Here is a 57,671-nt window from a genome sequence, read left to right on the forward strand (position 1 = left end):
CGACCGGACGCCGGGGCGGCTGGTCAGCATGTACCGGGAGCTGCTGCTGCGCACGGACGAACTAGGGCTCACTTCAGCCGAGTTGGCTCAGGCCGAACACCTCAGCAACGAACTCCCATATCTGGCTATCGAGTTGGCTGCCTGCGGGCTGCCGGAGACGGTCCTGCACGGCGACTTCCACCCCGGCAACTGGCGCTTCGACGGCTGGTGTTCGGTGCTGGTGGACTTCTCCGACGCCTGCCTCGGCAATCCGGCCTTCGACGGACTTCGACCCCGGGCCTTCCTGTCCGAGGAGCGCTGGGCGCAGGTCCGCGAGCGCTGGATCGCCGCCTGGTCCGCCCACGTGCCCGGCTCCGATCCCGCACGGGCACTGGAGGTCGCCGGACCGCTGATGCACCTGGCCTACGCGGTGCGGTACCAGACCTTCCTGGACAACATCGAGGCCGGCGAGCGGATCTACCACGAGGGGGATCCGGCCGCGGAGCTGCGCCGCGCGATCGCCTCGTACCGCGCGGTCGGCTCGCAGCGGGCGATCGGCGGGTGAGCCTCCGGGACGGCGCGAGCCGTGACCTGCCCGCCCCGGGACCGCCTCAGCCCCTGGACTCCGGGGCGGGGAACCTGAGCGCGAGCCCGTCCAGCAGGGCCTCCAGGCCGGTTTCGAAGGCGCCGTCGTCGATGGCGCGGCGGTGCTCGGCGAGCAGGTGGGCTTCGCCGAGGTGCGGGTACTCGGCGGCGTAGAGCTGGGCGTCCTCGGGGAAGCCGGCGGCGAAGGAGGCCAGCGCCGAGCCGGTGATGAAGTAGCGCATCAGCGCGCCGATCCGGGTCGCCTGACCGCGCGGCCAGCCGGCGTCCACCAGGAAGCCGAAGACCGCGTCGGCCAGCCGCAGCGCGTTGGGCCGGCGGCCCGGGCCCTGGGCGAGGACCGGGACGATGTTGGGGTGGGCCGAGAGCGCGGCGCGGTAGGAGCGGGCCCAGTCACGCAGGGCACCTCGCCAGTCCGCACCGCCCTCCGGGCCGAACATGCCGAGGTCGACCTCGCCCATTACGCTGTCCACCACCGCGTCCAGCAGCTCGTCCTTGGTGGCGAAGTGGTTGTAGAGCGAGGGGCCGCTGACCGAGAGCCCGGCGGCCAGCCGACGGGTGGAGAGCGCCTCCAGGCCCTCGGCGTCGACCAGCTCGAGAGCGGCCATGACGATGCGGTCGCGACTGAGCAGCGGGGTGCGCGGGCGCGCCATCATCGCCTCCTCGGCGGGGGTTCCGGATGTCCGCCGGTCATTCTCGCAGCCTGCCTCCGGGCGCCTCTTCCCAGATCCGGACCCGGCGGGCTACAGTCCAGGAAAACTTGCACCGCTAGTTTAACGACCCCGACTCCTGGGGCAAGGAGCCGGACGAGGACGAGGGATCCACCGCGATGAACCTGGAGCTCTCCGAGGAACAGGCCGCCGTGCGCGCGCTGGCCGCCGACTTCACCGACCGCGAGATCGCGCCGTACGCCGCCGACTGGGACCGGGCGGAGTCGGTGGACCGGGCGATCGTCGGCAAGCTGGCCGAGGTCGGCTTCCTGGGGCTGACCATTCCCGAGGAGTACGGCGGCAGCGGCGGCGACCACCTGGCGTACTGCCTGGTGCTGGAGGAGCTGGGCCGGGGCGACTCGGCGGTGCGCGGGATCGTCTCGGTGTCGCTGGGGCTGGTGGCCAAGTCCGTCAACGGCTTCGGCACCGAGGAGCAGAAGCGGTACTGGCTGCCGAGGCTGACCTCGGGCGAGGCGCTGGGCTGCTTCGCGCTGACCGAGCCCGGCACCGGCTCGGACGCCGCCAACCTCACCACCCGGGCGGTCAGGGACGGCGACAACTGGCTGATCACCGGCACCAAGATGTTCATCACCAACGGCACCTGGGCCGAGGTGGCGCTGGTCTTCGCCCGCACCGGCGGCGGCGATCCGGAGCGCCAGGGCCATCGCGGCATCACCGCCTTCCTCGTCCCCACCGGCCTGCCTGGCTTCGAGCGCCGGGAGATCCACGGCAAACTGGGCCTGCGCGGCCAGGCGACCGCCGAACTGGTCCTGGACAACGTACGGGTGCCCGACAGCGCCCGGCTCGGCGCCGAGGGCAAGGGCTTCACGGTGGCGATGGCCGCACTGGCCAAGGGGCGGATGTCGGTCGCGGCCGGCTGCGTCGGTATCGCCCGGGCCTGCCTGGACGCGGCGGTGAAGTACGCCGGGGAGCGCGAGCAGTTCGGGAAGCCCATCGCCTCCCACCAGTTGGTGCAGGAGCTGCTCGCCGACATATCGGTCGACATCGAGGCGGCCCGGCTGCTGACCTGGCGGGTGGCCGACCACATCGAGCGCGGCCTGCCGTTCGCCACCGAGTCCTCCGTCGCCAAGCTGTACGCCAGTGAGGCGGCGGTCCGGGCCGCCAACAACGCCCTGCAGGTGTTCGGCGGCTACGGGTTCATCGACGAGTACCCCGTCGGCAAGTACCTGCGCGACGCGCGGGTGATGACCCTGTACGAGGGCACCAGCCAGATCCACAAGCTGCTCATCGGACGTGCCCTGACCGGTGTCAGCGCGTTCTGATCCAGCGAAGTCCCCGAAACCACCGGCATCCGGCGGCACTTCCCGAACCGCCCGCATCCGGCCCCCGAAGCCACCAGCAGGAAATCAGCACCAGTAGAGGAGCCCGAAGAAGTGCGTCCCGTCTACTTCGCCGCCGCCCGCCGCACCCCGATCGGGCGGCTGCGCGGCGCGCTGTCCAGCGTACGGCCCGACGACCTCTCGGCCGCCGTACTGCGCGGACTGCTCGACCAGGTACCGCAGTTGGATCCGGCCAGGATCGACGACGTCTACTGGGGTGCCGCCAACCAGGCCGGCGAGGACAACCGCAACGCCGCCCGGATGGCGGTGCTGCTCGCCGGGCTGCCGGAGAGCGTGCCCGGCGCCACCCTCAACCGGCTCTGCGCCTCGGGCATGGAGGCCGTCACCACGGCGGCCCGCGCGATCGGCTCCGGCGAGGCTGAGATCGTGATCGCGGGCGGCTGCGAGTCGATGAGCCGCGCCCCGTTCGTCCTCCCCCGCCCGGACGAGGCACTGCCGCACCGGATCGAGACCTTCGACACCCGGCTCGGCTGGCGGCTCACCAACCCCAGGATGCCCGAGCTGCACGGCGTGCTCTCGATGGGCGAGACCGCCGAGGAGGTCGCCGCCCGGTACGGCGTCACCAGGGAGCAGCAGGACGAGTTCGCGCTGCGCAGCCACCAGCTGGCCGCGCTCGCCCGCAAGGAGGGGCACTTCGACGCCGAACTCCTGCCCGTGGTCCGCCCGGACGGGCTGGAGGTCGGCCAGGACGAGGGCATCCGGGAGGACACCACGCTGGAGAAGCTGGCCCGGCTGAAGCCGGTCTTCCGGGAGGGCGGCACGGTGACCGCGGGCAACGCCTCGCCGATGAACGACGGGGCGGCCGGGCTGCTGCTGGTGAGCGAGGAGGCGCTGCGGGAGCTGGAGTTGGAGCCGCTCGGCCGCTACGTCGGCGGGGCCTCTGCCGGGGTGCACCCGGATGTGATGGGGATCGGCCCGGTGCCGGCGACCCGCAAGCTGCTCGGCCGGGTCGGCTGGCAGGTCGCGGATGTCGAGGAGGCCGAGTTCAACGAGGCGTTCGCGGCCCAGGCGCTGGCCTGTGTACGGGAGTTGGGCTTCGACCCGGAACTGGTGAACCCGAGCGGCGGCGCGATCGCGCTCGGCCACCCGCTCGGCGGTTCCGGCGCCCGGATCCTGACCACGCTGTTGCACCGGATGCGGCGGACAGGTGCCCGGCGCGGACTGGCCACCATGTGCGTGGGCGTCGGCCAGGGCAGCGCGGTGGTGGTCGAACGGGTCTGACGGCGGACAGGCCCCGCTGCGGCGATCGGCCGCGAGCACCCGGCACGGCTGTGCGGGGCGCGCGCCAGATCGGCCGCGCCCCAGGAAGTACCCAGTTACCCAGGAGGATTGGCAATGGCACGTTTCGTGGGCAAGGTCGCCGTGGTCACCGGCGCCGCGCAGGGCATCGGCGCGGCAACCGCGCTGCGGCTGGCCGAGGAGGGCGCGGCGGTCGCCGTGGTGGACCTGACGGCCGAGCGGGCACAGGGCACGGTGGAGGCGATCACCGCCAAGGGCGGCACGGCGCGGGCCTACGGCTGCGACGTGGCCGACTACGACGCGGTGGAGGCCGTGTTCGCCACCGTGGCTGCGGAGTTGGGCGGGATCCACATCCTGGTGAACAACGCCGGGATCACCCGGGACAACCTCTTCTTCAAGATGCCGAAGGCGGACTGGGACGCCGTCCTGACGATCAACCTGACCAGCGCCTACAACTGCAGCCACGTGGCGCAGAAGTACATGGTGGAGCAGCGGTACGGCAAGATCGTCTCGCTCAGCTCGCGCTCCGCGCTCGGCAACCGGGGCCAGGCCAACTACGCGGCCGCCAAGGCGGGGATCCAGGGGCTGACGGCGACGCTGGCGATCGAGCTCGGTCCGTACAACATCAACGTCAACGCGGTGGCCCCCGGCTACATCGCCACCGCGATGACCGCCGCCACCGCCGAGCGGGTCGGCGCCACGCCCGAGGCGCACCAGGCCGAGGTCGCCGAGCGCACCCCGCTGCGCCGGGTCGGCCGGCCGGAGGAGATCGCCTCCGTGGTGGCCTTCCTGGCGAGCGAGGACGCCTCGTACGTGAGCGGCCAGACCCTGTACGTGAACGGCGGCGCGCGCTAGAACAGGTGACGGCTGTCCGTCAGTCGGCCGATCCCGGAGCGTCGTCACCTGCTCCGGGGTCGCCCGCTGCCCATCCGGGTGGCCCCCGGCCGGGCTCAGAGCTGGGTCTCGATCTCCGCGGTCACCAGCTGCTTGAGGTAGCGCTCGGCCGCGCGGAGCTTGCGGCCGTCCGGGCCTGGCAGGTAGGCGCGGAGTTCGATGATCTCCGGTGCCACCCTGATCGCCTCGGCCTTGTCCTTGATCGAGCGCCAGCACGCCTCCGCATTGGTGGTCGCCTGCTGGGCCTCCGGGTGCTCGGGTCCCACCGAGCGGATCAGCGTCAGAGCCACCTCGCGGTACAGCTCGGCGGCCTGCTCCGGACGGCCCGCCAGCCGCATGACATGGGCGCGGACCTGGCGGACCTGCAGCACGGCCGGGGCGACGGGTCCGTGCTCGGACACCGCCTGCCGCTCCAGATCGAGGGCCAGCTCCATGGCGCTCTCGTGCTCGCCAGCGTCGGCGCTGCGCACGATCCGGCCGATCGTCTCGCGGTACAGGGCGATCGGATCCGCTGGAGCGGACTCCGGGTCGGGCTCGGCGGCGGGCTCCGGGTCGGGCTCGGCGGCGGGCTCCGGGGCCGGGCTCGACAGCTCGGCGCCGGACGGCTCACGGTCCGACGGCTCGGCGGCAGGTGCCTCGGGGGCCGCGGCCGGCTCCTTGTCCAGGCTGACCACGGCGGCGGTCACCGCGGACTCGTACGGCTGCGGTTCCGGCGCCGGGAGCGGCTCGGTCTTCGGCTCGGTCCGCGGCTCGGTCCGCGGCTCGGTCCGCGGCTCCGGGTGCTCCACGACGGTGGCGGGAAGGTCCTTGAACAGGTTCACCAAAGGCACTCCCGCCTCCGCGGGCCCGTCCCCGGGCGCCTGCCGGACCGGCTGCGGCGCCGCCTTCAGCAGCGAGACCGGGCGCACCGGACGCGGCGGCGTCGGCGGCACACCGGGCTTGAGCAGCGAGACCGGCCGCCGTGGGACCACCGGCAGCGTCGGCTCCGGCGTCGGCCCGGCCGTGCCCTTGTCCAGCCGTACCCGGTCGGCCTGAGCCTTGCGCGGCCGCGCCGCTCTCGCGGGCGGCTTCGGCATCACGGCGGACGGAAGTCGCCCGTCGTGCGGCCGGGGCTCCGCATCGCCCACCTGGCGGGAGGTGTTGCGGAACAGCGGCCGGTCGGCCGGGTGGGAGGTGTGGATGATCACGTCGGGGCGCAGCACCGAGTGCACCTGCTGGCGCAGCTGTTCCGGCGTCAGGACGGGCTCGGCGCCCGGGCGGCCGCCGTGCAGTGCCTCTATCAACGCGCGGGTGAAGGTGCCGATCTGCTCCGGGTCCGGAGCGACGACCGCCCAGAGCGGCACTCCGTCCGTCAGCGGGGAGATGGTGCTCTGGAGCTGCGGCCAGACGGCCTGGTCGGCGCTCAGGTCGGCGATCACCAGGGTGTCCCACTCGGCCGGGCGGTGCTGCAGCTCGGCCGCGACGGCCGACCAGGGCAGCCCGTCCTGGCGGATCGAACCCGCTTTGGAGTCACGCAGCGTCAGGTAGAGCTGGCCGCCGCGCCGGTCGGCGATCAGGTGGCCACCCAGGTGGATGATCAGTGGTCCGGCGTGCCGGGCGGCGGCCCGCAGATGGGCCAGGACGCTCTGCGGGTCGCTGGCGCCGGGCAGATGGACGGCGTCCACGGCGTCGGCCGCCAGCAGGATCGACGGCGAGACTGCGGCCAGCATGGCCGAGAGCACCGGCGCCTGGGTCGAGCCGCTGCGCCCCAACAGACGGCGGCCTGACCCGCCGTAACCGCCCTCGATCACCAGGATCCGGCCGCGCGGCCCGCCGCCGAGTCCGGGGCTCGCCGCCACGGGCGCGGGGGCCGGCTGGGGCCGGATCGCGGGCATCATGCCGGTCCAGCCGGTGACGGGCATCCGGCCGTCCGGGGTGTCGGGAAGTGGCGGCACGGTGGTGCGCTCGACGGCCGGCACGGCGTCACCGGGGTACGGCTGCGACTCGCCGTAGCCGCCCGCGGGGCCGGTCGGGCTCGGCGGGGTGCTGGGCATCGCCGGGGGGTTCGGAGGGACCGGCGGCGCGGTGGGCGGGGCCACCGGGTACGGGGACGGTGCAGCCGTGTCGTCGGCGCCGGGTGGACGGTTGCCACTCCCGGAGGTCGATGTGAGGTCAGCCAACGCCGGTCTCTCCCGCCCCGCCCCGCTACTTCCGCGGGGTCCTTCTTTCCTACCGTGGTGTCCTTCACCACGCGCGACCACGCAACCTTACGGTGTGATGCCTCGGGCGAGCCAGGCCGGTCCCTCGATCGCGTGGCCGCCGGTCGGTACCCCCGCCGTTGCCGCGCGCCGGCCCGACGTACCGGATGCCGGAGCCCGCCTGCCACCGGGCGGCTACGGCCGACGGCGGCGAAGGGGAGGCGGTGTCGAAAGGTGGCGGCGGTGGAGGGGCGGCGGCGACCACCCACCTTGCACACCGTCAGGAACCCGGTCTCGATCGCGGTCCGCCGCCTCGATACGGCAAAGCACCGGTCAAGAGCTGTGGCAGGATGCGTGAATGAAGACGACCACTGCCGGACACCGTTGGATGCCGCTCGCCGGCACGGGCCTGCTGCTCTCGGCGAGCTTACTGCTCACCGCCTGCGGCACGCGGCCGGCGACCGAGTCCGGGCCGGGCGCCGCAGCGCACGCCGTCACACCCACCGCCGCACGCGCCGTCGCACTCGATCCCGCTCCTTCCGATGCCGTTCCGAGCAACTCCCCGGGCAGCTCGGTTCCCTGCCCCGCTTCGGGAGTCGACCTCCGGGCCGGGGAGGCCGACGCGGCGATGGGACTGCGCGTCCTGACCGTCGAGTTGGTCAACTGCGGCAACCGGCCGTACGCCCTGAACGGCTACCCGGCCGTCCGCGTACTGGACGAGAACCGGGAACCGCTCGACATCGCGGTCGGGCACGGCACCTCCGACATCGCCGTCATCGACCGCTTCGACGCCGGTCCCGCGCCGCTGAGCCTGCAGCCGGGCGAGAGCGCGCGGTTCGGGCTGGTCTGGCGGAACACCGTGACCGACGGCAACGACGCCCCTGTCAACGGCAGTTACCTGTCCGTCACACCCCGCCCCGGGGATCCGGCGCAGAGCGTGCCGGCCTTCCTCGACCTCGGCACCACCGGGAAACTGGGGATCAGCGCCTGGTCCCCGTCTTCCCGGTGAGTTGCCGTCGGGCGGTGCCTCGCCGTCAGTTGCCCGCGAGCAGGTCACGGAGCAGGGCGACCGTGTCGGCGTCCAGGTCGCGGCCGGTCCGGCGGCTGAGGGCGTCAAGCCGGTTGACCGCGCGGACCAGTTGGTCGCGGGCTCCGGCGGAGGCGTAGGTGTAGAAGAGGTCGCGGTGCAGCAGTTCGACGTCCGGGGCGACGGCGAGGCCGCGGAAGATGGCGGCCTCGGCGCTGCGGTGGTCGCCGTACTGCAGGCGGCGGGCGGCGAGTTCGTGGGCGGTGTCGACGATCGCGGCGATCATGTCCTGGCGTTCGGCCTCGGCCCAGGTGTAGGCGGTGGTCGGGGCCTCGGCGAACGGAGCGCCGCGGACCAGGGCGAGCGCGTGTGCCAGCGCGGCGTCGGCGGTGCTGCTGGTGCTGCGCATGCCGCGCCGGTACAGGCTGCGGAACTCGTCCCAGTCGCAGGTCACGGTCGGGGCGAAGGCGTAGCCGTCCGGGGTGTCCAGGTGGAGGAAGGCCCGGCCCTCGGCCGAGGTGCCGAACCAGGCCGCCAGTTCGGCGAGTTTGGCCTGCAGCGGGGTGGCGGCCCGGTCGGCCGCCGGCCCCGCGCCGTGCGATCCGGGGGCCAGGTGCGCGGCGCCCGGGTGCAGGGCCCGGTCGAGTTCGCCGTGTTCGAGGCCCGGGCGCAGCACCAGCAGGGCGGCCAGTTCGGTCAGCCGGGAGAGCACCGAGGGCTCGGCGGGCCCGACCGCGCACAGCACGTCCACCGGGCCGAGCAGCCGGATCCGGGGTGCGGTACGGGCGGCGTGCGCCTCCGGGGAGCGCAGAATGGCCAGCAGGTCGTCGCTGTCGCTGCGGGTGGAGCTGGGCACCGGCGGTACCGGGTGCACCGGCGTGACCGCGTGCACCACGCCCGCCGGGGCCGGGCGCGCCTGCCCGGCCGGGTCGGCGAAGGCGTCCGCCGGGGGAGCCGGGTCGTGCATCGGCGCGGGCTCGGGGGGCGCCGCCGGGGCGCCGGGGCGGTCCGGCTCGGGCGTGGCGGCCGCCGGCGGTTCGGCGGTGGACGGAGTGCCGGACTTCGTCAGCACGGGCGGGCCGGCGGGCGCCGGGCCCTTGCTGCGCAGTCCGCGGCTGTTGGCGCTGTGCCGGGACGGCGGCCGCGGCGGGGCGACCGGTCCCGCCTGGACCTCCTCGACGCCGGCGGCGGCAGCGGCAGCGGTGTCGGCGCCGGCCGGAGCGGCGGGCCCGGCGAGGCGCGGGGCCAGGGTCACGGTCGGGTCGGTACCCGCGAACGGGCTGGCTCCGGTGCCGATCATCCGGCTCACCAGCTGCGCCCCGGTCAGGTCCGCCGGCAGCGCCAGGGGCGCGCCCAGCGGGGCGCCTACCCCGGCCAGCACCGGCACGGGCGGCAACGGGATCTCCTCCGCGTCGCGGTCACCGCCCGGGCCGTCCAGGGTCCAGTCGGGAGCGGGGTGCTGGGTGGTATCGGATGCGGCCCGCAGCAGCTCGCCGATGTGGCCGTACTGCTGCGGGTCGAGCTTCTGGAGTTCGACGGTGAGGTGCAGTCCCGGGATGGTGGCGGTGCCGCTGCTGGGTAGGGTCCAGCGGGCGACCGGACCGCTGCCGCGTTCGGGCGCGCGGGTGACCACGGCGAGGCAGGTGCGGGGGGTGCCGTCGAGCAGGCGTCCCAGTTCGGCGGGCAGGTTTCCGCCGGGCGGCTGGGCGGAGAGCACGATCTCGGGCACCCAGGACTCGTCCGCGTGGCCCCGGCCGCGGGCGTCCCGCGGACTGGCCGCGTCGGCGGCCACCAGGGTGGCCCTGGCCTTGACCGTCCGCGGGCCGAGCGCGCTGATCGCCGCCTCCAGGCTGTCGTAGCGGTGCACCCGGTCCGCCGCCGTACCGGTGAGCGGCAGGTCCTCGGCGAGCCCCACCAAGTGCAGGTGCAGCCGGTCGGCGAGCGGGCTGTGCGCCAACTCGACCGCCAGCGTGCGCAGTACGTCCCGCGCGTCATCCGGGTGCCCGGACAGGTGCATCAGCCGTACGGTCTCCAGGTCGGCGAGCACCACGGCCCCGTCGGGCGCGGTGCCCAGGGTGACCAGGGCCGGGTAGGGCGCCGCGGTCTTGGCCGCCTGCGCGGCGGACAGCAGTTCCGTGGAGTCCTCGGGGCACCACCAGACGTTCGGCGCGTGGGCCGCCCGGAAGGGCGCGACCGGCGCGGCGGGGGCGCCGAGGTGCAGTTCGACGGTACGCCCCGGGGTCACCCGGACCGCGGCCAGGGCGGGCAGGCGCTTGCTGCCGCGCACGGTGTTGCGGGCCAGTGTGCGCAGTGCCCGGTTCAGCAGGTCGAGGGCGGTGTCGTTCTGGCGCACCTTCAGTTCGGCCTCGAACTCGGCCGCGGGCGCGGCCGGTAGGGCGATCCGGTGCCGGGGGCGGCGGGTGCACTGCTGGTCGCCCCGGCGGCGGGACACCGTTCCGATCATCACCGCCGCGAGCAGGACGCCGACCGTGGAGGCGGCGAGTGCCACGCTGTAGTCGTCGCTGGGCGCCGCCGCCTTCGCGGCCGGAGCCGGTTTCGCGGTGGGCGGCTTGTGCCCGGCGGGTACGGACGGGCGCGCGCCGGCCGGGGCCGGGCTCGGGGTGGCGCTCGGGGTGCCGGGGGCCGGGGCGGACGAGGTCGCGCCGCCGGTACCGGGCGCGGGGGTCGGGGACTGGGCCGGCGGCTGCGGCTGGGCCTGCGCACCGGGGACGGCGAGCACCATGCCCGGGACCAGGACGTCGGGATCGGTCAGCCGTTCCCCGTCGGGCGCGCTGATGCCCTTGTTCGCCTCGAAGAGCTTCGGCCAGGCATCCGCGGCGCCCAGTTCCCGTTCGGCGATGGCCGAGAGCGTGTCGCCGGACCGCACGGTGACGCTGGAACGCCACGTGCTCGCGGGCGGCGTCACTGGGACGGTGCCGCCCTGCGGCGAGCCGGACGTCGCCGAACTCCCGTCCGGTTTGGCGTCGTTCGGCATGAAGAGCTTCCAGCCGGGCTGGATCGGCCGGTCTGCGTCGAAGCGGGCACCCGAATCGTCCATCACCCGGTGGTCGTTGAGCTTCGCGATCTCCACCCATCGTTCACCGGAGCCGAGTTGGCGCTCGGCGATGGACCAGAGGCTGTCCGCCGGCCGGGTGTCCCTGACGGTGTAGGTCGGATGCTGCTCGGCGGCGGGCGCGAGCGCCGGTGCGACGGGGGCGGCGGGCAGCGCCGCGTACGGGGCGCGGGCGGTCAACTGCGCCGGGGCGAGGGCCGCCGGAGCCTTCTCCGGGGTGGCCGCGAAGGCGCCGCCGGCGACCGGCAGTACGGCCAGGACCGAGCCGACCAGTCCGGCCGCCAGCCGCTGGCTCCAGCCGAAGGCGGGGATCCGGCGGGCGATCCGGCCGCGCAGCTGGGCCGGGATCTCCAGCAGCACGGAGAACGCGAAGCACAGCCAGGCGGCCCAGCCGATGACGACCAGCGCCCAGAGGAACAGCCGCCCGTCGTCCGGGCCGGTGAGCATCGAGACGAACCCGCCGCTCGCCACCTCGCCCATCCCGGCGACCGCCAGGGTGCCGTAGAGCAGCAGCGCGGGCAGGCCCGCCAGCAGCCCGAGCAGCGTGATCAGCGAACCGAGCGCGGCGGCCACCGAACCGGCGCTCCGGCCGGGGCCGGCGGCGCGCAGCGGCACCGGCCGCCGCCGGTCTGCTCCGGGTGCACCCGGGGCGCCGCGGTGCGCGGGCGAGTCGGTAGGGGTGCCGTGGGCGTGGTGCCTGGCTCGTGGCGCGGCCATCAGCCGTTCTCCGCTTCCGTGACCCCGTGCACCAGGGTGGCCGTGCCTTGGCCGTGCACCGGGAGGGTGTTGACGTTGATCGCACCGAGCAGCGCGGTGCGGTACGTGGTGTCGATGCTCACCTGGACGGTGTGGTCGTCCTTGAAGGTGACGTCGGCGCTCAGGTGGTACTGGTCGAGGTACGCGTCCGCGGCACGGGTGGCCACGTCGAGGTCGTGCTCGCGGGCGCCGATCACCGGGTAGCCGTCGCCGCGCAGCACCGCCGCCTGGTCGAGCTGCTGGCCGACCACGCGGGCGGCCTCCTGAGCGCGGGCGTCGGTGTTCTCGATCTCGCGCAGCCGTCCGCCGCAGTCGAGCACTATGCCGATCACCACGACCAGTCCGGCGGCGCAGATCGCCACAAAGGTGGAGACCGCACCGGCGTCCGGCGCCGCTCCCCTCCCACGTCCGCTACGGCGTGGCATCAATTCCCCTCCCCCATCCGGTGGTTGAACCCGGCACCTGCTCCCTGCCGACCGGAGCCCGGTCAGTCGGTGCCCCGGTACCGGTCGATCACCGAGGTGAACCGGCCGGTCATCGTCCGGCTGCCCGGCACTCCCCCGAACGACAGGTAGTCCAGCGCGACCTTGCAGCTCACCGTCACGCTCACGGTGGTGAGTTGGCCCGTCGGAGTGTCGATCGTGCCGTACTCGACCGGGGCTGTTTCGGCGTCGCTACACGGCACCCGCTGGTCCCGGAACACCTCCTGTGCCGCGTCCTGCGCCGCCTGCCGCGCGCCCTCGGGGCTCCGGGCGAGCGAGGCCGCGCGGGCGCCGGAACGCGCTGCCGCATCCACTACCCCGCCGGTGGTCTGAATACGCCCGGCCACCACGGCGATCATCACGAAGAGCACCACCGCTGGGATGATCAGGGCCGCCTCGACCGCGACGCTCCCCCGGTCCGTTCCCCGGCTCACGGCCGGCCCCCCTGCGGGACGAACTTCTCCCGCGGGGCGGTGACCTGGCGGTCGATGGTCATCCCGGACATCCCGGGCAGCAGGCTCTGCGCCCGGACGGAGACGCGCAGGCTGAACATCTGCGCGTCCCCGCCGGGGACCACCTCCACCGGCTCGGCCAGCGCGCCCTGCCGGTCCAGGAAGTCCGTGGCCCGCCGGACGGCCAGGGTCGGCGTACCCCCCGTGATCCGGCCCGCCTCCGCGCCCTCCCTGGCGGCGGTGAGCGCGGCCTGGCTCGCGTACCACCACAGGGCGGCCTGCACCACGAGCACCACCGTCGCCAGCACCGCGGGGAAGACGATGGCCAGGCTGAGCGTCATCGCCCCCAGGTCGGAGCGAGTACGGCGCCCAGGCGGGGCCTTGCGAACCGAGGGGGTCCCCCCGGCCGGAGGCTGGGGGCGGCGTGCCGGTGCCGTGAGGGAGGAGCGAGGAAGCGACCGACGGAGGAGGGAGTGCGGGAGCAGGGGGCACCTCCCAGCCGACAAGGCTGGGGGAGACTGTCGGCGCCGGGTCGGAGCGCCCGGAGGCGAGTGAGAAGTCACGTCGGGTTCGGCACATCGATCGGGGTGTCGTTGACCTTGTTCTTGACCTTCCCGGCGAGGCTGTAGAGCACGCCCACGATGATCCCCGCGACCACCACCAACCCGACCACCGCCAGGGCCAGTTCGATGGTGATCGCTCCCCGGTCGCCGGCCGCGCGGGCGGCGCGGGCCCGGCCCAGCCGGTAGTGGACGAGCACGGACATGGCGAGTTGCACCGGCAGCAGCATGGGCAGCAGCAGTGCCGCGAGTAGGTTCCGGATTCGGTTCATGGTCGCTGGTCTCCCAGGGAAGTGGCGGGCGGCTAGACAACGTTGAGCATCTGGTAGAGGGCGGGGAAGACGATCAGCGCCGTCATCAGCAGGGTGAGCACCGAGCCGGGCGCGACCATCCGTTCGCTGTCGGTGTTGGCGGCGGCCAGTTCCTCCGCCAGCAGTTCGCCGCGCAGGCTCTTCGCCCGGGCGCGCAGGGTGTCGTACACGGCGGCGCCGTCGGTGCCCGAGATGCGCATGATGTCGGCGACGTCCTGCATGGCGGTGAGGCCGAGTTCGACCGCGAGCGCGTCCAGCCCCTCCCAGGGCGGCAGTCGGTCGGTGGTGGCGCGCTCCAGCGCGTCCCGGATCCGGCGGAAGACGGTGCCCCGGCCCACCGCGGCGGCCCGCCGCAGCGCCTCGGCGGGGCCGCAGTCGGCGGCCCGCTCCAGGGCGACCAGCTCCAGGTAGGCGACCAGGCCGTGCAGGTACTCGGTCCTGGCCTCCTTGGCCTCACCCGCCACGATGGCGTCCGGCACCAACCAGCCGAGCAGTGCGAGCGCCGGGCCGAGCAGCAGCGGCGCGGCCACCGGCAGGTCGATCCCGAGCACCAGCGCCATCGCCGAGAAGTACCCGGGCAGCAGCAGCCCGATCAGCGCGAACAGCAGCTTGTGCGCCATGAAGCGGGCCGGCGTGCGGCCGATCAGCGCCAGTTGCTGGCGCGGGATCCGGGTGCCGGGCAGGCCGAGCGAGCGCTCACCGACCCGGTCGTACCAGGAGCGCTGGTCCTCGCCGCGCACCGCCTGCTCGGCCGGCACCCGGTGCAGCCGGTCCAGGGCCTGCCCCAGATCCGGTGGGGCGGGCCGGAGTTCGGCGACGAGCAGGGCGATGCCGCCGGCCGCCGCGGCACCGGCGAGGACGGCCCAGGGCGAGATCACCGTGCCTCCTTCAACAACGGGTCGGCGAGCTCCTCGGGTTCGCCGCCGGGCAGTCGGCCCGCCTTGCTGCGCCGGTCCGCCTCCAGCAGGCGGGGCGGCGGGGTGTGCCGGGCGAGCGAACGCATCCAGCCGATCACCAGGACGAAGACGGCCGAGACCACCCCGAGCACCAGCTGGCCGACGAAGGTCCCGTACGGCGCGGTGTAGTCGGTGTTGAAGGAGCCGGCCGCCAGGACGCCCACGATGATGGCGACCAGCCAGCGGATGGTGGTGCGGTGCTTGGCCCGGTCCGCCTCGATCGCCCGCCGCTGGCGGACCTCCTCGCGGACCGACTCGGCCAGGTCGGCCAGCGCCCGGGCCAGCCCCGGGCCGCTGTCCCCGGAGCGCAGCACCAGCGCGGCCAGCACCTTGTCGGCGGTGGCGTCGGCGAGGCTGTCGGCGAAGGCCCGCAGCGCGTCCTCCGGACGCCATCGGGACTGCAGCCGGGCCGCCAGCTCGGCGATCTCGCTCTCCAGGGCGGGCGGCGCGGTACGACGGCTGGTCAGGATCGCCTGGTTCAGCCCGACCCCGAGCAGCAGCACGTCGGCCAGCCGCTGGGTCCACTCGGAGAGCGCCTCCAGCCGCTCGATCCGGCGGGTGTCCGAGCGGGTGGCGTCGAAGAGCCAGGGCAGGCCGAAGACGGCGAGCGGCACCAGCAGGGCGGTGAGCGGGATCCCGGTGAACAGCCAGGCGCACGGCGCGCCGATCAGGGAGAGTGCGGTCTGGATCCGGCGCAGCCTGGCGACCTGGGCGCTCGGGCTGCCCGGCGCGCCGTACCAGAAGGTGTGCAGCCGCCCGCCCAGCGGGTTGCGGTCCACCTCCTCGGGAGCGCCGCCCAGCAGACCGGCCACCAGTGCGACCGCGCCGCCCGCCACCAGCAGGCCGCAGAGGACGAAGAGCAGCATCACCGCAGGCCCCCGATCCGCAGCGCCAGCGGGGCGCCCCAACTCCCGTAGGGGTTCTGGAGCAGTGCGGCGTCGAAGCCGGCCCGCCGCAGGTCGTCGACGCAAGCGGGCGGGGTGTGCGGCACGGCGCGGGGCTCGCCGTGCTCGGGCCGGGGTCCGAAGACGGTGTTCATCGCGGGGCGGCCGTTCTCGCCGAGGCCGGTGACCTCTAGGACGTGGGAGACGAAGCGGTGCCTGCGGCCGCCGACGGCGGTCTCGTCGACCATGGCGACGTGCACGATCAGGTCCACGGCGTTGGCGGTGAGGCGGTAGGCGAGGCTGTCGGTCATGTGTGCGCCGTACTCCAGGCAGAGTTCGGCGATCCGGTCCACCACCATGTGCGGCCCGCGGGCGTGCAGGGTGCACATCGAGCCGCCCTCGCCGTTGGTCATCACCCGCAGCATCGGGACCACCTCGCCGGAGCGGACCTCGCCGACGATGATCCGCGACAGCGTCATCCGCAGTGCGGCCGGGATCAGTTCACCGATGGTCAGCTCGCCCGCGATCCGGCCGTCCACCCGCTCGCCGTTGCCCTCGCGGGCCTCCATCGGGACCACCTGGCGCAGATGGCCGAGGGTGTGCAGCCAGAGCTCGAACTCCGACTCCAGGGTGCCGATCCGCTCGTCCGGCGGGATCTCGGCGGCCATCGCGCGCAGCAGGCTGGTCTTGCCCACGCCCTGGGTGCCGGTGATCATCACGTTCTTCCTGGCCCGGATCGCGGCGGCCAGGAAGGCGGCCAAAGTGTTGTCCAGGGTGCCGAGTTGGACCAGGTCGGCGAGGGTGGCGGAGGCCACCCGGTGGCGCCGGATCGCAACGTACGGGCGCGGCGTGACCCCGGTCATCGCCTGCAGGCGCATCCCGCCCTCCAGACGCAGCGCCAGCGTCGGGCTGGCGGTGGAGAGGCTGCGCTCGCCGCCGCCGTGCTGGCGGGCCAGGTCCTGCAGCAGCTCGACGAGTTCCTCGTCGGTGTCGGCCACCGGTGGCACCTGGCGCAGGGGTTGGTGGACCCTCGAGACCCAGACGTCGTCGCAGCCGTTGATCAGGATGTTCTCGATCTCGGGGTCGTCCAGGTAGGGCTGCAGCCGGCCGGCCCGGAACAGCAGGTCGTAGACGGCCTCGGCGAGCGCCCGGTCCTGCTCCCGGGTCGGCGGGATGCCGTGGGTCTGGGCGTACGCGTCGGACCAGCGGGCGACCGCCTCCTCGATCAGCGCACGCCCGCGCTGGCGCCGGGTCGCCCGGTCCGCCTCCAGGCCCGAGCCGTCGGCCAGCCGGGAGAGCTGCTGGTGCAGTTCGGCGGCGACCTGGCGCTTGAGCTCGCGGGCGACCTGCGGATCGATCGCGGGCCGTGCGGCGACCGGCTCCAGCGCGGGCGCGCCCGATCCGCGGACCGGCCCGGGGGTGAACCGGCCGGCGGGCGCCGCGCTCGGCGCCACGGGCTGAGGCACCACGGGGGGACGCGCCACGGGCGGAGGCGTCGTCACCGGCTGGGCGGTGGCGGCGGTCCAGGGCAGCGCGGCCGGGTCCACCGCACCGCCCGGGCTCTGGTGCAGCGGGCTACCGCGCACGGAGCACCTCCCCGTACGCCGACTGCTGCGGGGGCTGCGGCTGGAACGGCGCGGGGGCGGGCGGCTGCGGCACGTACGGTGCGGGCGCAGGCCCCGGGACGGGCCCGAGGCAGGCCGCCGGGCGCGCTTCGGGGGCGGCCGGGTCCTGGACCGGTGCCGGCGGCTGCCCGGCCGGCTGGAACTGCCCGCCGTACTGGCCGGGTTGCCCGGGCGGGAAGGGCTGCGCCGGCTGCGCGAGCGGGAAGGGCTGCTGCACTGGCTGACCGGGAGGAACGGGCTGCGCCGACTGCCCGAGCGGGAAGGGCTGCATCGGTGGGGTCGGCCGGTCCGTCGGGCCGAGCGGGGCGGGCGCCGGGGCGAGCCGTGCGCGCCGACGGCGGATCAGCTGCTGGATCCGGTCGGCCGCCGACCTGGCGGTGCGCATCAGCTCCGAGCGGATGAACCGCCGGTCGGTGGCGTCACCACCGTCGGAGAGCACCCGCGCGATCCGCGGCGCGTACGGGAGCAGCCCGAGCGAGGGCAGCGCGAACTGCCGGGAGACTTCGGTCTCCGGGTACGGGCCCTCGGCCACCAGCAGCAGTCCCAGCGCGTCAGCTCCGGTGCCGGAGGTGTCCAGATCCTCACGCAGCGCCGCCAGCCGGGGGCGGGCGGCGCTCAGGCCGCGCAGGGTGGTGCGCATCGTCACGGCGACCACGTCGGCCCGCCGGGCGAGCACCGCTCCGGCCCCGGACGCACCGGAACGGCCGAGGTCCAGGATCACGTCGTAGCCCTGCGGCTCCAGCCCGTGCAGCATCTCGACCAGCGGTTCCCAGGTGTAGGCGAGGCCGGGCGCCTGCGCGGGGTCGGTCAGTCCGGGCAGCAGCAGCCGCTCGCCGGTGCCGGCCGGGGAGAGGTCGATCAGCTGCTCCCACAGGCTCTGGGCGAGCAGTCCGCGCCGGTCGGCGACGGCGAGGTTGCGCAGCCCGTACACGGCCTCCACCCGGCCCTCCAGCGCGCCGGCCAGCACCGCACCGCCGTCCGGGTCGCACTCGACCAGCATGATCCGCCGGCCGGGCTGCAGCGGCCAGGCCAGCAGCAGGGCGAGCGCACCGGTGGTGGCGCCCGGCGCGCCGGGGCCGCCGGCCACGGCGACGACGGCCATCAGTTGCCACCCCCGGCCGCGTTCGGTGCCGTGCCGCCGGTGGACGGCGCGCCGGACAGGGCTGCGGACGGGCCGGTGGACGAGCCCGTGGACGGACCGTTGGACGAGCCGTTGGACGAGCCGTTGGACGAGCCGTCGGACGGCGCCTGCGCGGCGGGTGCGGCCGCCCGCGGCGCCAGGATGACCTGGAACTTGCCGCCGGCCACCCAGGCGGCCAGCCGCGGCCCGTCGGCGGGCGGTACGGCGACGTCGACCACCTGGCCGCCGTCCGAGTCCACCCGGCCGACCGTGACCACGGTGGCGGCCAGGGTGTCCGGGGTCCGGGTGGTCCCGCCCTGGTTCGCCTGGTCCACGGTGGCGACGACCAGCACCCGCAGACCGGGCTCCAGCCTGGTGGCGGGCAGCTGCGAGCGCTTGGCCGCCACGCCGACGATCTGCTGACCGGGCTCCACCGCCGGGTCGGCGGTGACGTCGGCCTTGAGCAGCAGCGCGCCCCTGCGCAGATCGGTGGTGGCGCGCAGCCCGATGGTGCGCGCCCGATCCCTGGCGTCCAGCGGGCGCAGCGCCGGGTCCCCGGCGATCCTGGCGACCACCACGTCGTCGGCGGTCAGCGCCTGCCCCATCGGAACGTCATGTGCCAGGGCCAGTACGGCGATCCGCTGGCCGGTGCTGTTGTAGAGCACCGCGCCGCCGAGTCCGCCCGCTGCGATCAGCGCCACCGCCATGGCGAGCACGGCCGGCCTGCGCCGCCGGGCGCGCAGGGTGCGCGGCGGCGTGTGCGGCACCGCGCGCGCCGGTTCGGGCACGAGGGCGGCGGTGCCGGGGCTCGGCGCCGCGAAGGTTCGGTTCTCCACCGGACTACGGCCTTTCGTACGGGGGTCTGTGCGGCACTCTGCGGCCGGCTGGTCAGTTGAGGACCTGGACCTCGCCGACCCGCAACGGGAGCGGCTGGTCGCCGGTGACCGGGTAGTCGAACGCGAACACCTTCTCGCCGGTACCGCTGATCTGGGCGTTCACCTTCCAGTTCAGGGTGGCGGTCAGGTAGTACCGGCCATCCTGCTGGGTGGCCGAGCCGGTCCGGTACACATGGCCGCAGTCGGGCGAGGGCGAGCCCCCGGCATCCGCGTGGTACGGGGTCCCGGCCGACGCGCAGGACACGGTCGAGCCGTCACCGGTGTCCCAGGTCACGCTGTCCAGCGTGACGGTGACGGTGACACTGGTCTGCCGCCCCTTGGCCGTGGCGCTCAACGGCCCGACGGTGGCGTCGTTGCGGTCGTACCAGAGCCACACCGGAACCCCGACCACGGCGGTGCCGGTCGGCGCGGCGCGCAGTTGCGGCGCGGCCAGCCGGACCTCCTTCAGCGCCTTCAGCCCAAGGTCGTACGGCCGGTCCGGCGGGGGCTCGCCGCCGGGCGGCTGCGCGAAGAACATCGGCGGCTTGGGCGTCAGGTTCCCGTCCGTGCCACGGCAGTTGACCTCGTAGACCGCGCCCTGGGACGGATCGCGGCCGCCCCACGACGCGTCACCGGCGGGCGGCTGCGGGCTCATCCGGTGGTAGTAGCACCCGTCCGAGGAGCTGAACCAGCCCAGCATGTCGTCCCAGCACGGCCACTGCTGCCCGTTCCAGCTGCACATCTGCTCCCCGCTGCCGCCGCTGCCGCCGCTGCCGGTGCTGCCGCCGCTCCCGCCACCGCCGGTGGTACCGCCACCGGGCTCGGTGATGACGATGCAGATGTCACGCGAGGCACAAGGTCCGACGACGCCGCCCGGATCGTCCGCGAACGCCGGGGAGATCGTCGCGGCGATCATTCCGAGTAATGCGGCGATCCGAACCACCGTTCTCCGAGCGGACTTCAGCATGTTCGGTCCACCTCTCGCTTGAAGTCGACGATCATCCAACGCCCGTTCGTTCTACGGAGACCAGCCGTGGCGGGGTAGCGCGAAAACCGCTGTTTCGGATCCCTCAGCGCCTTCGTCGCCGCGTCCGCCTGATGCCAGTCGCTGACGTCGAGGCAGTCCTCGATCGACGCGGTCTGCGGATCGGAGGCGAGGTCGATCGCCTTCACCACCGGCGAGTTGTGCGGACTTCCGATCATCACCAGTTTGGTTTCGTGCAGTTGGTGAAGGCTGGCGACCGCCTCACTCAGCGCGAGTCCGGTGGAATAGACCTGCAGCTGGGAACCGTCGGAACCGGACTGCGCGAAAGCCGCGGTCTGCGCGTCCCACCAGTCCTGATACGCCCTCAGAACCACCCGGCCGACCGCCCCTTCCGGCCCCTCGGTGGGCGCCACCGAGTCCGGATTCGAACCACTCGAAGGAGCTACCGGCGCCACAGTCGCAACACTGGCCCCAGGATTGGCGAGCCGATCGACGGAACCCGCCGAGCCGCTACCGCCGCACGCGGCTAGAACCGCCAGCAGAACCACGCCACCGACCCCAACAACCCCAGGGCGCAAGACATTTCCGTGCTGCCGCATCGCCCCACCTCATCGCGACCGGCCCCACACGTTGCCTTGGCCGCCAGAAGACATCCGCTGTCCCGCACTGCTGCTCCGGGGCATCGATTCTTCGCCACCCGCCCCTTCGCGGCAACACCTCGGGCCCTCTGACCTTACGCGGAAGGCGGATCCGTTGGGCCACTTTCTCGCCACAGAACCGCCAACAGTTCTTCGGAAAGCGACAATCCGGCCAATGCGCCCCGCACCGCGGCCCGATTGCGCATCAGCAGGCGTCCGTTCTGGCCAGGAACAAGCAGTCGAACACCCCCCGGTCCCGCCCCCGGCCCCAACTCGGCCTCCACCGCAGGCTGGAGCTCGGCGGGCCCGACGGCGGCGGGCGCGCCGGGTACACCGTGCTCCAGTACCCCCGCCAGCGCCCACGCGAAGGAGCCCTCCCCCCCGGGGAGTACGGCGTCCCGCCCGCGCCGTCCGCCGGCGAACCGTCCGACCCGCCCCCACAGCGGCACCCGGGAGTGCGCGAACAGCTCACCCACGCCGTCGTCCCCGTCGCGCTCCAGTGCCGCCCACGCCTCCCGGTCGGCGACCACGTCCACCAGCAGCATGGTGTCCGCGGCCTCGCCGTGGACCATGGTGCTGACCACCCAGTCCCAGGCCAGCCCGCGCCGGTAGGCGTTGTCCGACGTGCTTCCAGCCGTGACCAGCGCCAGCCGCCGGCCGCGCGGATCGGCCACCAACTGGCCGACCAGGCAGACCAGCAGCCAGCGCGAGGGTCTGAGCGCCGCCACCCGCAGCGCAGTGAGCATGGCGTTGGCGTCCGCGTCCGGCGGCACCAGGGTCACCCGGCAGCCCCGGGTACCGGCGTCGAAGCAGCGCCCGGGCAACGTCTCGGCGAGCAGCCTGGCCCCCTCCGCCGCCCGTGCCGAGGCGCCGTGGGCCCGTTCGGGCCCTCCGTTCGCTCCGATCACCACCAGTTCGATGCCGCCGCCCATTCGCACCGCCCCCTCCCCCCTGACGCCGCCCGCACACCGACCAGCCACCGCATCCGCTCAGTCGACCGGCCGTCCAACGGACCGGCCGGTGCACCCGCCGTCGCCACGACCGGTCGGCGCCGAGCCGCCCCGCGACCACCGCGTGCCTGCCCCGGACCGCACCAGCTTGGACCACCACCGACCGCCAGGACCACCGCCGACGACCGCCGATCAGCGCCGACCACGGACGATCACCAGGGCCGCCGCCGACGGCCGGGCCACCGCCGACAAGCTATCGCTGCCGCTCCCCGCACACCGGCGGCGTCGCCCGCGCGGACCGGCCCCGCCGCTTACGACCGGGAATCGACGCAGCTCAGCCACCACGGCACCGGTGAGACCGAGAGCCGCGGCGGCAGCGGAGGCGCCTTGCGCCGCAACGACCTGACGACTCCCGGACGGTCCGGTACCCGCGCCCGCCCGGCACCTGTGCCCGCCGGACTGGTGGTGCATACCGGGCGCGCGCCGCCCACCGCGCTCCCCGCGGCCTCCCGACACCTCCTGAAGCCGCGTGCCGCGGCCTCACCACAGGCCCGTCGCAGGCCCACTTCCGACCGACTCCTGACAGGTGACTTCCGAGTAGGCATACTCTGCGGAACCGGAGTCCAGCCAGCAGCACCCCCACAGGAGCACGTTGTGACGACCTTCGCCTCGCTCGCCGACCTGACCGCGGCCGTCGGCACCGAACTCGGCACCAGCGAGTGGCACATCATCGACCAGGACCGGGTGAACCTGTTCGCGGAGGCGACCGGCGACCACCAGTGGATCCACGTCGACCCCGACCGCGCCAAGGACAGCCCGTTCGGCGGCACCATCGCACACGGCTACCTGACGCTCTCGCTGATCCCGGTGCTGGCGAAGGAGTGCTACAGCGTCGACGGCGTCCGGATGGCGCTCAACTACGGTTCGGAGAAGGTGCGTTTCCCCGCGCCGCTGCCCGTCGGCACGGCGGTCCGGGCGACGGCCCAGCTGCTCTCGGCCGCCGAGGTCCCCGGCGGTGTCCAGGCGGTGGTCCGCTACACCATCAGCAGCGAGACCAGCGCCAAGCCGCACTGCGTGGCCGAGGCCATCACCCGCTTCTACACGGCCTGAGCCAGGCGCGCGACCCGGATCCGCGTACGCCGTCCGGGCCCACGCGCCCCGCGCACAACTCTGCCCACACGCGCCCGCGTGCCCCATACCCGCAGCGCCCGCAACCCCCCGAGGCCCAAAGCGCCGGCGTACCCGCAGCGCCCGGTTCCCCAAAGAGTCCCGCGCGCACCAGCACACGCGCCGCACCCGCACACCTGCAGTACCCGCGCACCTGCCGTACCACCGCATAACCAGCGCACACGCACCCGCCCCACACCCATCCGCGCACACCCCCGGCGCCCGCCCTCGCCACGGGCGCTCCCGGCCCATCCCGAGGCGGCAGTTGGCGCATCCGCTCGGATCCGGACCAGGTCCACCGAACGGCGTGCTCACTCCCCCGTTCACCGGGTTCGACGGCCGCCGGAACGGTAAGGTCCGGTCAGATGCCTGTCGTACGGCAGCGGGCACCCGAGCCCCTGCCGTACGACTCCTCCCGCGCGTCCGCGCCGCCGCGAGCGCGCGTTGTTGCGTGCCCATGGAGGTGCTGTGCCCAGCTCCGTCTCCTGGATCTCCCGGTTCACCACTCTGACCACGCAGCTCGGCACCGGCACCGGCACCGGCCTCGGCCCCGGCCTCTCCCCACTCCGCGAACTGCCCCGCACCGCCTGGCGCAGGCTCCGCACCGACGCCTTCGGCGCAGAACCCGCCGGCGAGCGGCTGGCCAGGATCCTCGCCTCACCGAACTTCACCGACGGCGCCTTCCGGAACCCCGTACCGACCAGGCGGCTGGTCTACGACCGCTCCCCCCTGGAGATCACCCACTCCCAGCTGACCGCCAACCGCCCGCGCCGGGTCCCGGCCGCCGCCGTGCCGCTGCACCGGCTGCGGCCGGCCGAACTGGCCGAGCCACCCGCCTCCGGGCTGCGGCTGACCTGGCTGGGCCACGCCACCGTGCTGGCCGAGCTGGACGGCCGCCGGGTGCTGTTCGACCCGGTCTGGGGCGAGCGCTGTTCACCGTTCAGCTGGACCGGCCCCCGGCGGCTGCACCCGGTGCCCGTCCCGCTGGCCGGGCTCGGCCCGGTGGACGTGGTGGTCATCTCGCACGACCACTACGACCACCTGGACATGGACACCGTCCGGGCCCTGAGCCGCTCCAGCGCGGTCTTCGCCGCCCCGCTCGGCGTCGGCGCGCACCTGGAGCACTGGGGGGTGCCGGCCGACCGGATCGTGGAGCTGGACTGGTGGGAGTCGGCCGAGGTGGCCGGCCTCGCCCTCACCGCCGTGCCCGCCCGCCACTACTGCAGCCGCGGCCCGAAGACCAGCCCATACCTGCTCTGGGCCTCCTGGGCGGTGGCCGGTCCCGGGCACCGGGTCTTCCACAGCGGCGACACCGGCTCCTTCCCCGGCTTCGCCGAGATCGGCCGCCGACTCGGACCGTTCGACGCGACGATGGTGCAGATCGGCGCGTACAGCGACTTCTGGCCTGAGGTGCACATGACGCCCGAGGAGGGCGTCCGGGCCCACCTCGACCTGGGCGGACGGCTGATGCTCCCGATCCACTGGTGCACCTTCAACCTCGCCCCGCACCCCTGGGAGGAGCCCGCCGAACGCACGGTCGCCGCGGCCCACGCCCTCGGCGCCCGGCTCGCCGTCCCCGTCCCCGGCCGCCCCTTCGAACCCGCCGAGGCCCCGCCGCTGAGGCTGTGGTGGCGGGCGGTCGCGGCGATGCCCAGGGGGGCCGAACCGCTGCTCCCCGAACCCGGCACCCCGGTCGGCGGCCGGACCGCCGAGGGCGACGAAGTCGCCGTCTGACCCCCGCTCCCCGCCGCACCGCCCGGTGGCTGCCACGATCGGGGAACATTTCTGTAACTCGTTCCACCTGATGTGGCAGGCTCCCGGTAACCCAGGTCACACCGCCAACCGGCCCCGGTCTGCCACTATGTGCGGGTGACCGACGCCATCTCACAGGACTCTCCGGACCCGGGCACGCCGGGTTCGTTCATCGAGCTGCTCCGGATTGAGCAGCTGGACAAGAACCTGTTCCGGGGCAGCTGCCACGCCGGGGCGCCCACCCGCACCTTCGGCGGCCAGGTGGCGGCGCAGGCGCTCACCGCTGCCGGACGGACGGTGAACCCGGCCCGGGCGGTGCACTCCCTGCACGGGTACTTCCTGCGGCCCGGCGACCCGCAGCGCCCGATCGAGTACGAGGTGGACCGGGTCCGCGACGGGTTCTCTTACGCCACCCGGCGGGTGACGGCGATCCAGCAGGGCGAGGCGATCTTCACGCTCTCCGCCTCCTTCAAACTCCCCGAGGAGGCGGGCACCCGGCAGCGCACCATGCCTCCGGTTCCGGGCCCCGAGGAACTGCCGGACCCCTTCCCGCTCTGGGCCGAACAGGCCCCCGAGGACTACGCCCGCAGCGGCTTCCGCTCGCTCGACATGCGCTTCGTCCCGGCCGACGCCCCCGGCGTACCGCCCGAACTCCCCGGTGTGCCGCAGCAGTTCGTCTGGCTCCGGGCGGGCACCCCGCTCCCGGCCGACGACCCGCTGGTCCAGGTCTGCGCGCTCACCTACCTGTCCGACCTGACGCTCGCCCCGACCGCGGCACTGCACGTCCAGCCGCACCGGCTGCAGCGCTCCGGCCCGCCCCGGGTCATGCTCGCCTCGCTGGACCACGCGATGTGGTTCCACCGGCCGTTCCGCGCGGACGACTGGCTGCTGTTCGCGCAGCGCAGCCCGTCCGCCTCGGACGGACGCGGGCTCAGCCTCGGCGAGTTCTACAACCGGGACGGCGAACTGGTCGCCTCCGCGGTGCAGGAGGCCCTGCTCCGCGAACTGCAGCCGCAGCCCCCACGGCCGTAGCGGCCGCCCCGGGCGCACCTCCCGGACCGGCAGTGCGCTGATCAGGCGTCGTTCGCTCCCGAGTGGCCGCCCCGTATCATGGTGCGGGTGACCAAGGTTGACCTGTCACCACGGCCGATCGAAGCGATGTCGCCCCGTCAGCTCGAACGCCGCCGGAATCTGCTCTCGGCGGCCCTCGCGCTGGTGAACGAGACCGGCGTCGAGCGCCTGCAGATGAAGCAGGTCTCCGAACGCTCGGGGGTCGCGCTCGGCACCGCCTACCGGTACTTCTCCTCCAAGGACCACCTGCTCGCCGCCGCGATCGCCGACTGGCACCGCATGCTGCTCGCCGACCTGGTGGCCGAACTGCGCGGCCCCAGGGCCGGGCTCACCGGCACCGACCGGGTGGTCCGGTTCGTCCGGCACGGCATGCGGGCGTACCAGCGCCAGCCCCAGCTGGCCCGGCTGCGGGTGTCGGTCGCGGCCTCCACCGACCCGTTCGCGAGCGAGGCGCTGCAGAGCCTGGTCCGGGCCGACGACGCGGCGCTGAACGCGGTGATGGCCCAGGTCCCGCCCGGTGCGGGCGATGTGGTCCGGCACATCGTCGGCCACGCCTGGCAGGGCGAGCTGACGGCCTGGGTGACCGGCCGCACCACCCTCGACGACGCCCGCCGCCGGCTGGAGGACGTCGTCCGTCTGGTCCTCACACCCTACGAAGCGGCCTGAGACCGACCGGCTCGGGGAACCGCCCGGCCGGCCGCCTCGCCACCGTCCGCGCTCCACGCCCGACGCGGAACGGCGGGCAGGGCCGAAGCCCCACCCGCCGTCAGCGGCCCGCGGCGTCAGACGCCGCTGCCCACCTGCCTCCGCCCGCCGCCCAGGTGCCCCCGGGACCGCGCGTGCCGCCGGTCGGACCCGCTCACCACGTGCGGACCGGCCCCGACGGGCAGCTCCGCCGGCCAGGCGGCGACCGGGTTGCCGATCCACCGGGTACCGTCCGGCATCGACTCACCGCTCATCACCAGCGAGGCGGCGCCGACCGAGACCCCGCTCCCCAGGCTGGAGCCGGGCAGCGTGATGGAGTGCGGGCCGGTGGTGGCCCCGGCGCCGACGTGCACGGTGTCCAGGCGCATCACCCGGTCGTGGAACAGGTGCGTCTGCAGCACCGTCCCGCGGTTGATGCTCGCGCCGTCCTCGATCGCGATCAGGTCGGTCTCCGGCAGCCAGTGCGTCTCGCACCAGACCCCGCGCCCGACCCGGGTGCCCAGCGAGCGCAGCCACACGTTGAGGAACGGCGTACCGATGATCGCCTGGCCCAGCCAGGGCATCGCCAGCTCCTCGACGAAGGTGTCGTACAGCTCGTTGCGCCACACGAAGTGCGACCAGAGCGGGTGTTCACCCGTCCTGAACCGGCCCACCAGCACCCACTTGGCCAGCGTGGTGGTGATCAGCGCCGCGATCCCGGCTCCTATCAGCACCAGTCCGCCGCACGCGGCGGCCGCAGCCCGGCCGTCCCGGTCGATCACCTCCTGGAGCGCGCCGAAGGCCAGGTCGCCGAGGAAGGCGACCAACAGCACCGGCACCAGTCGGCACAGTTCCACCGCGCCGCGGGCGAGCATCAGCCGCCGCGGCGGGTCGTAGGTGTGCGCCAGGTCACCGGTGCGGGCCACCCGGGGCAGCGAGAAGCCGGGGCGCCCCAGCCAGGAGGAGCCGGGTTCGGCGTGCGCCGGCGTGTCGGAGAGCACGCCGACCAGCGAGTTGTCGGGCAGCGTGCGGCCCGGGCCGACGATGCCGGAGTTGCCGACGAAGCTGCGCCGGCCGACCTTCGAGGGTCCGACCCGCAGCCAGCCGCCGCGTACCTCGAACGGCGCGACCAGGGTGTCGTCGGCGAGGAAGGCCCCGTCGTCCACCCGCATCAGGCCGGGCAGCGCCAGCACCGTGGACGCCTCCACCCGCCGGCCGATCCGGGCGCCGAGCAGCCGGAGCCAGACCGGGGTGAAGAGCGAGGCGTAGAAGGGGAACAGCGACCTGCGCGCGGTGTCCATCAAACGGGTGACGACCCATGAGGCCCACGCCACCCGGCCGAGTGACGGGTGGTGTCCCGGCTTGATCATCAGACCGCACAGCCGGACCGCACCGATCAGCAGCAGCGAGTAGCAGAGCAGCGAGATCAGCACCGCGAGCGGGGTCACCAGCATCAGCTGGATCATCGCCGCGTAGAGGGTGCGGTCCTTGTCGAGCATGGACAGCACCAGGGCCAGCGCGGGCAGCGCGGCGACCAGCGGCATCAGACCGAAGCCGATCAGACTCACCGCGTACACCGCGTTCCACAGCCGGGAGCGGCGGTGCACGGGCAGCGGCCAGCCGGTGCCGGCCGGGCCCGCGTCGGTCATCGGACGGGCCGGGGAGCCGTGCCACTGCTGGTTCGCGGCGACCTCGCCGACGACGCAGCTGCCGGGCGCGACGTCCGCGTGGTCGCCCACCACGGCACCGGGCATCAGCGTGCTGCGGGTGCCGACCCGGGCACCACGGCCGATCTCGACCCCGCCCAGGTGCAGCACGTCGCCGTCCAGCCACCAGCCGGCCAGGTCGACCTCCGGCTCGATGCTGGCGCCGGAGCCGAACCGGGCGAGGCCGGTCACCGGCGGCATGGTGTGCAGGTGCACGTCCTCGCCGACCCGGCAGCCGAGCAGCCGCGCGTACCGGCCGGCCCACGGGGTGCCGATCACCGAGGCGACGTTGAAGGAGGCCACCACCCGTTCGGCGGTCCACAGCCGCAGGTGGACCGAGCCGCCCCGGGGGTAGCTGCCGGGCCGCAGTCCGGCGGTGAGCAGCCGGGCGGCACTCGCCCCGGTCACCAGCCGTCCGGCCGCGCTGTAGAGCACCACCCAGCCGGTGATGATCAGCCACCACGGCGTGTGGGGTGCCCAGGCGAGCTTGTGTCCGGCCAGGCTGGTGAGCCCGGCGAGGTTGTCGAGCGCGGCCAGGGCCAGCACCCAGCGAAGGCCGCTGACGGTGAACAGCAGGGTGAGGACGGCCAGTTGGACCGCTCCGGCGCGGCGCGGGGTCGGTCGGACGATGCGTTCCTCGCGTGGCGGGCCGCCGAGCTCGTCCAGCCTGGCGGCCTGGGCGAGCAGCGTGGGCTGGGCGTAGATGTCGGCGACGGACACCGCCGGGTAGCGGGTGCGCAGCACCGAGACCAGCTTGGCGGCCGCGATGCTGGTGCCGCCGAGGGAGAAGAAGTCGCTGTCCCCGGAGACCGGCAGGCCGAGCAGGTCCTGCCACTGCTGGGCCAGCCAGCCGGCCGTGCCGGTCGGGGCGGGCCCGGTGGGCGCGGCGGTCTGGGTGACGCCGGCCAGCGGCCAGGGCAGGGCGTTGCGGTCGACCTTGCCGGAGGTCTTGGTCGGCAGGTCGTCCACCAGGGCGAGTAGCGGGACCAGTGCCTGGGGCAGCCGGTCCAGCAGTGCCACCCGGGCGGCGGCGGTGTCGAACGGGGTGCCGGGGCCGCCGTCGGGGACGAGGTAGCCGACCAGCACCTGGCCGCCGGCCGGGGTGTTGCGGACGGCCGCGGCGGCGGCGCGTACGCCGGGCAGCGCCTGCAGCGCGGCGTCGACCTCGCCGAGTTCGATCCGGCGTCCGGACAGCTTGACCTGCTCGTCGGCCCGGCCGACGAAGACCAGTCCCTCGGGGTCGGCGCGGACCAGGTCGCCGCTGCGGTAGACCCGGGAGCTGTGCAGGTAGGGGCTGTCGACGAACTTCTCGGCGTCCTTGGCCGGATCCAGGTAGCGGGCGGTGCCGACGCCGCCGATCAGCAGTTCACCGGTCTCGTTCCAGGCGACCGGCTTGCCCTGTTCGTCCACGACCGCGAGTTCCCAGCCGTCCAGCGGGGCGCCGATGCGCACCGGCTGACCGGGGGTCATCAGTGCGGCACAGGCGACCACGGTGGTTTCGGTGGGGCCGTAGGTGTTCCACAGCTCGCGGTGCGGGGCGGCCAGCCGGTGGACCAGTTCCTCCGGGCACGCCTCGCCGCCCAGGATCAGCAGCCGGACCCGCTCCAGGTACTCGGTCGGCCAGAGCGCGACCAGGGTGGGCACGGTGGAGACCACGGTGATCTGACGTTCGACCAGCCAGGGGCCGAGGTCGGCACCGGCCCGCACCAGCGCCCGCGGTGCGGGCACCAGGCAGGCGGCATGACGCCACGCGAGCCACATCTCCTCGCAGGAGGCGTCGAAGGCGACCGAGAGCCCGGCGAGCACCCGGTCGCCGGGGGTGAGCGGGCGGCCTCGCAGGAACAGCCTGGCCTCCGCGTCGACGAAGGCCGCGGCCGAGCGGTGGGTGACCGCAACGCCCTTGGGGCGCCCGGTGGTCCCGGAGGTGAATATGATCCAGGCGTCGTCCTCCGGGGTCGGTCTGCCGGGGCGTCCGCCGGGGCGTCTGCGTGCGTCGGTGGTGATCGCCAGACCCTCGCCCAGCACGGCGCAGACCCCGGCGTCCGCCCAGACCATCTCGGCGCGCTCGTCCGGGTCGTCCGCGTCGACGGGTACGTAGGCCGCGCCGGTGCGCAGCGTCGCGAGGATCGCGATGTAGAGATCGGCCGTTCCCGAGGGGACGCGCACGCCGACCCGGTCTCCTCGGCCGATGCCGAGGGACGCCAGGCGGCCTGCCAGCGCGTCAACCTGCTCCAGCAGCGACCGGTAGTCGAGTACCGCGGCACCCGCGTCCAGCGCGGGTGCGTCCGGGTACGCCTGGGCGGCGGCCTCGATCACCTCGATCAGGGTCCGTGCGGGGGCGGCCGGGATCACCGGCCACAGCGCCCCGCCCGCCAGTCCGGGTGTGGTCCCGGACGGCGGCAGACTCAAGTCCGCTACTTCACGTGATTCCATCAACCTGCTCTTCGGTCTCGTGGACTGCGGCTCTTCCAACGGCGGCTACGGACCGTACACGGCCAGTGCCCCGTTTCATGAGGCTAGACGCACCGTCATGCCGAACCGTTCGCCGAGGCCGTCTGTTCATCAAAGTCTCATGGACGTTAAGGACTACTCACAGATTGCGACCGGCGAGGCGAGGCACCTTACCAGTCGTTATGGGCAGGTCACGGCACGTGGTCTAGACAATGATCACGGGGTGGCGCACGACGGCGCCGAAGAGGTAGCCCTCCCGGTTGGCGGCGGCCGCGCGGGGCTGACTGTTTCCCCTTCGGTCACCGGCGCGCGCCACCAGCGTGTACCGGCCCGGGTATTCGGGCCGCCAGTCGAAGCTCCAGCGCGTCCAGGCGGTGCTCTCGGGCCCGTCCAGCAGCCTGGCGCGGCGCCAGTTCAGGCCGCCGTCACAGCTCACCTCGACCCACTCGACCGGTGCTTCGCCGGACCAGGAGCGCCCGTAAAGCCGGTGACGTTCCCCCAGCGCGAGCATCGCGCCCCGGGCCAGCTCGAATGCGCTCTTGACCACCTGTCCGGTGAGCGGCTCCCCGCCCTCCGGCGGATGGCCGGGGCCGAACATCCGGTAGATCTCGGTGTTCCACGGCGAGTACAGCGGTTCGGCCGAGACCTCGATGGTGCCGACCCACTTGATCGAGGCGATCCCGACCCAGCCCGGCACCACCAGCCGCAGCGGTGCGCCGTGGTCGGGGGTGAGCGGCGCGCCGTTCATCTCGTACGCCAGCAGGACGTCGTCGAGTGCCTTGGCGACCGGCAGCGGCCGGCGGACCCGGCCCAGGTTCCGGCCGTCGGAGGTGACGTAGTCGGGGTCGAGTCCGATCGGCATCACGTCGACCGCTTCGGGGCGCAGCCCGGCCAGCCGCAGCACCTCTGAGAGCCGCACCCCGCGCCAGCGGGCGACCCCGATGCCGCCGAGCCTCCAGGGGGTACCGGGGACGGCCTGGTGCTGCTGGGCGGTGAAGAAGCTGCGGCCGTTGCCCGCGCACTCGATCGCCGCGGTGTACGAGGTGGCCGGCAGCCGCCGGAGTGCGGCGAGGTCGAACTCGACGGCGGGCCCGTCCAGTCCGCTGCCGGTGAGGGTGAGCCGCCACCGGTCGGGGTCGATGAGCGGGGTGCCGGTGTGGTTGCGGACGAAGAACCGCCCGGTGGGGGTGTGGAAGCCGGTACCGCCCTCGCGCAGGGCGTCCCAGCGCATCTCGGCGTTGGTCTCGTGCAGGACGAACCACTCGGGCGGCAGCGGCTTGACGATCCCGGGCAGCCCGGCGGCCGACTCCCGTTCGCCCTGCGGGAGTTCCTCGCCGCAGTGGCCCTGTCGCACACGATCGTTCTCGAACCGGTCCATCGGTCGCTTCCTTCCGGTCGGATGGGAGGAGAGGAGGCGTGTCCGCAAGCGCCCGCGGGGTGTCCGGGCGCCTGTTAGCGCCGTGTCATGCTCCGGATGATAGGGCGGCGCCGAACGACCCGGACAGCGGTCGGCTTGACCTTGACACAGGTGTCAACCTCTACCGTCCCCAGTGACGGCACCACTCACCGGCAGCCCCGGGCGCCACGCCCGACGGACCATCAAGGAACACTCCATGGCAGCAAACACGCTCTCCAGGATCACCCGGGGCACCGGCCCCGCACTCGTCCTCGCACACGGCGCGGGCGGCGGCGCCGAGGCGAACTGGGGCACCCTCATCGGCCCGCTCGCCGAGCACTACTCCGTGATCGCCCCGGACTACCCGGGCTCCGGCGGCAGCCCGGTCGAGGAGGGCCCGCTCGACCTGGACGACCTCGCCGACCGGGTGGTCGCGACGGCCGTCGAGGAGGGGCACGACTCCTTCGACCTGGTCGGATTCTCACTCGGCGCGGCGGTCTCGGTCCGGGCCGCCGCCCGGCACCCCGGGCGCGTGCGTTCGCTGGTACTGGTGGCCGGCGTGGCGGAGGCGACGTCGCACGTCCGCCTGGTGGTCGACGCGTTGCTGGCGGCGGAGCGGCTCAGCCCGGAACTGTGGGGCAGGTTCAACCTCGCCTTCGCGTTCGGCTCGGAATGGATCAACCGGCACTCGCCGGCCGAACTCACCCTCCTGGCAAAGGCGGTGGCCGCGGGCACTCCGGCCGGCCTGCGGCAGCAGTTCGAACTGGTCACCACCGTGGACGTCAGCGGCGACCTGGCCGGGATCACCGTGCCGACCCTGGTGATCAGTGCCACCGCGGACACCCTCTCCGTCCCGGCGCAGCACCGGAGGTTCGCCGAGCGGATACCGGGCGCCCGGCTCCTCGAACTCGCCTCCGGCCACCTGGTCACCGTCGAACGCGGACCCGAACTGCTGGCCGCCGTCCAGGACTTCCTCGCCGCACGACACCGGTGACCGCAGCACCGGCGACCCCGCCGACCACCCGGAACAACCGGTCCCGGGGCCGCGTTGCACCCGGTATGCGCATCGGAGAACTCTCCCGCCTGACCGAGGTCTCGACCCGGCTGCTGCGGTACTACGAGCAGCAGGGGCTGCTCCACTCCGAGCGGACTCCGGGCGGGTACCGGGAGTACGGGGCGGACGCCCAGGTGCGGGTCCGTCAGATCCGGGGCCTGCTGGCGGCCGGCCTCTCCACCAAGGTCATCGCCGAGATCCTCCCGTGCGCCACCGGCCCGCTGCCCGCCCTGGAGGCCTGCCCCGACCTGCTGGCCACCCTGCGAGTCGAACTCGCCGACCTCGACGGCCGGATCGAGACCCTGACGCAGAGCCGCGAGGCCCTGGCCGCCTACCTGGCCACCGCCCGCCCAGCCGCCGTCCCGTACGCGGCCTGAGCCCACCCGCCGAGTGGGCTCCTGCCTCACTCGATGCGGGGCCCTCGGCGCACGCCCCGGCACGCCGCCCGCGGGGCGCGGTCGGCGGGCGGTGTGCCGGACGGCGCATGACAGTGAGCCGGACGGCTCGGGTGGGGCGCCTCATCCGTCCGAGTGAAAGGGGAGCTCATCCGTCCGGGTGAACTACGCGCATCCGGCACCGGACCGCCGGGCACCACAACTCCCGTACCCCGCCAGGCCGGACGGCGCCCACCAGGGCTGGTCACACAACGCAATCCAGCATTACAGACAGTCAGATCAGTGGCATGCTGGCCGACGCGCACCACCCGTCCGAGCTGCCGAGAAGGCCCGCACGATGTCCTTACGAGCGTCCGTGTCCTTACGAGCGTCCGTACTGCCGCGCTCGACCCGCCTGCCGGGCCCCTCGCGAACAGCCGAACAGCCACCCGCCCCCACCCGCCTCCCCGGCCGCGCGGCAGTCGCCGCCGACCGGGCCGTCCGCGCCCACCTGGCCCTCGCCACCGTCGCGGCCTGCGCCCTCGGCCAGGCCCTGCCCGAGGCGGCCGCCGCGCTCCGGCACTGCCACCCGGTGCCCTGGGTCAAACCGCCGCCGCTCGGCATGACCCAGCAGTTGCTGGCCGCCTGTGTCCCACGGCTGCTGCGCGGCCGCCGGCGCCGCGCCCGCGCACCGCACGGTCCGGGCGGGCGGGACGGCCACCGGCGAGTGCGCCGCCTTCACCCTCCGAACGGTCGGCACGGCTTCCGCGACCCCGGCCGGCGGCGCCGCAGCCGTCGCCCGCAGGCCACTCACCCACCCGTCACCTGCCCAGATGTCCCGACGCCGAGCCCCCGCCCAGACTTCACCCGGCCGTAGTCACCGTTTAACACCTCCCTGGAATGCTCTCCGACATGAACGCTCAGCCGACCTCGGCCTCCCAGGCCCTCTCCCCGGACCGCTTCCCGCTCCCCCAGCGGCACCGCCGGATCCTCGCCTGCGCCGCCGTCGCCGCCTCGATCGCCCTGGGCAGCCTCGGGGTGGCCGCCACCGTCGAGACCGTCCGCCAGGACACCCTCGCCATCAGCGCCCCGGCCCGCTGAACCCGCCCTTCCCGGCAACGGCCTCGAGCGGGCCCTCCACACAGCAGGCCCAACCGGCCCCGGGGCGCGCCGGCCGACCGGCGCAACCCATCCCGGCCCCGCCGCCTGCGGGCTGCTCCCGGCCTCCGGCCCGTGGGATCCCTCCCAACGGGCGCGGGGCGGCCCCCGCACCACCACGCTCCGATCCGCCGCACCGCAGATCACGCCACGGCCCGCCACGTCATCTGGACGGCGCCGCCGTCAGACGGTCAGCTCCTGCTGGGCCTCCGACGCCGGCCGGGAGTGCCGCCCCGATCCCGGCCCCCACTGGACCTCCAGGGGAGGGGCATAGCGCGCGGCCGGCGCCCGCAGCAGCCAGGCCCGCCCGGCCGGAGCGATCAGCTGCATCCGGTACAGCAGATCGAGCGCGTCCCGCCGGAAACCCGCCAGGTCGGCCAGGTAGTCGCGATGCCATCCCGCCGCCAGGCCGTACTCGTCCGTGATGTCGCCCAGCGCACCGTCTATCAGCGCGTCGGGGATCAGTACCGCCGGGGGCGCCGACTCCTCCGGCAGCGGACGCAGCTCCTCCACCAGGCGCTCGACCAGCAGCAGGGCGGCCTGCGCCAGCGTCCCGCTGCCCGGAAGGGCGAGGTCGGTGAGCTCGTCGGCCGGATCCAGCAGGGCGACGCCCTCGGCCCTGACCTCCGCCTCCAGGCCGAGGAAGTCGGCGAACAGCTCGGCCTCCGCCCACTGGTGCTCCAGCAGCCAGGCCCGCTCCTCGGCGCCGAGCTCGTCCAGCAGCACCACCGGGGTCTCGGCGAGCCGCCGCCGCACGGCGAGGGCCGGACCGTCGGCGGGCGGTGCGGCCAACGGACCGAGGGCACGAGCAAGTCCCCGGTCGGCCAGCGGAGCGTCGTCCTCACCCCAGGTCAAAACCCGCCAGCGATCGAGCAGTTGGCGAACCTCGGGCTGCTCCACCTGGGCCGGCCTGCCGTCGGCGAGCGCGTCGAGCGCCCGTACCAGAGCGGCGTACCCGGCCGGTCCGAAACCCGGCAGTCCGCGCCCCGGCAGCCCGGCCTTGTGCAGCCGGGCGTAGGAGTGACCGATGGTCAGGGGGTAACCGAGCACCGTGAGGAATCGTTCCGCCAGCCAGTCCGCATGACGGCGGACCAGCGGAAATCCCGCCGCGTGCGGGCCGTTCGCCGTCACCAGCGGATGTGCCGCCAACAGCCGGGCAGCGGTGCGCCGTTCGACCGCCACCTCCTGCGGGGTGCTACCAGGCGAATGCTCGGGCTTGCGGTGCCGGCCGCGCCTCGCCGGGACGGCGGGCGGCAGCGCGTCGGCGGCGATCCGCCTCGCCCGGCGCGGCCCCTGGGCCGGCCGCCCCGCACGGGACCTGAGCCCGACCGGGAGCCGCACACTCGGCCCGTGCCACCAGCTCGTCCCCGCCCCCGCGGCCCGCCCGCTCTCCAGTACACCACCGAAGTGCCGCGCGCCGTAAAGCCCGTAGGCCGCCGTGAACAGATCATGCGCCGCAACCGGGTCGGCCACCGCCAACTGCACCGCAAGCTGCTCCGCCCTGCCGCCGGCCCCGGCCGCGTCAGCCGGAGCAGCCGTCACCACGGGTACCGGGCCGGGTATGTCGGCAGGCGCGTCGGCGATGAGCTGCCCCGCTCCCACCCCGCGCCCGCCTGCCAGACCACCGGACGCCTCTTCGACGCCGGTCGTGTACTCGCGCTGCTCCATGTCGCACACAAGACTAGACGGTGGGTGAGGCCCCTCGTGGCACCATCCGGCCAGGCCGGACGATTCGACCCCGACGCCGGGTGGCCGGGACGCGGCAATATCCTACGCGCCGGTAACAACCCCTTCCGCAGGCCGCCCGCCGTCGCCTATCGTCCAGGACGTGCCGAATCCGCCCCGTGTGCTCCCGTGGTCGATATCGACATCTGCCCTGCTCACCGTCGCGCGGGACGCCTCGCCGCGACCCCGCCCGGACGGCGTCGGTCCCGCCGCGCCGAGCTGCTGCTCCCCGACAGCGCCGCTGGTCCGGCTTCGACCCCTCGCCCGGCGGTCCGGCCGCCCACCGCGCACGCACGCCGTCGGCCGCCGCCAGGAGCGACACACCGCCCGGGGCAGCCACCCGGACAGCGGACTCGACGGCAGCCGTACCCTGCGGCTCAGGACAACTGGCACATCGGCCTCGGCTCCCGTCGGACCGCTCCCCGGGATGACGGGCAGTCCGGACGGCTCCGCCCCGCTCCGGGCAGCCGTCCGCCGGAGTGCCCCGACCGCCCGGGACGCCGCCGCAGCCGGCTGCCGGGGCGGCCACGCCCGCCATCCCACCAAGGGTCCCGGCTGGAAGCCGACCCCGACCGACCGCCTGGAGGCCACCCCCGTATGACCATCATTCGACGCCTGCGCTCCGCCCACGGCCTGCTCGGCACCCTCGCCGCCACCTCGGCCACCCACCTCGGCGCCATCGCCACCGGCGCGAACACGCCGCGGCTCGCCACCAAACCCGCGCTGATGCCGCTGCTCGCCGCGCACACGCTGGCCCGGGCCGAGCGGACCCCGCGACTGCTCACCTCGGCGCTGGTCGCCAGCACCGGCGGCGACGTACTGCTCCAGGTCGGCAACGACACCGCCTTCCTGGCCGGAATGGGCTCCTTCGCGGCCGCCCATGTCTGCTACGTCACGATGTTCGTCAAGCAGGGCGCGCTGAACGACCGTCGGCGCACGGTGCTGATCGCGGGAGCCTACGCGGCGGCCTGGGCGACCATGGTGAGTCAGCTCTGGCCCGGCCTGGGCGAGCTGAGAATCCCGGTCGCGGTCTACAGCCTGCTGCTGGCCTCCACCGCGGTGACCTCCGCCGGCCTCAACTGGCGGACTGGTCTGGGCGGGGCCCTGTTCCTGCTCTCGGACAGCCTGATCGCCACTCAGCTGGCGGGCTGGCGGGAGCTGCCCGGACACGAGTTCTGGATCATGGCGACCTATATCGCGGCCCAGTACCTGCTGGCCGTCGGCACCCTGCACGCCCAGGCCGCCGACTCGCCGGAGCCCGCCGACACGGCCGGCACCACGAAGGGCACGCCCTACCGGGCCCGGACGCGGCTCAGCGCCCCGGTGCACTTCCCGGGGCGCTGAGCCGAACGGTCCCGTCGGCCGGAGGCCGGCGGTGCACCTGTGCCGGGCGCGAGCCGCGCCGGTCCGGCCCAGGTTCGCCGTCGGTCCTTCAGTACCTCCCCGAGTTCCCGCCGGAGCCGCTGCGGCGGCGCAACAGCCAGACGCCGCCGATCCCGGCCGCGACGAGGGCGGCGCCGGTGGTCAGCTGCTTCGGGTCACTGGCGATCGAACCGCCGAGGCCGGTGCCCATACCACCGTGGGGGTACCGGCCGGAGGAACCGTCGTGGCCGTTCCCACTCTGCCCTCGGCCGCTGTCCCGACCCGAGCCGTTGTCGCGGCCCGAGCCGTTGTCGCGGCCGGAATTGTTGTCATGGCCGGAGCCGTTGTCGCGGCCCGAACCGCCGTCGTGGCCGTTCCCGCTCTGCCCTCGGCCGCTATCCCGACCCGAGCCGTTGTCATGGCCGGAGCCGCTGTCCCGCCCCGAGCCGTTGTCGTGGCCGGAGCCGTTCCCACCGCCGTCATGGCCGGAGCCGTTGTCGCGACCGGCACCGGTGTCTCGGCCAGCACCATTGTTGTCACGACCCGAGCCGTTGTCCCGGCCTTGCCCGCCCGCTTTGTTCCCGGAGTCCCCGCCACCGGGGTCAGCTGCGGGTGCGGCGTTCATCACGGCCCCCGCGGCAGTGGCCAGTGCCACCTCGACGGCCCCGGCGAAGCTCCTCCCGTCCGGGCACTTGCCGTCAACGCCCCACTTGTTGTCGGCACTGCCGGACTTGCCGCCTGCCAGCCTGGCCAGTTCCTCCTTGGCCGCCAGCAGCACCGTGCCGCGGTACTTCCCGTCCGAGTCCGCGCTGAGCGCGGCCTTGCCTGTGGAGAATGCCTGCGAGTTGGCGGTCACACTCCGCTCCGCGTTGTTCCCGCAGGCCACGCTGACCGTGACCGACTGTCCGGGAGTCGCCGCGGCCGGGCTGACCAGGATCGGTTCAGCGGCCTTGACCGCCGTCTCGGGCGTCGCTGAACCGATTGCCGCCGGGACCGCGACCGCGACCAGAGCCGAGCCACCTAGCAGAGCTGCGGCCGTACGCGTGATGCGCATGCCCGTACCTCCAGGTTCTCGGGCGCAGCCGGGGACTTGGTCGTCCACGTGATCGAACGACTACGCCCTGTCGCCCATGACGCTAGGCAGCGCCGACACCGGCGGCCACCGCACGGGCCCGTTCGGGTAGACCACCCACCCGGCGCGGCCCGCCGGGCCATACGGGCTACAGAGCCAGGTCGACCACCACGGGCGCGTGGTCCGAGGTGCCCTTGCCCTTGCGGGCCTCGCGGTCGACGTAGCTGTCGCTGACGGCCTCGACGAAGGGCTTGTTGCCGTAGGTGAGGTCGATCCGCATGCCGCGGTTCTTGGGGAAGCAGAGGGCGCGGTAATCCCAGTAGGTGTACGGGCGGTCGTACTTCAGCGGGCGGGGCACGACGTCCCGCAGGCCGGCCGTCTGAAGGGCGGCGAGGGCGGCCCGCTCACGCTCGGTGACATGGGTAAGGCCCTCGAAGGCCGCGCGGTCGTAGACGTCCTCATCGGTCGGGGCGACGTTGAAGTCACCGAGCACGGCGAACGGACGGGCCCCGGCGGCGTCCTCCAGGACGGACCGGCGCAGCGCCTCCAGCCACTCCAGCTTGTAGCGGTAGTGGGCGTGGTCGACCTCGCGGCCGTTGGGCACGTACACCGACCAGACCCGGACCGGTCCGCAGGTGGCCGCGATGGCGCGCGGCTCGGTCTCGGGCAGCAGTGCGTCGTCGGCCAGGTAGCCGGGCTGCTCGGGCAGGCCACGGACGACGTCGGTGAGGCCGAGCTTGGAGAGGATCGCCACGCCGTTCCACCGGCCGGTGCCGTGGGCGGCCGCCTCGTACCCGAGCTCCTTGACCGCCTCGAAGGGGAAGGAGTCGGTGGCGCACTTGAGCTCCTGGAGGCAGAGCACGTCCGGCTTGGCGCCGTCGAGCCACTCCAGCAGCTTGGGGAGCCGGGCGGTCACGGAGTTGATGTTCCAGGTGGCGATTCGGACGGTCACGGGCGGCCTTCCCGGGCGTGCGGAGCTGGTGCGGACAAGGGACGGAAACCCCTCGGCAGGGCTCCCACCCCGAACATACCGCCCGCCGCCGACAACCCATCGAGGCTCCGGCGGCCACTCGTCCGGAGGAACCGGCTCCGGAGGCAGCGCCACGGGCGGCGGCTCGGGCCCGGTCGTCCACCCGGGCGCGTTCTGCTCCCCCGAGGGCGCCACCGGTATCACCTCGAAGGGCACGCCCATGGTCTGCGGCCGCACCTCCGACGGCCGCGACCGCTGGCACGCCGCCTGACGGATCTTCTGCCCGGCCGGGACCTGCCCGGCCCCTTGCCCACCACACCCGACGCGGTCGAGGCGCCCGGCTCAGGCCAGGTGGGCCCGTTCGGAGCGCCGGCGCTTGATGGTGCGGAAGCGCCGGGCGACCTGGCGGGCCAGGTCGGCTGCGCCGACCAGGCCGGCCTCGTTGCCGAGGGCTGCGTGCACGATCTGCGCCTCGGGGCGGAAGCCGCGGCCGGTGAGGGTGCGTTTGAAAGCCTCCTGGGCCGGGCCGAGCAGCAGGTCGCCCGCGTCCGAGACGCCGCCGCCGATGACGAACCGTCCGGGGTCGAGGGCGGCGGCCAGGTTGGCGATGCCGACGCCGAGCCAGTGGCCGATGTCGTAGAGGAGTTCGACGGCGACCGGGTCGCCCGCCCGGGCGGCCTCGGTGACCAGCGGGCCGGTGATGCCCTCCCGACCACCGCCCGCGCGGGCGAGCAGCGGCTCGACCACCGGCGACTCCTCCTCGACCAGCGAGCGTGCCTCCCGGACCAGTGCGTTGCCGGAGGAGTACTGCTCCCAGCAGCCCCGGTTGCCGCAGGGGCAGCGGTGTCCGCCCGGGACCACCTGCATATGGCCGAACTCGCCCGCCAGGCCGTACTTGCCGCGGTCCACGAAGCCGTCCCGGACCACCGCGCCGCCGATGCCCGTGCCGAGGGTGATCATGACCATGTGGTCCTCGCCCCGGCCGGCCCCGAAGCGCCACTCGGCCCAGGCGGCGGCGTTGGCGTCGTTCTCCACCACCACCGGGAAGCGGAACCGCTCGCTCAGGGCCTCCTGCAGCGGTTCGTTGCGCCAGTTCAGGTGCGGTGCGAAGAGCACCCGCGAGCGGTCCGCGTCCACCCAGCCAGCCGCGCCGATGCCGACCGCGTGGACGTCGTGCCGGTCGGCCAGCTCCAGCACCAGTTCGACGATGACGTCCTCGACCACCTTGGCGCTCTTGCTCTTGTCCGGGGTCTCGGTCCGCAGCCGGTCGATCACCTTGCCCTCGCCGTCGACCACTCCGGCGACCACCTTGGTGCCGCCGATGTCCACGCCGATGGTGGGCAGCCGCAGCACGCTCGGGGGCAGTGCGCGCCGGCGCCGGTCGGCATTGCGCGGGCCGAGGCCGAACAGGGTGGGCAGCACTGGCGGCCTGGCGGTGCCGCTCGGGATGACGGTCACGTCGGCGGATGCTCCTTCGGGTCGGTGCGGCCGAGCTCGTGGGAGAGTTCGGCCAGGTCGGAGCCGCCCGCCATCTCGGTGGTGAGCCGTTCCAGGTTGATCTCCGAGCGCGGATGGCTACCCGCCATCCTCCCTCGTTTGAGCAGGGTGAAGTGGTCGCCCACCAGATAGGCGTGGTGCGGGTTGTGAGTGATCAGCACCACGCCGAGCCCGGCGTCCCGGGCGGCGGCGACGTACTTGAGCACCACGCCGGACTGCTTGACGCCGAGTGCGGCCGTCGGCTCGTCCAGGATCAGCGCCTTGGCGCCGAAGTGGACGGCCCGGGCGATCGCCACGCACTGACGCTGACCGCCAGAGAGCGTGCCGATCGGCTGGTCCACGTCATGCAGGTCGATGCCCATCTTCTCCAGGGCCTCCTGGGTGATGCGACGCATCCGGGGTACGTCGAGACGGAAGCGGCCGAGTTCGGCGCCGAGGAAGAAGTTCCGCCAGACCGGCATCAGCGGAACCACGGCCAGGTCCTGGTAGACCGTGGCGATGCCGCGGTCCAGCGCCTGCCGGGGCGAGCTGAGCCGGACCTGTTCACCGGCGATGGCGTAGCTGCCCTCGTCGTGCTGGTGCAGTCCGGCGATGATCTTGATCAGGGTGGACTTGCCCGCGCCGTTGTCGCCCAGCACGCAGCTGATCCGCCCCTGCTCGACCGTCAGCGAGACGCCCTCCAGCGCCCGGACGGCCCCGTAGGCCTTGCCGACCTCGTTGAGTTCCAGCAGTGTCACTTGCCCGGCCCCCGCTCCGCCCGTCGCTTGACCCAGTGGTTCAACAGCGCGGCCAGCAGCAGCATCGCGCCGAGGAAGAACTTGAACCAGTCCGGATTCCACTCGGCATAGACGATGCCCTTGCTGGTCATGCCGAAGATCAGTGCGCCGAGCGCGGAGCCGACCACCGAACCGTAGCCGCCGGTGATCAGGCAGCCGCCGATCACCGCCGCCACGATGTAGATCAGCTCGTTGCCGACGCCCTCCCCCGACTGCACGGTGTCGAAGGAGAACAGCAGGTGCTGCCCGAGCACCCAGGCGCAGAAGCCGACGCCGAGGTACAGGAAGGTCTTGGTCCGGGCCACCGGGACCCCGACCGCGCGGGCGGCCGCGGCATCGCCGCCGACCGCGAAGATCCAGTTGCCGAAGCGGGTGCGCAGCAGGATCCAGCTGCCGAGCAGCATCAGGCCGAGCCACCACCACACCGTGGCCTTCAGGGTCAGCCCGCCGATGGTGACCTCGGAGGCGAACAGCCAGTGGCAGGAGGCGAAGCCCTGCATGTCGGCGATCGACTTGGTGGAGACCGTGCCGGAGATCACCTTGGTGACGCCCAGGTTGGCGCCGGTGAGCATCAGGAAGGTGCCCAGCGTCACGATGAAGCTGGGCAGGCCGGTCCGGGCCAGCAGCCAGCCGTTCAGCGCGCCGATCCCCAGCGCGACCGCCAGCGAGACCAGCGCCCCGACCCAGGTGATCGCGGTGAACTGGTACGAGATCATCGAGGAGGTCAGCGCGGCGGTGGTGACCGCGACCCCGGCCGAGAGGTCGAACTCGCCGCCGATCATCAGCAGCGCCACCGGCACCGCCATGATCCCGATGGTGGAGGCGGTGTAGAGCACGGTGCCGATCGAGGAGGGCCGCAGGAAGCTCTCAGCCGCCAGGGAGAAGAAGACGAAGACCGCGACGGCGGCGAGCAGCGCGCCGAGTTCCGGGCGGGAGTGGTGGTGCCGGCGGCGCAGCGGCCGCTCCTGGGCGAGTAGGTCGGTGCCGCTCATCGGGTACCCCGCGCGACGTACTGGGCGAGCGCGGGGGCGTCGTCCTTGGTGAGCACCTGGGGTCCGGTGAGCACCGGCTTGCCGCCGCCGAGGGCGTCCAGGTTGTAGCGGTAGAGCCAGAGCAGGTCCACGCCCTCGTAGCCCTGCAGGTAGGGCTGCTGGTCCACGGCGAAGCCGACGGCGCCCGACTTCAGTCCGTCCACCACCTGGGTGTTGAGGTCGAAGGTGTCCACCTCGACACTGCGCCCCGCGTCCTTGGCGGCCTGCAGTCCGGTGGCGGCGAGCGGGGCGCTGAGGGTGAGGACGGTGTCCAGGCCGGGGTCGGCCTGGAGCTTGGCGGCGATCGCCGACCGGGCGTCGGGCAGGTTGACCCCGTTCACGTAGAGGGTCTCCAGCTGCCCGTTGAACGCGCCCTTGGCGCCGGAGCAGCGCTGCTCCTGGCCGATGTTGCCCTGCTCGTGGATCACGCACAGGACGTCCTTGCGGCCCCGGGTGCCCAGGGCCGTACCGGCCGCCTGTCCGGCGGTGGTCTCGTCCTGCCCGATGTGGGTGAGCGCGCCGAAGCGGGCGGAGAACTCCTGGCCGGAGTTGATGCTGATCACCGGGATGCCGGCGGCCTTGGCCCGGGCCAGCGGGGCGGCCATCGCCTCGCCCTTGGCCAGCGTGACCAGGATCCCGTCGACCTTCTGGTCGATGGCGGCGTCGACCAGCTGGACCTGGCCCTGGGTCTGCGCGTCGTTGGAGTAGAGGAAGGTGATGTTGTCCTTGGCCGCGGCCTGTTCGGCGCCCTTGCGGACGGTGTCCCAGAAGGCGTCGCCCGCCCCGGCGTGGGTGATCATGGCGATCTTCCAGCGGGGGGTGTCGACCGCGCCGCCCGCCGTGCTCGCCGCCCGGCTGCGGGCCTGCTCGGCGCGGAGGCCGCCGGTACTGCTGCAGCCTGCCGTCAGCAGGGCAAGGGCGAGGAGCATCGTTACGGTTCTTGGCATACCTCCCATTGTCGGTGCGTTCTCCCCCAGGTCAGCACGGGCCCCGCGCCGCACCGCCGCGCGGGTGACGGCACGGCAGGTCCGCAAACTCCGCAGCAGAGCCAGGGCCGTTGGACGCGCCTCCGGGGGCAGGTGGCAAACTTGTCCCCGCACTTAGCCGGTTCCCAGCAACATGTGACGTTCCTCTCAGCTTTCCGTCAGCTTCAAGAGCAACTGATCTCCCGTTCGAGACCGTCTGATCCCATCGGTGCGCGTGCCGGGCGAGTGGCGCCCGGGCGGCCTGCGACCCGGATACGAGAAGTTAGATGCAACTGACAGGTAAACCATTTCTGATCCTCACGATCGTCCTCGTGCCGATCTCGATCGCGGTTGCCATGCTGCTCTGGGGGCGGGTTCGCGGTCCCAAGCCGCTGCAGTTCCTGACCCGGCTGATCATGATCCTGTTCACGCAGATCACAGCCGTCCTGATGGTCTTCGTACTCGTCAACAACGCCAACCTGATCTACGGCAACTGGGACGACCTGCTGGGTACCGGCAACCACATCCGGGCCGTGCCCGAGGTGCCGAAGGAGGACCCGAACGCGGCTCCCGGCCAGGGCGCCTCGGACCGGCCCAAGGTCATCCAGCAGTTCAAGTCGGTCGACGACCCCAAGGTCCCCAAGGACGTCAAGACCACCGACCTGAAGGGCCAGCTCTCCGGCGTGGACGGCGAGGTCGTGGTCTGGACGCCGCCGCAGTACGACGACCCGGCGTACAAGGACAAGAAGTTCCCGGTCGTCGAGCTGCTGCCGGGCTGGCCGGGCTCCTCCTCCACCTGGTTCGGGTCGCTGTACGTCACCAAGAAGCTCAAGCCGCTGATGGAGAACGGCCAGGTCGCCCCGTTCGTCCTGGTCTCGCCGCGCACCGAGCTGCTGGGCAACACCACCGACACCGGCTGCGCCGACGTCCCCGGCAAGGTCAACGCGGAGACCTGGCTCACCCGTGACGTGCCGCAGATGATCATGGACAACTTCCGGGTGGACGACTCCGCCGACCGCTGGGCCGTGGCCGGCTACTCCGCCGGTGGCCACTGCGCCGAGAAGCTCGCCGTCTCGCACCCCAACCGCTACCGGGCCGGCATCAGCCTCTCCGGCTACAACGACCCGTCCGCGGAGTCGGCCTCGCTCACCGCGAAGGACCCGCACCTGCGGGAGATCTCCAACCCGCTGAACATCCTGAAGACCGCCGCCACCCCGCCGAAGGTCGCGCTCTTCATGGCCGGTGCCAAGGGCGACGGCTACGAGGGCGCCCTCGCCGTGAAGGCCGCCGCCAAGGCGCCGACCACGGTCACCGTCCAGGAGCTCAACGGCGCGCACACCACGGACGTCTGGAGCAACGCGCTCCCCGAGGCGTTCAAGTGGCTGACGGGGATCATCCCGGTCCAGCACTGACCCGGACACAGCCCGAGGGGCCCGCCGAAACGATTCGGCGGGCCCCTCGCGTATTCCCAGGCGGCACTCGGGAGCGGTTCACCCGCCGCCCAGGGCTCTCCCAGCCCCCGGTCAGGCGGCGAGTGCGGCCCGGCGCTTGCCGAGCTGTCGGCGCGGCCACGGGAACAGCCTGAGTGAACGTTTCGCCGCCAGGTCCTCCATCCAGCCGAAGCAGAGGACGAACAGGGCGATCAGCGGGATTGCGATCATCAGCGGGAACCAGTGGCTGCGAAGCAGCCACTGGCCGTGCTGGAACATGAAGTCGACGTCCCAGAGCCGGTCGATGATCGGGATGGCCAGCACCAGCGCGGTGTTGTGCCACAGGTAGACGCTGACCGCCCGTGCGTTCAGCAGGCTGATCAGACCGTTCCACCGTTCCAGCGGCCGCGGCCAGCGCTCCCAGGACGGGCTGAGGTGGAGCAGCAGCAGGACGTACCCGAAGGACCAGACGGCCTGGGCGATCGGGACGCTGTCCAGGTCGCTGGGGACGGTCGGGTCGTCCACCGGCCGGCTGAGCAGCCACCACAGGCCCGCCACCATGATCAGCGGCGCCACCGACGGGGCCAGGTACTGCGGCAGCTTGCGCAGCAGGCCCTCCTGGTGGGCCATGCCGAGGATCCAGCAGGAGCCGAAGGTGGTGAAGTCGGTGACGGTCTCCCAGATCCTCCCCTCCTGGTCGAACAGGCCGGAGTTGATCAGGATCGACAGCGCGAGCGGGGTGAACACCGTGATCCACGGCTGCCTGCGCAGCGCCTTCAGCATCAGCGGCGAGAGCAGCACGTACCAGAGGTAGGCCCGCAGGTACCACAGCGGCACCGCGATCTGCTCGGCCCAGGTCGGCTCGACGATGCCGTGGAAGCCGTGCAGGTTGTCGCCGAACGGCGGGGTGCTCACCGGCAGCACCCAGAACGCCAGCTCGCCCCACCAGACGGCCGGGTGCCCGTCGGAGTTCGGGCCCCAGCCGTCCAGCACCATCGCGGTGATCAGGATCGCGCCGAACAGCCACATCGGCGGCAGCAGCCGGCGCAGTCGGCCGCGGATGACGCTGAGCGCCGGACGGCTGAGCGAACGGGCCATCAGCGATCCGGCCAGCGCGAACATCACGCCCATCGACGGGAAGACCAGTGGCAGCCAGGCCCAGCCGAAGTTGTGGTACAGCACCACTCGGCCCAGGGCCAGGGCCCGCAGCAGGTCGAGGTAGCGGTCGCGCCCGCCCTTGCGGGGCGCGGGCACGTCCTCGGCGGCCTGCTCGGCCGGCAGGCTCTCGGGGGCCGGCCGGGGGATCCGCAGCTGGAGGGTCTCGGTGTGCAGGTCCGGGACGAAGGCGTAGGACTCGGACATGCTCAGACCTCCACGATCGGCGCGGCGACCTCGCCGGTGCGCCGTAGTTTCTGCCAGCGGAGCCGGCCGCCGGTCACCGCCGTGATCGAGGACTGGAGCAGCACCAGGTACATCAGCTGCCGGTAGACCACCTGCTGGACCGGCAGGGTGACCAGGTGCCAGGGCTTCTCGCCGTCCAGCCGGAAGGCGTACCAGGCGAGGCCGCCCTGGACCAGCAGCACGGCCGCCCAGGCGCCGAGGGTGGCCGGGGCGTCCACGAAGAGCACCCCGTAGAGGAGGAACAGGTCGATCAGCGGGGCGAGCAGCGGAGCCAGCACGCCGAAGAGCACCACCAGCGGCAGGCCGACCCGGCCGAAGCGGCCCGCCGGGCCCCGGTCGAGGACGGCTCGGCGGTGCTTCCACATCGCCTGCATGGTGCCGTAGCTCCACCGGTACCGCTGCGACCACAGTTGCTGCATGCTGGCCGGAGCCTCGGTCCAGGCCCTGGCCCGCTCGGCGTAGACCACCCGCCAGCCCTCGCAGAGCATGGCCATGGTGATGTCGGTGTCCTCGGCCAGGGTGTCGTCGCTCATGCCGCCGACCTGGACCAGGGCGCTGCGGCGGAACGCGCCGATCGCCCCGGGGATGGTCGGCATGATGTTGAGCGAGTCGTACATCCGGCGGTCGAGGTTGAAGCCCATCACGTACTCGATGTGCTGCCAGGCGCCGATCAGGGTGTTCCGGTTGCCGACCTTGGCGTTGCCGGCGACCGCGCCGACGCCCGGATCGGCGAACGGCTGGATCAACTCCCGTACGGTGGACGGCTCGAAGACGGTGTCGCCGTCCATCATCACCACGATGTCGTGGGAGGCGTTGGCGATGCCGTTGTTGAGGGCGGTGGACTTGCCGCCGTTGGGCTGCCGGATCAACCTGACGCCTGGCAGGGCGAGTTCCTCGACGATCTCCGAGGTGCCGTCGGTGGACCCGTCGTCGATGACGATGATCTCGATCGGATGGTCGCTGGCCGCCAGTGAGTTGAGGGTGTTGGCGATGCACTCGCGCTCGTTGTAGGCGGGTACCAGCACCGTCGCGGGCGCGGTCAACGGCGGCCCCCAGGAGAAGTCCGGGCGGCGCGAGCGGCGGGCGTGGCGGGTGGCCAGCACCAGCATCAGCGCGAACCGGGCGAAGACCAGTGCGCCGACCACCGCCAACAGCCCGACCAGCCAGGGCAGCACCTGGACGGAGAACTGGGTGCAGAGGATGAACGCCTTCCCCGCCCAGAGCTGGTAGCCGTGCACCGGGACCATGGTGGCGGAGGCGCCGAGCGCCTCGCCGATGCTGGCGAAGCGGTAGTTCTCGGTCTGGAGCTTGTCGATGATCTGGCCGAGCGCCGCCACCGTCTGCGAGCGGTCGCCGCCGGCGTCGTGCAGCAGGACCAGTTCGCCCTTGCCGGGCACCTTGGGCATCGCGGCCTTGACGATCGCGTCCACGCCGGGGCGCTTCCAGTCGTCGGTGTCCGAGTCGATGAAGGCGGTGAGGTAGCCGCGCCTGCCGACGTCCTTGGTCACCGGCCAGGTCCAGTCGTCCAGCGCGTCCGCGGTGGAGGAGTACGGCGGGCGGAAGAGCGAGGAGTGCACGCCCGCGACCCCGGCCAGTGCCAGCTGGGTCTGACCGAGCTCCCAGCCGAGCCTGGTCCTGGACTGCAGCGCCAGGTCGGGGTGGGTGAAGGTGTGCACCCCGATCTCGTGACCGCCGGCCACGATCCTCCGGATCAGGTCCGGGTTGTGCGCGGTCATCGAACCGGTGACGAAGAAGGTGGCGTGGATGTGGTGGGCCGCCAGCAGATCGAGGATCTTCGGCGTCCACTTCGGGTCCGGGCCGTCGTCGAAGCTCAGCACCACGGTGTGGTCGGGGACGGAGTAGCTGACCGGGTGGTCGTTCTTGTCCCCGCGGGCGTCGATGATCGGCCCGCCGGTCAGCAGGTTCGGCGGCACCGTGGTCTTGTCGACCGAGACGGCGATCCGCTCGTCGTGGAAGACCTCGTTGGTGGCCATGCCGCGCAGCACCAGCATGGCGAGCAGGCAGACCAGCAGTGACACCGGCAGGAAGAAGCGCAGAGGTGGGGCGGCTAGCCGGCGCGGCCGAAGGACGGACTGCCGTCGGCGCTGATGGCGGGACATGGGGTACCTGGATCCGGGACGTGGGTGAGGTAGGTGGTGGCTGGGCCGGACCATGGGCCGCGGCCTCGCCGGGCGGCTTCCGGCCGCCGGGCGGGGTGGGTCAGTGGTGGCTGGCCTGGGCCGTGGGCTGCGGCTTCGCCGGGTGGTTGCCGGCCTGTGGCGTGGGTGAGTGGGTGCTGTGCGCCGTCACCGCGGTCGGCGTGCCTCCCGCAGGGCCCGCCGGGTGCGAGGCGCTCGCCGAGGGCTTCGCGCTGCCGGCGGCCGCGCTGTGGGAAGCCGACGGGCCGGTGGCCGCGCCGTGGGAGGCCGACGGGCCGGCGGCCGGGGCCGAACCGGTGGCCGGCGGCGGGCTCCCCATCGGTGAACCGAGCGCGGTTGGCAGGCCGGTGCCGCTCGGTCCGGGGCTCGCGATGGTGCTGGACGGCTGGGGCGGCACCTGCAGGGCCGGGGCCTGGGACTGCATGCCGATCAGACTGCTGCTGAGCGCCGCCGCGACCATCGCGCTGGCCAGCCCGACCACCCAGCCGAAGCCGCGCAGCCTGCGGCCGCGGGCACCGGACTGGTCGACGAAGACCGGTGAGTGGTCCGTCGGCGGGGGGATCGGTCCGGAGTCTGGGTGCTCGGACCGAAGAAGAGTGGGTGCCACCGAGGGCGGGCCTTTCCGAAGGGGTGGAGCTGCGGCGTCTAACGCAAGGGGGGACGGTAATGCACGCTCATTAGATAAATCAGCGTCAATGTTCGATTTGGGTGGATCTGTGCATCCCTTGTGACCTGATTGCAATTCCTCCTGGAACATGACACTTCATGCACCCGTGCGATGACCTCATAGGATGCGCGGAAGCCGGCCGATGCAACCGGCCCGAACCATCCCGCTCAGGAACGGCCACCCTTGATCAGAACCGCTCCCGCCGCCCGTGGATCCCGGCTCCGGACCCACCGTGCGGCCGCCCTGGCCGTAGCCGTGCCGCTGCTCCTCACGGCCTGCAGTTCTCCCGGTGACACCGCCGCGGTTCCGGCGAGCGGCGCGGCTTCCGCCGCCCCGACGGCCTCGCCGTCGGCCCCGCCCTACGACGTCTCCGCCCTGCGCAAGCCGGGCGGCCGGCTGTTCGGCGTGGCGTCCGACGGGGCGGTCGGCGATCTCGCGCCGGTCAACGCGTTCGGCGCCAAGGCCGGGCACCAGCCGGACATCCGCGAGTACTACCAGGAGTGGGGCGACGACTTCGATCCCGCGGGCAACGCCAAGCTGTGGGGCAACGGCCAGGTGCCGATGCTCAGCTGGGTCCCCGAGCAGGCCCCGCTCGCCAGGATCACCTCCGGCGGCGAGGACGCCTACCTCACCAGGTTCGCCCAGCAGGTCCGCTCGTACCGGGGACCGCTGGTGATCAGCTTCGCGCCGGAGATGAACGGCGGCTGGACCGCCTGGGGACCGGGCCACGCGACGGCGGCGGACTTCGTCAGCGCCTGGCGGCACATCCACGACGTCTTCCGGGCCCAGGCCACCACCAACGTGATCTGGGTCTGGACCCCGCACGTCAGCGACTCCGGCACCCCGGCGGCGCTGCGCCCGTACTACCCCGGCGACGACTACCTCGACTGGGTCGGGCTGATCGGCTACTACGGCCCGCAGGACGGCAGCGACTACCGCACCCTGTTCACCCCGACCATCCGTTCCGTCAGGTCCTTCTCCGCCAAGCCCCTGCTGATCGCCGAGACCGGCGTCGCCGAGGGCCCGCGCAAGGTGGCCCAGATCGACGACCTGTTCGCGGGCGCGGCGGCCAGCGACGGCATGGTCGGCCTGGTCTGGTACGACCTGAGCAGGCAGTGGCCGGGCAGCAAGCAGCCCACCGACTGGCGGGTGGACAGCTCGCCGGCGGCGGCCGCCGAGGTCGTCAAGGCGGCCGCCGCGCAGAAGTTCGGTTTCCGGGTCGCTCCCTGACCCGGCGCGCGCCCGGCGGCACGGGGCCCGCCCGGGTACCCGCGCCGCTCAGGCCAGTTCGAGGGCCAGGTAGAAGTCGACCCGGTCCTCCAGGCGGGAGAGGTCGCGGCCGGTCAGCTCCTCGATCCGGCCGATCCGGTAGCGCAGGGTGTTGACGTGGACGTGGAGCCCGGCCGCGCAGCGGGTCCAGGAGCCGTCCGAGCGCAGGAAGGCCTCCAGGGTGCGGACCAGGTCGGCCTGGTGCTCGAGGTCGTAGGCGATCACCTTGTCCAGCAGGCGGCTTCGGAAGGCGCGCCTGACCTCGTCCGGGACGGCGGCCAGCAGCAGCACGTGCGAGGCGAGTTCCTCGGGACCGGCGACGCAGACCCGGCCGATCCTGGCTGCGGCGATCCGGCGGGCGTGCCTGGCCTCCTCCAGGGCGCCGCGCAGTCCACCGGCCTCCGATGCGGGAGCGGAGACACCGAGGGTGATCCGGCCCTCGGAGCCGAGTCCGGCCTCCAACGGGGCGAGCAGTTCGCGCAACGCCTCGGCGGGGACGCCGGATTCGAAGGCGGGCAGCACCACCACGGCGCCGGTGCCGGCGCCGGCCACCAGCGCGCGGTCGGTGGCATCGGTGAGGGCTTCCTCCAGGATTGAGCGCACCACCCCCTCGGGTAGACCTGTACCTTCGGCGCTGAGCACCAGCCAACTGCCGCCCGCGGTGAGCGACTTCTGCTCCGGTCCCTCGAACCGGGCGGCCATGGCCGCGGAGGCGTACAGCGTCCTGCTGATCTCGGTCGGGTCGGCGTCGCGCTGAAGCAGTGTCAGCACCTCGTCGGCCAGCCGGCGGCGCAGCCGGCGGCCCTCGTCGCGCCGGGTGCGCTCGGCGGCGACCAGCCGGGCCAGGTTCTCGGCCAGCTGCTGGCGTTTGGCGGTCCACTCGGTGATGTCGCCGGCCACCACGAGCACCCAGTCGGCCAGCGGCGATTCGCTCTCGGGGGTGGCGGAGGCGGGTAGCAGCGAGTACGAGCCGGAGTCCAGCCGGGCCCGGTGCGGGGGGCGGCGGCGCTGCCGCTCGGCGCTGAGGTGGGCGCGGACCAGCTGGTCCCGGTCCGCGGCCGGGAGCCGGTCGGCCGGTCCGGCGACCACCCGTCCGGTGGGGGCGAGCACCCAGCAGTCCAGGTCGAGGTCGCCGCCGAGCAGGTCCAGCACGGCGTCCAGGCCGCCGCCGCCCGCGGCGGAGACCAGCAGCCGGTGCCGGTCGACCAGGGCGGCGAGGTCGGCGGCCCGGTCGGCGGAGACCTGGCGGCCGATGAACTCGGTGAGGGTGGAGAAGGCGATGTCGTCGGGGACGGCGAGCAGCGGCAGCCGGTGCCGGCGGCAGGCCTCCACCAGGTCATCGGGCACCGGGCCGACCTCGGCCTCGCCGGCCGCGAGCGCGACCGCGCCGCCGGCCACGAGGGTCCGCACGAACCGTTCGGAGTCCTCGGGTCCGCCTCGCCAGAGCATCCCGGTGAGCACCAGCTCGCCGCCGTGCAGGTAGCGGCCCGGGTCCTGCAGGTCCGTGGTCATGACACCGCTGACCTGCCGGTCGAGCTCTTCCTCGGCGGCGAGCAGGCGCAGCCGAGGGGCACCGGGGGCGAGCAGGTCACGGACGCGCATCCGCAGACTCCTTCGTCTGAGTGAGGTGAGCGGGTCGCGGTGTGCCCGGGGCCGATCGGTCGGTGTCACGTACCGGTCGGCATCCGGGTCACGGACCCGTAGCTTCGGAATCACGGCCGGATTACGGTCGTAGATAGCGGTGGACGGTCCGCTCTACAGGGCGATTGTCCGCCTTAGAGGAACGTACAGGATGTCCGGCAGGAGCAGGGCAAGGGCTTCATGCCATCGGTGACTGCCAGTGGGCCCGGTCACAGCGGTTCACTGGCCACACGCCGCCGGACACACCCGGTGACCAGGCCGCGACCACCCGGCAACGAGGCGGCGGCACGGTCCGAACACCGGGTTCTGGGAACTGTGCCCACGGTCCGGTCGGCGACGACTTGAGGAGACACCCGCATGGAGTTCCTTCGGCCCGCCACCTGGGACGAGGCGCTCGCGGCGAAGGCCGAGCACCCGACCGCGCTGCCCATCTCGGGTGGTACGGACGTCATGGTCGAGCTGAACTTCGACGTGCACCGGCCGTCCGCGATTCTCGACCTGAACCGCATCACCGAGCTCACCGAATGGTCGATCGACGGCGACGTGGTGCGGCTCGGCGCCTCGGTCCCGTACACCCGGATCATCAACGAGCTGTCCGGTCCGCTGCCGGGCCTCGCCCTGGCTGCGCACACGGTCGGCTCCCCGCAGATCCGCAACCGCGGCGGGGTCGGCGGCAACCTCGGCGCGGCCTCGCCCGCCGGCGACTCGCACCCCGCACTGCTGGCGGCCGGACGCGACGTGTTCGTCGAGGCGGCCTCGGTGCGCGGCACCCGGATGATCCCGATCGACGACTTCTACGTCGGGGTGAAGCGCAACTGCCTGGAGGCCGACGAGCTGATCCGCGCGGTGCACATCCCGGTCGCCGACGGCCCGCAGCAGTTCTCGAAGATCGGCACCCGCAACGCGATGGTGATCGCCGTCTGCGCCTTCGGGTTCGCTCTGCACCCCAGGACCCGCACCGTCGGAACCGGCATCGGCTCGGCCGCCCCCACCCCGCGCCGCGCCGTCGAAGCCGAGGAGTACCTGCAGGGCGTGCTGGCCCGGCGGGGCCTGTGGGAGTCGGGCGAGTTGCTCGGCGCCGAGGTGATCCAGGAGTTCGGCGAGCTGGTCAAGGCCGCCGCCTCCCCGATCGACGACGTCCGGGGCACCGCCGACTACCGGCGGCACGCGCTGGCCGTGATGGCCCGCCGCACCCTCACCTGGACCTGGAACGACTACGGCAAGCAGATCAGGAGCGCGGCATGAGGGTCACTTTCACCGCCAACGGCAAGCCGGTGGAGGCGGACGACGTCTGGGAGGGCGAGAGCCTGCTGTACGTGCTGCGCGAGCGAGTCGGCCTGCCGGGCTCGAAGAACGCCTGCGAGCAGGGCGAGTGCGGTTCCTGCACGGTCTACCTGGACGGCGTCCCGGTCTGCTCGTGCCTGGTCGCAGCCGGCCAGGTGCAGGACCGCGAGGTCCGCACCGTCGAGGGCCTGACCGGTGAGAACGGCGAACTGGGCCTGGTCCAGCAGGCCTTCGTCGACGCCGGCGCCGTGCAGTGCGGCTTCTGCACCCCGGGGCTGCTGGTGCAGACCGACGCGCTGCTGGAGCAGGACCCGCAGCCGAGCGACGCCGACATCCGCGAGGCGCTGTCGGGCAACCTGTGCCGCTGCACCGGTTACGAGAAGATCATGGATGCGGTGCGGCTCGCCTCCGCCCGCAAGTGCGCGAAGGGTTCCGGGGCATGAGCGAGCGGATCATTCGGCACAGCGCCCGGCGAAGCCACCGCACGAGCGAAGCAGGGGCGGGTGGACCGAGCACCCGCACGATCCAGGGTCAGAAGAACCTCCAGGACATCCGCCAGGCGAGCAAGGACGGCATCGGCGGCTCGCCGCTGCGCCCTGACGGCACGCTCAAGGTCAAGGGCGAGTTCGCGTACTCCTCCGACCTGTGGCACGAGGACATGCTCTGGGGCATGGCGCTGCGCTCGCCGCACCCCCGGGCCGACATCCTGAGCGTGGACGTCTCCGAGGCCCTCAAGGTCCCCGGCGTCTACGCGGTGCTGACCCACCAGGACATCCCGGGTTCCAAGTACTACGGCTTGGAGATCCAGGACCAGCCGGCCCTGGCCATCGACAAGGTCCGCTACCACGGCGAGGCGATCGCGCTGGTCGCGGCCGACCATCCGGAGACGGCCCGCCGCGCGGTGAGGAAGATCAAGGTCGAGTACCGGGTACACACCCCGATCGTCACCGAGGAGCAGTGCCTCCACCCGGAGAAGTACGGGTACGTCCACGAGCCGCACGAGTACAAGTCGCACGCCTCCGGCAACATCGTGCACTCGCAGAAGCTGGTCTCGGGACTCGGCGTGAGTGACGAGGTCCGTGCCATGGCGGACGTCATCGTCAGCGGTGACTACGAGGTCGGCATGCAGGACCAGGCCTTCCTCGGCCCGGAGTCCGGCCTCGCCGTCCCCGCCGAGGACGGCGGCATCGACCTCTACATCGCCACCCAGTGGCTGCACGTGGACCGCCAGCAGATGGCGCCCGTGCTGGCCCTGCCGCAGGAGAAGGTCCGCCTCACCCTGGCCGGTGTCGGCGGCGCCTTCGGCGGCCGCGAGGACCTGTCGATGCAGATCCACGCCTGCCTGCTGGCCCAGCACACCGGCAAACCGGTCAAGATCGTCTACTCCCGGGACGAGTCCTTCTTCGGCCATGTGCACCGCCACCCGGCGAAGATGCACTACGAGCACGGTGCCACCCGGGACGGCAAGCTGGTCTTCGCGGACGCCCGGATCGTGCTGGACGGCGGCGCGTACGCCTCCGCCTCCCCCGCCGTCGTCGGCAACGCCGCCTCGCTGGGCCACGGCCCGTACGTCATCCCGAACGTGCGGATGGAGGCCGTCGCCCTCTACAGCAACAACCCGAGCTGCGGCGCGATGCGCGGCTTCGGCGCGGTGCAGGCGGCTTTCGGCTACGAGTCCCAGATGGACAAGCTCGCCGCCGAACTGGGCATGGACCCGGTCGAGTTCCGGCAGCTGAACGCGGTGTCCGAGGGCGACTCCATGCCCACCGGCCAGCAGATCGACTCCCCCGCCCCGGTCGCCGAACTGCTGCGCCGGGTCAAGGACATGCCGCTGCCCCCGCCGCTGGACCTGGACGACCTGGACATCCGGCAACTGCCGGGCGCGCTGTCCAACACCTCGCACGGTGAGGGCATCGTCCGCGGCGTCGGCTACTCGGTCGGCATCAAGAACGTCGGCTTCTCCGAGGGCTTCGACGACTACTCCACCGCCCGGGTGCGGCTGGAGGTGATCGGCGGCGAGCCGGTCGCCATGGTGCACACCGCGATGGCCGAGGTCGGCCAGGGCGGCGTCACCGTGCACGCCCAGATCGTCCGCACCGAGCTCGGCGTGGAGCACGTCACCATCCACCCGGCCAACACCGAGGTCGGCTCGGCCGGCTCCACCTCCGCCTCGCGCCAGACGTACATGACCGGCGGCGCGGTGAAGCTGGCCGCCGAGGCGGTCAGGCAGGCGCTGTTCGAGAAGGGCCGGCGTCGCTACGGCTGGACCCACAAGGACCTGACGCTGCTCGGCGGCAAGGTGGTCTCGCAGGCCCGGGGCGCGCTGATCTCCATCGTCGACCTCCTCGGCGACGACGCGATCGACCTCACCCGGGAGCACCATCACCGTCCCACCCAGCCGTTCGACAAGGAGACCGGACAGGGCTTCGGCCACGTCCAGTACTCCTTCTGCGCCAACCGCGCGGTGGTCGACGTGGACGTGGAGCTCGGCCTGGTCAAGGTGGTGGAGCTGACCGCCGTCCAGGACGTCGGCAAGGCGCTCAACCCGCTCTCGGTCATCGGCCAGATCCAGGGCGGCTGCACCCAGGCGCTCGGCCTGGCCGTCATGGAGGAGATCATCCTCAAGGACGGGAAGGTGCGGAACGCCTCCTTCACCGACTACTTGATCCCCACCATCCTGGACACCCCGCCGATCCCGGTGGAGATCCTGGAGCTCCCGGACCCGAACGCGCCGTACGGGCTGCGCGGTGTCGGCGAGGCCCCCACCGTCTCCGCCACCCCGTCCATCGTCGCCGCGATCCGCAATGCGACCGGCCTGGCGCTCAACCGGATCCCGGTCCGGCCGGAGCACCTGACCGGGACGCTCTGACCGACCGCCCCGGGGCGACGGCAGGCCCTTCCCCGAGCAGGGCGAGGGGACATCGGGCCCGGCTCAGCAGCCCCGGGGGCACCACCCTGCGCCAGGAACCCGCGGCGCCCGCCACACCCACCCTCCGCTGCCTCTCCCACGCCGGGGTTCCGCAGCGGTGCGCACCACCTCGCACCGCAGGCGCCGTCGAGTGCGCCTCGTGAGTCGAACAGTCCCCCTGCGCCGCACCGCCAGCCGGCGGCCAGGTCGGCTCGCCCACCCCAACCCCCTATGACACTTGGGAGTGGACATGACCCGGATCCCCACGGAAACCGGTACCACCGAGGACGACAGACCCGCCGCCGGCGCCTCCCCCACGTCGTCCGCGGCGAGGGCGCCGAAGAACGCGCTGGACGCCTACTTCAGGGTCTCCGCCCGCGGTTCCACCTTCGGCAACGAGCTCCGCGGCGGTCTGACCACCTTCATGGCGATGGCTTACATCGTCCTGCTCAACCCGATCCTGCTGGGCGTCAACTAGCAACAGTCGCCGTGGTGCGGGAGACGGGTTCCCGCGCCACGGCGATCCGTGATCCGCTTATCCGCTCCCATCCTCTGCTCTTATCCCCGACCGCCGTGAGGAGCCCGGACATGCAGGACATCGCCGAGCAGCTGCGGAGCTGGCACGCATCCGGGCGCTCCTTCGCCGTGGCCACCGTGGTCGGGGTCTCCGGCAGCGCCCCGCGCGACCCCGGCGCCGCGCTCGCGGTGGACACCGCCGGCGAGGCGATCGGCTCGGTGTCCGGCGGCTGCGTCGAGGGCGCGGTGTACGAGCTCTGCCAGGAGGCCCTCGCCTCCGGCCGGCCGGTCCTCGAACGCTTCGGATACAGCGACGAGGACGCCTTCGCGGTCGGCCTGACCTGCGGCGGCGTCCTGGATGTCTTCGTCCAGCCGATCGTGCCGGGCGCCGATCCCGGGCTGGACGTCGGTATCGAATGCATCGCGTCCGGTACGCCGGTCGCACTCGCCCGGGTGATCGACGGTCCCGCCGGACTGCACGGTGCCACCGTCGCCGTCACCGCCGACGCCCACCACGGCTCGCTCTCC

Annotated in this window: 50 protein-coding genes (2 of these 50 cut by a window edge); 22 read left to right on the forward strand and 28 right to left on the reverse strand. The window is 73.2% G+C overall.

Going from position 1 to position 57,671, the window contains the following annotated elements; genetic code table 11:
• Positions 1–544, forward strand: partial view of an aminoglycoside phosphotransferase family protein gene (locus tag ABD369_RS09905; protein WP_344635906.1) — the final stretch only. It extends 695 nt beyond the left edge of the window; 544 of the gene's 1,239 nt are visible here — the last part of the coding sequence; its start codon lies off the left edge, out of view; its stop codon occupies positions 542–544.
• Between the two features lie 46 nt (positions 545–590).
• Here ABD369_RS09905 and ABD369_RS09910 read toward each other — a convergent pair whose 3' ends face one another.
• Positions 591–1,235, reverse strand: coding sequence for a TetR/AcrR family transcriptional regulator (locus ABD369_RS09910; protein ID WP_344635907.1), 645 nt, complete (start codon positions 1,233–1,235; stop codon positions 591–593).
• A 176-nt stretch (positions 1,236–1,411) separates the two neighbouring features.
• Between ABD369_RS09910 and ABD369_RS09915 the strand changes: the two genes are divergently transcribed.
• From ABD369_RS09915 to fabG, 3 genes are all read left to right on the forward strand, one after another.
• Positions 1,412–2,575: an acyl-CoA dehydrogenase family protein gene (locus tag ABD369_RS09915; protein WP_344635908.1), complete on the forward strand. Its 1,164-nt coding sequence runs from the start codon at positions 1,412–1,414 to the stop codon at positions 2,573–2,575.
• A gap of 111 nt (positions 2,576–2,686) precedes the next feature.
• On the forward strand, positions 2,687–3,874 hold the full coding sequence (locus ABD369_RS09920; RefSeq protein WP_344635909.1) for a thiolase family protein: 1,188 nt from the start codon (positions 2,687–2,689) through the stop codon (positions 3,872–3,874).
• Positions 3,875–3,988: 114 nt separating this feature from the next.
• The gene (gene fabG, locus ABD369_RS09925) at positions 3,989–4,747 is read left to right on the forward strand and encodes a 3-oxoacyl-ACP reductase FabG (RefSeq protein WP_344635910.1); all 759 of its coding nucleotides are present in this window, start codon (positions 3,989–3,991) and stop codon (positions 4,745–4,747) included.
• Positions 4,748–4,842: 95 nt separating this feature from the next.
• On the opposite strand, the gene ABD369_RS09930 is transcribed toward fabG, so the two are convergent.
• Positions 4,843–6,819: a hypothetical protein gene (locus tag ABD369_RS09930; RefSeq protein WP_344635911.1), complete on the reverse strand. Its 1,977-nt coding sequence runs from the start codon at positions 6,817–6,819 to the stop codon at positions 4,843–4,845.
• A 502-nt stretch (positions 6,820–7,321) separates the two neighbouring features.
• Here ABD369_RS09930 and ABD369_RS09935 point away from each other — a divergent pair.
• Complete coding sequence (locus ABD369_RS09935; RefSeq protein WP_344635912.1) at positions 7,322–7,972, forward strand: DUF4232 domain-containing protein; 651 nt, start codon at positions 7,322–7,324, stop codon at positions 7,970–7,972.
• A 25-nt stretch (positions 7,973–7,997) separates the two neighbouring features.
• On the opposite strand, the gene ABD369_RS09940 is transcribed toward ABD369_RS09935, so the two are convergent.
• From ABD369_RS09940 to ABD369_RS10000, 13 genes are all read right to left on the reverse strand, one after another.
• Positions 7,998–11,780, reverse strand: coding sequence for a LysM peptidoglycan-binding domain-containing protein (locus ABD369_RS09940; protein ID WP_344635913.1), 3,783 nt, complete (start codon positions 11,778–11,780; stop codon positions 7,998–8,000).
• Positions 11,780–12,244, reverse strand: a complete 465-nt coding sequence (locus tag ABD369_RS09945) for a hypothetical protein (protein WP_344635914.1) — start codon at positions 12,242–12,244, stop codon at positions 11,780–11,782. Before ABD369_RS09945 ends, ABD369_RS09940 begins: the two co-directional genes overlap by 1 nt.
• A 62-nt stretch (positions 12,245–12,306) precedes the next feature.
• Complete coding sequence (locus tag ABD369_RS09950; protein WP_344635915.1) at positions 12,307–12,735, reverse strand: TadE family protein; 429 nt, start codon at positions 12,733–12,735, stop codon at positions 12,307–12,309.
• Positions 12,732–13,094 (reverse strand): TadE/TadG family type IV pilus assembly protein, encoded by a 363-nt coding sequence (locus tag ABD369_RS09955; RefSeq protein ID WP_344635916.1) that lies wholly within the window; start codon positions 13,092–13,094, stop codon positions 12,732–12,734. The genes ABD369_RS09950 and ABD369_RS09955 overlap by 4 nt, the downstream gene beginning before the upstream one ends.
• A gap of 218 nt (positions 13,095–13,312) precedes the next feature.
• The gene (locus ABD369_RS09960; RefSeq protein ID WP_344635917.1) at positions 13,313–13,585 is read right to left on the reverse strand and encodes a hypothetical protein; all 273 of its coding nucleotides are present in this window, start codon (positions 13,583–13,585) and stop codon (positions 13,313–13,315) included.
• A gap of 32 nt (positions 13,586–13,617) precedes the next feature.
• Positions 13,618–14,502 (reverse strand): hypothetical protein, encoded by an 885-nt coding sequence (locus ABD369_RS09965; RefSeq protein ID WP_344635918.1) that lies wholly within the window; start codon positions 14,500–14,502, stop codon positions 13,618–13,620.
• Positions 14,499–15,446 carry a type II secretion system F family protein gene (locus ABD369_RS09970; RefSeq protein ID WP_344635919.1) on the reverse strand — a complete coding sequence of 316 codons (948 nt, stop codon included), beginning with the start codon at positions 15,444–15,446 and terminating at the stop codon, positions 14,499–14,501. The genes ABD369_RS09965 and ABD369_RS09970 overlap by 4 nt, the downstream gene beginning before the upstream one ends.
• A complete protein-coding gene (locus tag ABD369_RS09975) occupies positions 15,446–17,050 on the reverse strand; it encodes a TadA family conjugal transfer-associated ATPase (protein ID WP_344635920.1) in 1,605 nt (534 codons plus the stop codon). The genes ABD369_RS09970 and ABD369_RS09975 overlap by 1 nt, the downstream gene beginning before the upstream one ends.
• A complete protein-coding gene (locus ABD369_RS09980) occupies positions 17,040–18,191 on the reverse strand; it encodes a CpaE-like family protein (protein ID WP_344635921.1) in 1,152 nt (383 codons plus the stop codon). Before ABD369_RS09980 ends, ABD369_RS09975 begins: the two co-directional genes overlap by 11 nt.
• On the reverse strand, positions 18,191–19,045 hold the full coding sequence (locus ABD369_RS09985; protein WP_344635922.1) for an SAF domain-containing protein: 855 nt from the start codon (positions 19,043–19,045) through the stop codon (positions 18,191–18,193). The genes ABD369_RS09980 and ABD369_RS09985 overlap by 1 nt, the downstream gene beginning before the upstream one ends.
• Before the next feature lie 52 nt (positions 19,046–19,097).
• Positions 19,098–20,051, reverse strand: coding sequence for a hypothetical protein (locus ABD369_RS09990; RefSeq protein WP_344635923.1), 954 nt, complete (start codon positions 20,049–20,051; stop codon positions 19,098–19,100).
• A complete protein-coding gene (locus ABD369_RS09995; RefSeq protein ID WP_344635924.1) occupies positions 20,045–20,482 on the reverse strand; it encodes a hypothetical protein in 438 nt (145 codons plus the stop codon). The genes ABD369_RS09990 and ABD369_RS09995 overlap by 7 nt, the downstream gene beginning before the upstream one ends.
• 320 nt (positions 20,483–20,802) lie before the next feature.
• Positions 20,803–21,639: a hypothetical protein gene (locus ABD369_RS10000; RefSeq protein ID WP_344635925.1), complete on the reverse strand. Its 837-nt coding sequence runs from the start codon at positions 21,637–21,639 to the stop codon at positions 20,803–20,805.
• Positions 21,640–22,311: 672 nt separating this feature from the next.
• Between ABD369_RS10000 and ABD369_RS10005 the strand changes: the two genes are divergently transcribed.
• From ABD369_RS10005 to ABD369_RS10020, 4 genes are all read left to right on the forward strand, one after another.
• A complete protein-coding gene (locus ABD369_RS10005; RefSeq protein ID WP_344635926.1) occupies positions 22,312–22,767 on the forward strand; it encodes a MaoC family dehydratase in 456 nt (151 codons plus the stop codon).
• 630 nt (positions 22,768–23,397) lie between these two features.
• Positions 23,398–24,558: an MBL fold metallo-hydrolase gene (locus ABD369_RS10010; RefSeq protein ID WP_344635971.1), complete on the forward strand. Its 1,161-nt coding sequence runs from the start codon at positions 23,398–23,400 to the stop codon at positions 24,556–24,558.
• 135 nt (positions 24,559–24,693) lie between these two features.
• A complete protein-coding gene (locus tag ABD369_RS10015; RefSeq protein ID WP_344635927.1) occupies positions 24,694–25,608 on the forward strand; it encodes an acyl-CoA thioesterase in 915 nt (304 codons plus the stop codon).
• Between the two features lie 87 nt (positions 25,609–25,695).
• Positions 25,696–26,313 carry a TetR/AcrR family transcriptional regulator gene (locus ABD369_RS10020; protein ID WP_344635928.1) on the forward strand — a complete coding sequence of 206 codons (618 nt, stop codon included), beginning with the start codon at positions 25,696–25,698 and terminating at the stop codon, positions 26,311–26,313.
• Positions 26,314–26,429: 116 nt separating this feature from the next.
• On the opposite strand, the gene ABD369_RS10025 is transcribed toward ABD369_RS10020, so the two are convergent.
• Both ABD369_RS10025 and ABD369_RS10030 read right to left on the reverse strand, forming a co-directional pair.
• Complete coding sequence (locus ABD369_RS10025) at positions 26,430–30,470, reverse strand: Pls/PosA family non-ribosomal peptide synthetase (protein ID WP_344635929.1); 4,041 nt, start codon at positions 30,468–30,470, stop codon at positions 26,430–26,432.
• Positions 30,471–30,693: 223 nt separating this feature from the next.
• Complete coding sequence (locus ABD369_RS10030) at positions 30,694–31,866, reverse strand: sulfite oxidase (RefSeq protein WP_344635930.1); 1,173 nt, start codon at positions 31,864–31,866, stop codon at positions 30,694–30,696.
• Between the two features lie 235 nt (positions 31,867–32,101).
• Between ABD369_RS10030 and ABD369_RS10035 the strand changes: the two genes are divergently transcribed.
• The 4 genes from ABD369_RS10035 (at position 32,102) to ABD369_RS10050 (ending at position 34,413) form a co-directional block, all read left to right on the forward strand.
• Entirely contained in the window at positions 32,102–32,878 is a 777-nt protein-coding gene (locus ABD369_RS10035) for an alpha/beta fold hydrolase (protein WP_344635931.1), read from the forward strand.
• A 65-nt stretch (positions 32,879–32,943) separates the two neighbouring features.
• A complete protein-coding gene (locus ABD369_RS10040) occupies positions 32,944–33,315 on the forward strand; it encodes a MerR family transcriptional regulator (RefSeq protein ID WP_344635932.1) in 372 nt (123 codons plus the stop codon).
• Between the two features lie 373 nt (positions 33,316–33,688).
• Positions 33,689–34,189 (forward strand): hypothetical protein, encoded by a 501-nt coding sequence (locus ABD369_RS10045; RefSeq protein ID WP_344635933.1) that lies wholly within the window; start codon positions 33,689–33,691, stop codon positions 34,187–34,189.
• Between the two features lie 35 nt (positions 34,190–34,224).
• The gene (locus ABD369_RS10050) at positions 34,225–34,413 is read left to right on the forward strand and encodes a hypothetical protein (RefSeq protein WP_344635934.1); all 189 of its coding nucleotides are present in this window, start codon (positions 34,225–34,227) and stop codon (positions 34,411–34,413) included.
• Between the two features lie 240 nt (positions 34,414–34,653).
• Here the strand turns inward: ABD369_RS10050 and ABD369_RS10055 are convergent, their stop codons facing one another.
• The gene (locus tag ABD369_RS10055; protein WP_344635935.1) at positions 34,654–36,138 is read right to left on the reverse strand and encodes a DUF2398 family protein; all 1,485 of its coding nucleotides are present in this window, start codon (positions 36,136–36,138) and stop codon (positions 34,654–34,656) included.
• A gap of 484 nt (positions 36,139–36,622) precedes the next feature.
• Here ABD369_RS10055 and ABD369_RS10060 point away from each other — a divergent pair, with 484 nt between their 5' ends.
• Positions 36,623–36,796 (forward strand): hypothetical protein, encoded by a 174-nt coding sequence (locus ABD369_RS10060; RefSeq protein ID WP_344635936.1) that lies wholly within the window; start codon positions 36,623–36,625, stop codon positions 36,794–36,796.
• Positions 36,793–37,539: a lysoplasmalogenase gene (locus ABD369_RS10065; protein ID WP_344635937.1), complete on the forward strand. Its 747-nt coding sequence runs from the start codon at positions 36,793–36,795 to the stop codon at positions 37,537–37,539. Before ABD369_RS10060 ends, ABD369_RS10065 begins: the two co-directional genes overlap by 4 nt.
• Before the next feature lie 88 nt (positions 37,540–37,627).
• Here the strand turns inward: ABD369_RS10065 and ABD369_RS10070 are convergent, their stop codons facing one another.
• The 6 genes from ABD369_RS10070 to ABD369_RS10095 all read right to left on the reverse strand — a co-directional run bounded on the left by ABD369_RS10070 (position 37,628) and on the right by ABD369_RS10095 (position 43,859).
• Entirely contained in the window at positions 37,628–38,611 is a 984-nt protein-coding gene (locus tag ABD369_RS10070; protein ID WP_344635938.1) for a hypothetical protein, read from the reverse strand.
• Positions 38,612–38,777: 166 nt separating this feature from the next.
• Entirely contained in the window at positions 38,778–39,581 is an 804-nt protein-coding gene (locus ABD369_RS10075) for an exodeoxyribonuclease III (RefSeq protein ID WP_344635939.1), read from the reverse strand.
• 360 nt (positions 39,582–39,941) lie between these two features.
• A complete protein-coding gene (locus tag ABD369_RS10080) occupies positions 39,942–41,048 on the reverse strand; it encodes an ROK family glucokinase (RefSeq protein ID WP_425557574.1) in 1,107 nt (368 codons plus the stop codon).
• Between the two features lie 5 nt (positions 41,049–41,053).
• A complete protein-coding gene (locus tag ABD369_RS10085; RefSeq protein WP_425557575.1) occupies positions 41,054–41,869 on the reverse strand; it encodes an ATP-binding cassette domain-containing protein in 816 nt (271 codons plus the stop codon).
• Positions 41,830–42,864: an ABC transporter permease gene (locus tag ABD369_RS10090; RefSeq protein WP_344635942.1), complete on the reverse strand. Its 1,035-nt coding sequence runs from the start codon at positions 42,862–42,864 to the stop codon at positions 41,830–41,832. The genes ABD369_RS10085 and ABD369_RS10090 overlap by 40 nt, the downstream gene beginning before the upstream one ends.
• Complete coding sequence (locus tag ABD369_RS10095; protein ID WP_425557568.1) at positions 42,861–43,859, reverse strand: substrate-binding domain-containing protein; 999 nt, start codon at positions 43,857–43,859, stop codon at positions 42,861–42,863. Before ABD369_RS10095 ends, ABD369_RS10090 begins: the two co-directional genes overlap by 4 nt.
• A gap of 341 nt (positions 43,860–44,200) precedes the next feature.
• Between ABD369_RS10095 and ABD369_RS10100 the strand changes: the two genes are divergently transcribed.
• Entirely contained in the window at positions 44,201–45,280 is a 1,080-nt protein-coding gene (locus ABD369_RS10100; RefSeq protein ID WP_344635944.1) for an alpha/beta hydrolase, read from the forward strand.
• A gap of 111 nt (positions 45,281–45,391) precedes the next feature.
• Here the strand turns inward: ABD369_RS10100 and ABD369_RS10105 are convergent, their stop codons facing one another.
• The 3 genes from ABD369_RS10105 to ABD369_RS10115 are packed head-to-tail and all read right to left on the reverse strand — an operon-like array spanning position 45,392 to position 49,465.
• Entirely contained in the window at positions 45,392–46,660 is a 1,269-nt protein-coding gene (locus ABD369_RS10105) for an acyltransferase family protein (RefSeq protein ID WP_344635945.1), read from the reverse strand.
• 2 nt (positions 46,661–46,662) lie between these two features.
• Positions 46,663–48,873, reverse strand: coding sequence for a bifunctional polysaccharide deacetylase/glycosyltransferase family 2 protein (locus ABD369_RS10110; RefSeq protein WP_425557569.1), 2,211 nt, complete (start codon positions 48,871–48,873; stop codon positions 46,663–46,665).
• A 46-nt stretch (positions 48,874–48,919) separates the two neighbouring features.
• Complete coding sequence (locus ABD369_RS10115) at positions 48,920–49,465, reverse strand: hypothetical protein (RefSeq protein WP_344635947.1); 546 nt, start codon at positions 49,463–49,465, stop codon at positions 48,920–48,922.
• 243 nt (positions 49,466–49,708) lie between these two features.
• Here ABD369_RS10115 and ABD369_RS10120 point away from each other — a divergent pair, with 243 nt between their 5' ends.
• Positions 49,709–50,755 (forward strand): glycoside hydrolase family 26 protein, encoded by a 1,047-nt coding sequence (locus tag ABD369_RS10120; protein WP_344635948.1) that lies wholly within the window; start codon positions 49,709–49,711, stop codon positions 50,753–50,755.
• 48 nt (positions 50,756–50,803) lie between these two features.
• Here the strand turns inward: ABD369_RS10120 and ABD369_RS10125 are convergent, their stop codons facing one another.
• Positions 50,804–52,396, reverse strand: coding sequence for a PucR family transcriptional regulator (locus tag ABD369_RS10125; protein WP_344635949.1), 1,593 nt, complete (start codon positions 52,394–52,396; stop codon positions 50,804–50,806).
• 396 nt (positions 52,397–52,792) lie between these two features.
• Between ABD369_RS10125 and ABD369_RS10130 the strand changes: the two genes are divergently transcribed.
• The 5 genes from ABD369_RS10130 to ABD369_RS10150 form a co-directional block, all read left to right on the forward strand.
• Entirely contained in the window at positions 52,793–53,680 is an 888-nt protein-coding gene (locus tag ABD369_RS10130) for an FAD binding domain-containing protein (protein WP_344635950.1), read from the forward strand.
• Positions 53,677–54,162: a (2Fe-2S)-binding protein gene (locus tag ABD369_RS10135; RefSeq protein ID WP_344635951.1), complete on the forward strand. Its 486-nt coding sequence runs from the start codon at positions 53,677–53,679 to the stop codon at positions 54,160–54,162. The genes ABD369_RS10130 and ABD369_RS10135 overlap by 4 nt, the downstream gene beginning before the upstream one ends.
• Positions 54,159–56,588 carry a xanthine dehydrogenase subunit D gene (pucD, locus tag ABD369_RS10140; RefSeq protein ID WP_344635952.1) on the forward strand — a complete coding sequence of 810 codons (2,430 nt, stop codon included), beginning with the start codon at positions 54,159–54,161 and terminating at the stop codon, positions 56,586–56,588. The genes ABD369_RS10135 and pucD overlap by 4 nt, the downstream gene beginning before the upstream one ends.
• Positions 56,589–56,877: 289 nt before the next feature.
• Entirely contained in the window at positions 56,878–57,105 is a 228-nt protein-coding gene (locus ABD369_RS10145; RefSeq protein ID WP_425557570.1) for a hypothetical protein, read from the forward strand.
• A gap of 110 nt (positions 57,106–57,215) precedes the next feature.
• Positions 57,216–57,671, forward strand: partial view of an XdhC family protein gene (locus ABD369_RS10150; RefSeq protein WP_344635953.1) — the 5' portion only. 729 nt of this gene lie beyond the right edge of the window; the window shows 456 of its 1,185 coding nt (coding positions 1–456); the start codon lies at positions 57,216–57,218; the stop codon falls past the right edge of the window.

The organism is Kitasatospora cystarginea (genome assembly GCF_039533515.1).
GTDB classification, from domain to species: Bacteria; Actinomycetota; Actinomycetes; order Streptomycetales; family Streptomycetaceae; genus Kitasatospora; species Kitasatospora cystarginea.

Coding starts and splice junctions, on each gene's coding strand:
- ABD369_RS10070 (WP_344635938.1), bottom strand. CDS start 38,611: ATGCGCATCACGCGTACGGCCGCAGCTCTGCTAGGTGGCTCGGCTCTG.
- ABD369_RS09910 (WP_344635907.1), bottom strand. CDS start 1,235: ATGGCGCGCCCGCGCACCCCGCTGCTCAGTCGCGACCGCATCGTCATG.
- fabG (WP_344635910.1), top strand. CDS start 3,989: ATGGCACGTTTCGTGGGCAAGGTCGCCGTGGTCACCGGCGCCGCGCAG.
- ABD369_RS10145 (WP_425557570.1), top strand. CDS start 56,878: ATGACCCGGATCCCCACGGAAACCGGTACCACCGAGGACGACAGACCC.
- ABD369_RS10110 (WP_425557569.1), bottom strand. CDS start 48,873: ATGGTCCGGCCCAGCCACCACCTACCTCACCCACGTCCCGGATCCAGG.
- ABD369_RS09930 (WP_344635911.1), bottom strand. CDS start 6,819: ATGCCCAGCACCCCGCCGAGCCCGACCGGCCCCGCGGGCGGCTACGGC.
- ABD369_RS09970 (WP_344635919.1), bottom strand. CDS start 15,446: ATGCTGCTCTTCGTCCTCTGCGGCCTGCTGGTGGCGGGCGGCGCGGTC.
- ABD369_RS10125 (WP_344635949.1), bottom strand. CDS start 52,396: ATGCGCGTCCGTGACCTGCTCGCCCCCGGTGCCCCTCGGCTGCGCCTG.
- ABD369_RS09915 (WP_344635908.1), top strand. CDS start 1,412: ATGAACCTGGAGCTCTCCGAGGAACAGGCCGCCGTGCGCGCGCTGGCC.
- ABD369_RS09945 (WP_344635914.1), bottom strand. CDS start 12,244: ATGCCACGCCGTAGCGGACGTGGGAGGGGAGCGGCGCCGGACGCCGGT.
- ABD369_RS10035 (WP_344635931.1), top strand. CDS start 32,102: ATGGCAGCAAACACGCTCTCCAGGATCACCCGGGGCACCGGCCCCGCA.
- ABD369_RS10055 (WP_344635935.1), bottom strand. CDS start 36,138: ATGGAGCAGCGCGAGTACACGACCGGCGTCGAAGAGGCGTCCGGTGGT.
- pucD (WP_344635952.1), top strand. CDS start 54,159: ATGAGCGAGCGGATCATTCGGCACAGCGCCCGGCGAAGCCACCGCACG.
- ABD369_RS10060 (WP_344635936.1), top strand. CDS start 36,623: ATGACGGGCAGTCCGGACGGCTCCGCCCCGCTCCGGGCAGCCGTCCGC.
- ABD369_RS10135 (WP_344635951.1), top strand. CDS start 53,677: ATGAGGGTCACTTTCACCGCCAACGGCAAGCCGGTGGAGGCGGACGAC.
- ABD369_RS10050 (WP_344635934.1), top strand. CDS start 34,225: ATGAACGCTCAGCCGACCTCGGCCTCCCAGGCCCTCTCCCCGGACCGC.
- ABD369_RS10000 (WP_344635925.1), bottom strand. CDS start 21,639: ATGGGCGGCGGCATCGAACTGGTGGTGATCGGAGCGAACGGAGGGCCC.
- ABD369_RS09955 (WP_344635916.1), bottom strand. CDS start 13,094: ATGACGCTCAGCCTGGCCATCGTCTTCCCCGCGGTGCTGGCGACGGTG.
- ABD369_RS10095 (WP_425557568.1), bottom strand. CDS start 43,859: ATGGGAGGTATGCCAAGAACCGTAACGATGCTCCTCGCCCTTGCCCTG.
- ABD369_RS10105 (WP_344635945.1), bottom strand. CDS start 46,660: ATGTCCGAGTCCTACGCCTTCGTCCCGGACCTGCACACCGAGACCCTC.
- ABD369_RS10090 (WP_344635942.1), bottom strand. CDS start 42,864: ATGAGCGGCACCGACCTACTCGCCCAGGAGCGGCCGCTGCGCCGCCGG.
- ABD369_RS10130 (WP_344635950.1), top strand. CDS start 52,793: ATGGAGTTCCTTCGGCCCGCCACCTGGGACGAGGCGCTCGCGGCGAAG.
- ABD369_RS09960 (WP_344635917.1), bottom strand. CDS start 13,585: ATGAACCGAATCCGGAACCTACTCGCGGCACTGCTGCTGCCCATGCTG.
- ABD369_RS10065 (WP_344635937.1), top strand. CDS start 36,793: ATGACCATCATTCGACGCCTGCGCTCCGCCCACGGCCTGCTCGGCACC.
- ABD369_RS09940 (WP_344635913.1), bottom strand. CDS start 11,780: ATGGCCGCGCCACGAGCCAGGCACCACGCCCACGGCACCCCTACCGAC.
- ABD369_RS09935 (WP_344635912.1), top strand. CDS start 7,322: ATGAAGACGACCACTGCCGGACACCGTTGGATGCCGCTCGCCGGCACG.
- ABD369_RS10025 (WP_344635929.1), bottom strand. CDS start 30,470: ATGGAATCACGTGAAGTAGCGGACTTGAGTCTGCCGCCGTCCGGGACC.
- ABD369_RS09980 (WP_344635921.1), bottom strand. CDS start 18,191: ATGGCCGTCGTCGCCGTGGCCGGCGGCCCCGGCGCGCCGGGCGCCACC.
- ABD369_RS10040 (WP_344635932.1), top strand. CDS start 32,944: ATGCGCATCGGAGAACTCTCCCGCCTGACCGAGGTCTCGACCCGGCTG.
- ABD369_RS09990 (WP_344635923.1), bottom strand. CDS start 20,051: ATGCTGAAGTCCGCTCGGAGAACGGTGGTTCGGATCGCCGCATTACTC.
- ABD369_RS10030 (WP_344635930.1), bottom strand. CDS start 31,866: ATGGACCGGTTCGAGAACGATCGTGTGCGACAGGGCCACTGCGGCGAG.